The organism is Massilia sp. 01N417 (assembly GCF_056399645.1).
Genome location: NZ_JBFTRS010000013.1, coordinates 1 through 56,610, shown reverse-complemented (window position 1 = coordinate 56,610; position 56,610 = coordinate 1). Strand labels below are relative to the sequence as shown.

The window sequence follows — 56,610 nt, the reverse complement described above, 5'->3', positions numbered from 1 at the left end:
CCGAGGTAAGCCGCGTAGCCAAGGCCCGCGTAGCCGGTGCGTGCGGACGGGCCAGCGTAGTCGAGCGCCGACGGCAGGTGCGTATAGTGGCTGAGGTAGAGACGCGCACGGGCACCGTCGAGCGTAAAGGCCACAACCTGATGCGGCACGCCGTGCAGCACAGTGTCGGGCTCCCGGTGCGTGTCCTGCGCGTCAAGGGCGGTGAGCAGCGCGCGTTCCGGGCTAAGGGCGAGCGCCTCGGCGGCAAGCTGCGTGTCCTGGCTGCTGCCCGGCATCTGGCGTTCGCCCCAGGCTTGCATCGCCATCCCGTTCGCCACCAGCGTCGTCAGTGTATAGCTGCCTGCAGGCGGGACCCGCACCTGCAGTTGGCGGCGCAGCGCGTGGCGCGCATGGTCGTGCAGTTCGGAGACGTCGTGAAATTCGACCAGATAGGGGCCTTCCGGACGCTCCGACTGCTCCAGCATGTTGCGGTAGCCCGCCGATTCGAAGGCAACCGTCCTCACTTCCCGCAGCAGCGTTTCGCCGCCCTGAGCCGCGAGGGCCTGCTTCAGTAGGGTGGTGGAAGCCTGGTCGGCGGCGAGAGCGGGAACGCTTGCGGCGACGCTGCAGGCAGCGAGCGCGATGGAAAATCGGTGCATCCTGGGCTTCCTTGTCATGTTGAGATGGTGCGCAGCATAGCCGATCATCAGTTTGTCCACAACTGAACAAATTCCCATATGTATTTGATTTTTAAGGCATTTATAACTATGGACTCGCAAATCCAGCCTCACATCAGCTATTTGCAGAATCACGTTCGGCAAAGACCTCTTTGGCCGCAAACAAACCGTTCAAGGCTGCCGGAAAGCCCGCGTAAACGGCCATCTGCATCATCATCTCTACTATCTCTTCCCGCGTGCAGCCGACGTTAAGCGCTCCGTGAATGTGCACTTTCAGCTGCGGTGCCGCGTTGCCCAGTGCGGTAAGCGCTGCAATAACACCAAATTCCCTGGTCTTCAAATCGAGTTGCGGGCGCGAATAGATATCACCGAACGGGAACTCGATCAGATACCTTGCAAAGTCTGGTGCAATGTCGGACAGCGATTCAATGACGCGCGTGCCCGCTTGCCCATCAATTTCTTGTAACTTCCCCCATCCGCGGGCGTAGCGATTTGAATTCTGGGAATCTTGCTGTTGGGTCATTTGGCAACCTCGATGGTCGAAGCCGATGCCTCGACGATCGTGTTCTCATAAATTCGAATCTTGTCGTCGAGCGCATTGGCACATGTCGAAAGCTCGTTCAGTTTGGCGGCCAGGCGCTCACGATGGAGCTTGAGCATCGCGAGCCGCTGTTCCAGCGTCTTTTCACCCTGCGCGCGGAAAGTCGCGTATTGCCTGATTTCGGCAAGCGGCATGCCCGTCATTTTGAGCCTCAGTACGAATTCAAGCCAAAGAACGTCTTCACTACGGAATCGGCGATGGCCGTTGCCCGCTCGTCCTATTGGCTTAAGAATTCCTTCCGCTTCGTAAAAACGCAGTGTGTAAGTTGACAGCCCGCTCAGTTGAGCAAGTTGGCCGATAGAAATGGCATTGCTGGTCACGATTCCCATGCTAAGACTTAGAGTTCACTTGAAGTCAAGGCGAATTTGCAAGACGAGTTAAGCACCATCGGACTAATGCGTTTCGCCTAGCGTTTATGAAGTTGGTGCACAGCCTAAAGGTGTTGATGACATGAGGCGTCTGCAGGAATTTGCTGAGCGCGAATGCGGAAGAGGCCGGGCCGCTTCAGACGCGTTCTTGTGGTGGCCGCATGAGGGCCAACGCACAGGCCAGCAGCACCAGATGGGCGGCGCAGGAATAGAACGGTGCCACTGTCGGCCGCGCAATGTCAGTTTGGGTGACCTAGCGCCAGGAGCCGCAGCCAGCCCGGCCGCGCGCCCAGATACCACGCGCGCATGCAGCTAAAGCCCAGTGTGTGTGAACCCCACCATGCAACGAATGGGAACAGTATCAGCAGGGTGTGGTTCCCTACGGCTTCGGGCAAGTGGTAGAAGAAAAACAGTAGTGTGGCCACTAGCAGCAGGCCGGGGTACGCCGGACGCGGGACGACCTTATCGGTCATAGTCTGCATGAGTTCTCCAGAGATCGAGTTTTTTCAGGTCATCAGGATTGGTTAACCACGTCTTCTGCCCGTGACAACATGGATTCCTGCGAATGCTAAATTCGCCGCTGAGCGGAAAATTCTTTCATTATAGCCACCATATGTTTCTCAAGCGCATCGACATATGATCGATTTTATTGCATATTTGAAACTCTTTTCTGATGTCATCTACGCTGAGGGCGCTTATGTCGGCAGAACCGGTCTCCCCATAACACAAAAACATATTCCAGGAGCTAGGATGAGCCCATCAGATTCCAAACGACGTCGCGTCATCGACGCAACAACACGCGCACTCTGCGCAGCACTGCTCGTATTGTCTCCGGTAGGCGCTTGGGCGGCGCCGTTCGTCTCCCCGGGATGTATGCCTCAGGACGAATCTGGTCGTCGACCGTTGCCGGAGTGACGGGATACCGCTATCACATTGTGCAGCTGTCGGGGTTTGGCAGCCAGCCTGCAGGAGCCAACAAGGAAGGTGAGGTCGTCGCACCAGTGGCCGAGGAAATCTCGCGCTATATCAGCGAAACCGGGCTGCAGAAACCCGCCGTGGTCGGCCATTCGCTGGGCGGCACCCTTGGGATGATGATCGCAGCGCGCCATCCCGACGCCGTTTCGCGTCTCATGGTGGTGGACATGGTGCCGTACCTGGGCCCCCTCTTCGCGGGTCCTGGTGCCTCGCCGGACGCAGTGAAGGCCGGTCTAGTCATAGCGGGGTCCCGGCCCCGGAAATAGAGTGAAGGCCAGGCTGCAGAATGCTGAAAACAAAAACGCCAACCTGCATGGGTTGGCGTTTTTGCTTGGATGTCTTGGTGGCTGAGGGTGGAATCGAACCACCGACACATGGATTTTCAAGGACAGTGTTGTAGCTAGACATTGCGGTAAATCCCTGGCGCACTCGGCGCGTACATGGCCGTGAGCTGGGCAAGCCGCGAAGCGAACTGTGCATCGTCGCGACGCACCAACCATTGTGCGCACAGCATGAACCACAGATAAGCATAGCCGTCGGCAAGGAACTCGACGTCGGCCTGCGGCGGCAGGTCGCCGCTCTCCCGCGCGCGCGTAAATAGCGAACAGAGTGACTTGCGCAGTGAAGGACCATCGTCGCGCGCCTCGCTGGAATCGGCGGTCTGCTGGATGTGGCTGAAGAATAGCTCCGCCTGCGCAGCATGGGCCTGTAGCCAGGTTTGGGTCTGCTGTGCGAAATGGCTGAGGGCAGCGTGCAGTTGGCCTGGTTCCGCCTGCACGGGCGCAACATTGATCAGCCCCGTCAGATAACTACGCGCACTGGCGGCGACCAGCGCGCCCTTGCTGCCGAAATGACTGTACACCGTGGCACGCACCACCCCGGAATCGCGCACGATGTCGTCCATGCTGACCCCCTCTACCCCGTGCTCCTCAAACAAGCGCGACGCCGCATCGAGGATCTGTTGACGAATCTTGGTGTTTTTGCCGGGAGGCCGGGCCATTGGCATTCCTTGTTGCGACATTGGGAAAGGACTTGCATTGTACAATTTAATTAAGTAGACTTGAGTCTAGTTAATTTCGTTTGAGGTAAAACATCGTGGACATGGCGCTGGCAATTTCTTTCTGGAGCATGAACTTCCTGTTAAGTATTACGCCTGGTCCGGCGGTTGCGAATGTGATGGGCGCAGCGTTGACATCAGGGTGGAGGCCAGCACAGGCCAGCATCGGCGGGATTCTTCTGGGTAACTGCATTTATATCTCGATGGCCTTGCTGGGCCTGGGTGCCGTTTTTGCGGCAGTTCCAGGCAGCCTGACGGTTCTGCGCTGGATGGGGGCCGCCTACATTGGCTGGCTTGGCGTTCAGTCGCTTCGTTCGTGGCGCCAAGCTAGACGTGAAGGAAATCTCGAGCCGGCGCCCCCGGCCTCTGCTACACGGCTGTTCACTGACGCGCTGATGCTGCAGTTGGCTAACCCGAAGTCGCTGCTGTTTTTTGGCGCAATGCTGCCTCAGTTTGTGCATGACGGCGGCTGGCCACCGATGGTACAGATGACGCTACTGGGAGCGATTGCGGTACTGCTCGAATACCCGGTGCTTTCTGCCTACGCTTGGCTTGCACGCCGCAAGCTGGGATCCGGGAGGCGCGGCGTCCTGCAGGTGGCAGCGGGATGTCTGTTATTGCTGTGTGCTCTGCGCATTGTGCTGGCCTGATCGTTTCTTGCGGCGCCGCCGTCGCTGGCGCCGTTCCATCACCAGGAGGATCTAAATGGAAGATATCCGGATTGGCGTCATTGGCGCGGGCATCATGGGTTTGCGCGTGCTGCAGGCATTGAGGGCGCACCCGGCATTTTCAGTGGTCGGTGTATACGATCCAGATGCCGGCGCTCAGGCGCGAGTGCGCGCGTTGGACCCGGCGTTGCCGGTTTTTGCCAGCGCTGCCGAGTTAAGCGTCCAGCCTGGATTGGGTGCTTTGTATGTGGCCTCACCGCCGGCTTGGCATTTGGAACACCTGCGACTGGCGCAGGATGCCGGGGTGGCTGTGCTATGTGAAAAGCCGCTCGCTGCGAATCTGGGCGATGTGGCGGCAATCGATCGGCTCGTCCTGCCCCGTTGCGCTGTAAATTTCCCATTCGCATGTGTGCCAGCCGTGCGCCAATTGCAGGCAATGGTGAGCAGCGGCGCCATGGGTGAGTTTTCGGGGGCGGACGTCATCTTGCGGTTCGCGCGCTGGCCACGCGCGTGGCAAAGTGGCGCCGCCGGCTGGCTGGGCATGCCGGACCAAGGAGGCTTCACGCGGGAGGTGTTATCGCATTTCCTGTTCTTGGCATTACGCTTGTTCGGTCCTCTTGAATTGTCCACTTACCGTCTCGACCGTGAGCCTGGAAAAACCGAAACGGCATTGAAGGCGCAACTGCGGCATGCCTGTGGGGTTTTGGTCATCGACGCCGCGGTCGACGGCACTCTGGAGGACAGCAATTGTTTCGAGTGGCGTGGAACCCGTGGCAAAGCGAGATTGCATGACTGGTATCGACTGGAAGCGACCGGAGTGCCGCCAATAGCGCCCGTCGACCCCACCCCTTACACATTGGACGCATTTGCCCGCGCGTTCAGGACGCAAGTCGACACAGGGCTGGCCACGGTGTCGGAAGCCCGGCAAGTTGCCGACCTCGTTGAGGGCTTGCTTGCCTGAGCTGGCCCTGCCTGTGGGTTGGCGCTAGCTTTGGCACTGGTACCAACAGGCGCCACCCAATTTCAGGGATCACTACAACTGTGGTCAGGGAGCGCCGATTTCCTTGACCAGACCATCCGCGTGATAGACGTGCTGCAAAGCATCGAGAATCATTCCCGCATCGATTCCCACAGTGCGGTTGACGCGTGAATCGTACCAGTACGCGCCGCCCAACGCGTGGATGTTGGTGTCAAACACCAATCCAATGATCTCACCGCTCCGGTTGAGCATCGGGCTGCCCGAATTACCTCCGGTAATGTCATTCGTCGTGACGAAATTCATCGGCCGTGTTTTTTCCAGGAGCGGCTTTGCTCTGTGCCATGACGCCGGCAACGCGAACGGTTCGGCACCGGTATCGCGTTCAAAAGCGCCGCCAACCGTGGTGAACGCAGCGACATGATGATCAGGTTCATCCCAGCCTTTTACTTGGCCGTAAGAAAGACGCAGCGTGAGGGTGGCATCCGGATACGTGCTCGTCCCTTGTTTGTCAAAGCGCGCGAGCGCGATCAGTTCCGCGTTTTTCTGTACGACCGATTCCACCTGCTCCTCGTACCGCGTGCGCAAGGCGCGCGCATCGTCGTCAATCGCGAGCGCCAGCCGGATGAAGGCATCATCCGTGTGCGCAATCGCGTCGCGCCCACCTGCCCACAAGGACTTGCGCACCGCCGGGTCGCCGAGACGGGTGTGTCCAATCAAGGCTGAGCTCAACTGGTCCGGAGACATTTTTCCAAGCACGCGCTTAACCAGCGGATGGTCGACACCGAGCGTCTCGCGCAGCTTCGTCAACGAGAGCGACAGCTTCACCTGCTCGAACGCAGGGTATACCGGCGAGTCGGAGAACAAGGCCGCCTCCATCGACGGAAGCCGCGCGTCATTGAATTCGGCCAGGCGCGCAGCGCTGGGCTTGTCGCGTTCCTGCGCGGCGCGCACAAGCATGCGGGCGAACCTGAAGTACATGCTGTCGAAGCCGTCACCACGTTCGACCAGCCGATAAGGCTTGGCGATCGTACGGTAAGTCGTTTGCGCGCTGGCGATTGCGCTCCACGGATCTCCGACCTTTGCCAGTAGTTCCGGCTTGGCCGCAACGTACTGGCGCAAAGCAGCCTCATCTTCCTGCTTGTTGCGCATCAGCTCAGGGTCACGCAAGGCGGCGATCTGCCCTGACAGGACCTTGTAACTATTCTCCACGAAAAACAGGTGCTCTTCCGTCGTGCGCTTCGCTTCGGCGCTTTCCTTGCTGTACTGTTCCAGGACACCGCGCGACTCAGCCACGCTCAGCAATTTGTCGGGCAAGATCACATCGCGCAGCGTTTCTAGCTGAGCAACGGTGAGCTGCCGCTGGGTCGAGCCCGGATGTCCGGCCACGAATACCGCGTCGCCTTCCTTGATGCCGGCTGGCGCGAACTTAAAATAGTCCTGGATCGCGGCCGGCGTGCCGTTCTCGTACACCCTCACGAGTGTCATGTCCAGGTCGTAGCGCGGAAAATTGAAGTTATCGGGATCACCGCCGAAAAATGCGATTGCCTTCTCCGGCGCCCATACGAGTCGCGTGTCGGTGAAACGATGATAACGGTAGAGGTGGTAGCGGCCGCCGTGATACAGGTCGACGACATCGCAGCGTGTCTTCGCCGTGTCGGTTCCAATGCAGGCGGAGACCAGCTGTGCCTTGATCGCGTTTTGCGCCTTCTGGAAGGCCTGCCCCTCCAGGCCGGTTGTCGCCCGCTTCACTTTGTCGCTGACGTCCGTGATCTGTTCAAGGCGGTCCAATTCGAGTCCCGGGCAACGCAGTTCCCGTTCGCGGTGCTGGGCGAGAAAGCCGTCCTGCAAATAATTCTGCTTCGCCGTCGAGAGCTGGTCGATGCACTGTGATACGCAGTGGTGATTGGTCATCATCAGACCGTCTTTGGAAACGAACGCTGCGGTGCAGTCATCTCCATACAGTGCCGTACTGCGCATGACATGCTGGACCCAGCCAGAGTCCGGTGCGAAACCGATCTCGCTGGCCATGCGGCTGGCTGGAAGATTATCAAGCGTCCACATCCCTTCGGCGGCCATCGCCATTCCAGGGATCGCAAGTAGAATAAAAAGCGGCCGGAACTGCATTATTGTCTCCTTTGGATGTGTTGCGTCCTTGCGTATCCGGCCAAGCGCGCCGGGTCGATGCTGCTTCGGTTACCGCAGTTCAGTTTGCGACGGCCGCTTTGTCGTCCGCAGACGTTGCTGGCGTCAGGAAGACGCCCGTCGCGCCCGTCATGTCGGCGCCCGTGCCGATCACCCCGCGACCTTGGTGAATTGCAGCTTGCGTACCCGCTCCTCGTTGACGGTGAAGCCCGAGCAGCCCGTAGCGGGCGTGCACTGGAAGCGGACCACCCCGAATGGCCACGGGCCGGCGAAGCTGTCAGGACCGATCGGGTCAAGCGTGACGGGGCCGCGCGAATAGTCCAGCGTCACCCGGCCATCCTGTGCCTTGACGGTATACAGCACGTGCAACTCGTCGCTGTAGAACTCGCCCTCATACGCCTTCAGCTCGCTGTCCGTCGGCTTTGTGCGCGCAATGCGCGTGGCGCGCGTGGCATGCACGTTGCGATGCCAGGTGCCACCGGCGACGATGCCGTCGGCGCCGGGAGGATCGAAACTGAAGCTCGCGTTGGCCGTCTTCATGAAGAACGCGTTCCCGCTCGCCGGATAGAACAAAGCCTTGTCATCACCGTTCAGCCAGCCGACCAGGCGGCCATTTTCCTTGGCGAAGGTGACCGTCGAGTCCGGACCCAGCGCGTAGGTGCCTGCCAGCGCATCCAGTTCGGACGGATCTTTCGGCACCTCGGCGCTGTCTTCATAGTCTGGCACTGGCGCCGGCAGCGGATCGAGCTGGCGGCCCAGCCAGATGTCGGCGATGCGCTGGCCCAGTCGCGTGGCGAGGACGTCCGCGCTGTTGCCGAGGATGACGATTGCCAGGTGCTGGTCGGGAAAGCGTGCGAGGTAGGTGCGAAAGCCCGCGTCCACGCCGTTGTGGTCGATTTTCCTGAGACCGCGGTACTTGCCCACCCAGACGCCATCACCGTAGCCGGTCTCCTTGCCATTGTTGAGCACGGCCGACTGCTGCATCTCGGCCAGAAGCTTCTTGCCGCCCACGCGCGCCGTGTCGAAGTTGTTGGCCCACAGGACCAGGTCGTCCGCAGTTGTGAAGAGGCTGGTGGGGCCGACTGTCGAATACGACAAGGCGAAGCCTTCGTAGCCGCCATCCGCGGCCGGCTGGTAGGACTGCGCGCGCCCCGGCACGAGCGTGCCGTACTGCTCGTGGAAGAAACTGTGCCTCATGCCGAGCGGCTCGAAGATGCGTTCCTTGGCAAACGCCGCCAGCGACTTGCCTGAGGCCCGCTGAACAACTTGGCTGAGCAGCGTGAAGCTGGTGTTGCAGTAGGAGAACTCGCTTCCGGGCGCAAAGTTCAGGGCGCGCTGGCGCTGCACCAATCGCATGATATCGCCGTCGGTGATCACATCGTCCATGCGCCATCCCGCCATCGCCAGCAGGCTCCATTCGTCGCGCAAGCCGCTCGTGTGGTTCATCAGGTGGCGGATCTTGATGACCTGACCAAAGTCGGGCAGTTCGGGCAGGTATTTGCGCACGTCGTCGTCGAGCGACAGCTTGCCGTCCTGATCCAGCAGCAGGACCGCGAATGCGGTGAACTGCTTGGACAGCGAGGCGACGTGGAAATCCGTCGTGGGAGTGATCGGCCGGCCCTGTTCGATGTCGGCCATGCCGAATGCGTGCCGGTAGACGACCTTGCCGTCCTTGACGACCTCCACGGCGGCACCCGGTACGCCGGGCTTGTTCCATTTTGCGAACAGCGCATCGACCTGCTGTTGCTTGCCTGGGGTCTGCAGCTTCGCATGCGCCGCTTCGCTGGACCAGCCGGGGACGTAGGCCAACAGCAGCGCCGAGAGCAGCGCGAGATGGCGTGATTTCATCGTGTGGTCTCCTGCGGATTTTCGGACGGCTTACAACGAGTCGTCGCCCAGCGCACTCTTCAAGGTGTCGAATGATGGCTTGAAGGCGTCACGCTGCGTGACCGCGAGCGCAAACGCGCGATGCCGGCTCGGCACGTAGACCGCAGCTGTCCCCCAGAAGCCGCTGTGGCCATAGGCCTTCAGGCCGTTGACGTCGTATTCGAAGATGCCGAGGCGGTAGGGACTGTCGGGCGGCAAGCCTTGCTTCGACAGCATCACGTCCAGCGTGCCGGGGCGCTTGAACACCTTGCCGTCGAACAGCGCGTACAGGAAACGTGCCATGTCCTCCGGCGTGGCGACCAGGCCGCCGCCGCCATACGTGTCCGCCGTCGGGTTCCAGTCGTAGGTGTCATGACCGTCCAGGATCAGGTGGACGCGCGGCCCGGCCTGCGGCGCCGGCGGCTCATCGGCTTCCCACCAGGTGGCGGAGAGGCCCAGCTTGTCGAAGTCCAGCGTCCGACGTACCGCCGTGGCCAGCGGCAGCCCGGTGAGGTGCTCGATGATGTTGCCGAGCAGGCAGTACCCACTGTCCGAATAAAAGAATTTCACGCCGGGCGCGGCCACCGGGTCGGTCCATTTTACCAACCACTCGAGCTGGCTCCGGCGCGTCCATGCGGCCGATGGCTGGGTCTCGATCTGCTGCAGGAATTCCCTGGTTTGTGCATGGTCGGCCATGCCCGAGGTATGCGACAGCAGATGGCGCACGGTGATGTGCGCGGTGTCGTAGCCGTCCTTCTCGAGCAGAGCGATATAGGCCGGGTCGACGTAGGTGCGGATGCTCTCGTCGAGCTTGATCTTGCCGTCTTCCCACAGGCGCAGGATGGTCGCGGCGGTGTAAGTCTTGGTATTGCTGGCGAGGCGGAACGATGTGTTCGGCTTGAGCGCGGGATCGCCACCAACGGCGGTCAGGGCCACCGGAGCGCCGGCCGGACCGGGCATGATTTCGGAAAGCGCGATGCCGGCTCCCGGCGCAGCGGCGACGAGTCTGGCATCCAGTGTGTCGAGCGGCGTGGCCAAGGCGGCGCCGGCGGCGCAAGCGGCGATCAGGAACGTGGTCAGTCTGGTGCGTGTCATTCTGTCTCCCATAATGATTGGCGGGCATCCCTCTGTGGTCGTTGGAAGCGCTACTCTAGGACAGGGACGCGGCACGGCACACGATCGTGCGACAGAACACGGATTCGGAAGCATGAGTTGCTCATGCCGGCACATGAATCGCTCCGGCATTGCTTGCCTGGGCTTGGGTCTTTCCATTCGCCGCTTGGTCCGACCAGCCGGGGGACGTGAGCCACCGTATCTCGCGCACGACCGGCAGACAATATATTTATTTATATCTTGTTAGGGCATATAATATCCTTTGGTTGAATGTTGTTTGAAGGAGGCGGCCCATGGCGCGCGATCAAAACAAGCTCGATTTACAGGAAATGCAGGCCGCCGCCGCGCGAGCATGCGCGCTGCTGAAAGCTCTCGGCAACCCCGACCGCCTGCTGCTGTTGTGCCAACTGACCCAAGGTGAATTCTGCGTCAGCGAACTCGAATCCATGCTTGGCATCCAGCAGCCGACGCTCTCGCAGCAACTCGGCGTGCTGCGAGAAGAAAAGCTGGTCGATACCCGGCGCGAAGGCAAGCAGATCTACTACAGCCTCGCCAGCAAGGAGGCGACCGCCGTGTTGCAGGTCCTTTATCAACAATTTTGTATCAATCCGTGAGCTGACGATCATGAGCATCGACTGGATTCACTTCACTCCCTGGAGGGCGCTGGCCGGCGGACTGGTAATCGGCCTGGCCGCTTCAGCCTTTGTGCTTCTCAACGGCAGGATCGCCGGTATCAGCGGCATCCTCGGCGGACTGCTGCGCCCAGCGCAAGGGGACGTCGCCTGGCGCCTTGCCTTCCTGGCTGGCCTGATCGGGGCACCGCTTGTCTACGCTCTGTTTGCGCCCCTGCCCCAGGCTCGCATCGAGGCCGGCGACGGAACGCTGATCGCGGCGGGCCTGCTGGTCGGAATCGGCACCCGCTACGGCGCCGGCTGCACCAGCGGTCACGGCGTGTGCGGCCTGTCGCGCCTGTCTGTGCGCTCGCTGATTGCGACGGCTTCATTCATGGTCGCCGGTTTCGTGACGGTGTTCGTGTTGCGGCATCTGATTGCTTGAGGAGGAATAGACCATGAACATCTTAAGTGCACTGGTCGCCGGTCTGGTCTTCGGGATCGGCCTGATTGTCTCGGGAATGACGAATCCCGCCAAGGTCCAGGGCTTTCTCGACCTGGCCGGCAACTGGGATCCTTCGCTGGCTTTCGTCATGGGCGGCGCCATTCTGGTCGGACTGGTCGCATTCCGCCTGGCCGGCAAGCGCGAGCGCTCGCTGCTTGGCGAGGCGATGCGCCTGCCAACCGCCACGGCGATCGACCGCCGCCTGGTCCTGGGTAGCCTCGCATTCGGTGCCGGCTGGGGCCTGGCCGGCTTCTGCCCGGGCCCGGCGCTGGCATCTCTCGCCACCGGTGGCACCAAGGCCATGCTGTTCAGCGGCGCCATGCTTGGCGGGATGCTGGTGTTCGAGATCCTGGAGCGTCGCCTCGCCACCGGCAGTGCGCACGCCGCCTGATCGGAGGCTGCCATGCTGACCTCGCTGATACTTGGGTTCGCGGTGGGTGTGATCCTGGCGCTCACCGGCGCCGGCGGCGGAATTCTCGCCGTGCCGATGCTGGTATTCGGCACCCAGATTGAAGTGGCGCAAGCCGGTCCGATCGGCCTGATGGCGGTCGGCATGGCGGCGGCGTTGGGCGCCATCCTCGGGTTGCGCGCCGGGGCGGTGCGTTATCGCGCGGCGCTCCTGATCGCCGTGACCGGCATGCTGTTGTCCCCAGCCGGTCTATGGCTGGCGCGCCGGATCGATAACCGCTGGCTCGGCGTGCTGTTCGCGCTGGTGCTGCTGTACGTCGCATATAACACCTTCCGAAAGTCATACTCCGCCAGGCACGCCATGGCGGATGCTCCGACGCGGCAACCGGTCTGCGTACGCGGCCCCGCTGACGGGCGCTTCGTCTGGACTCGCCCGTGTGCCCGTGCGCTCGCCCTCTCAGGATCGATCGCCGGACTGTTGTCCGGCCTGCTGGGCGTCGGCGGCGGCTTCGTGATGGTGCCTGCGCTGCAGCGCTACACCGACCTGCCAATGCAGCCTGCGGTGGCAACGTCGCTGGCCGTGATCGCCCTGATATCGACGGCCGGCGTGGCCACAAGCGCGGCCAGCGGCTCGCTGGCCTGGGGTATCGCCCTGCCCTTTTCAGCCGGAGCGCTGGCTGGCATGCTGGGTGGCCGCACGCTGTCGGCGCGGCTGGCCGGCCCCCACCTGCAACGCGCCTTTGCCGCCGTATCCGCCGCCGTCGCGATCGGCATGATCGCCAAGGCATTTCTGTAATCCTCAACGCTGTCCCGGGAGCTCACCATGCACCTCAATCCGATCCAGCTGTTCGACACCGAATCCTCGACCTTCACCTATATCCTTGCCGTCCCTGAAAGCACGGACGCGGTCATCATCGACCCCGTCGACCGCCACTGGGAGCGCGACCTGCGCCACCTCGAGCGGCTCGGCCTGAAGCTGGCCTGGGTGCTCGAAACCCACGCCCATGCCGACCACGTCACCTCAGCCGGCCGGCTGCGCCAACTGACCGGGGCGAAAGCCGCGGTGCCGGGCGGTTGCGGCATCGCGCCGGCCGAAACGCAGCTCAACGACGGCGATACCGTGCAGTTCGGCAGCGCCGAAACGATCGAGGTCCTGCATACCCCGGGTCACACGGCCGGCAGCATGAGCTACGTCTGGCGCGGCAACGTGTTTACCGGAGACACGCTGCTGATCGACGGCTGCGGCCGCACCGACTTCCAGAGCGGCAGCGCCGACGCCCTGTACGACAGCGTGACGCGCAAGCTGTTCGCCTTGCCCGACGATACCCGCATGTGGCCCGGACACGACTACAAAGGACAATCGGTATCGACGATCGGCTGGGAAAAACGCCACAATTCCCGCCTCGCAAACCGCAGCCGGGAAGAGTTCGCCAAGCTGATGGGCGAGCTGAAGCTCCCGAAACCGAGGCTGATCGACGTCGCCGTCCCGGCCAACCAGAACCTCGGGCTGCCCCACGGCGGCTAAGGCCCCACGCGGCGCGGCCCGGCGCCGCGATCGTACGCTGCCCGGCGGCGGAAAGTGATACTGTCGAATTACTTACCTGGAGGAGCAGACATGGCTACAACGCATGGATTGACCCTGGCCGTTGGCGCATATGTACTGAGCTGTTCCGCGCTGGCGAACGACCACGCCAGGGAAATCGAGGCGATTCACAGCCAACACGGCAAGTAGGATGGGCGCGCCGCCTGGCCAGGCATCGGGGCTTGCCGAGGACGAGGCCGCAAGCCGCTTGCGCGCGGAAGGTCCGAACGAACTCCCGGCATCGAAGCCGCGCAGCCTGCTGCGGCTGTTGCGCGACGTCGTCCTCGAGCCGATGTTCCTGTTGCTTGTCGCCTGCGGCGTCATCTACATGACGCTGGGCGACCTGCAGGAAGCATTGATGCTGCTCGGTTTCGTCGTTGTCGTGATAGGCATTACCTTCTTCCAGGAGCGCCGCACCGAGCGTTCGCTGGATGCCTTGCGCGACCTCTCCAGTCCGCGTGCGCTGGTCTTGCGAAGCGGCCAGGCGCGCCGGATTCCAGGCCGTGAAGTAGTGCGTGGCGACACTGTCTTGCTGGCCGAAGGCGACCGCGTGCCGGCGGACATGCGCCTGCTCGAATCGTCGAACCTGATGGTCGACGAGTCGATGTTGACCGGGGAATCGGCGCCGGTGACCAAGCATGCGGCGCCGGCACCAGGAGCCGCCGCCGCGCTGCCAGGCGAAGAGGCATCCGGCAGCGTATTCTCGGGAACGCTGGTGACGCAAGGCACGGCGCGCGGCGAGGTTGTCGCCACTGGCGAACATAGCGCCCTGGGAAAGATCGGCAAGTCGCTCGCCTTGCTGGGCGGAGAGAGCACGCCGATCCAGGCCGAAACCGGGCATATCGTCAAGTACGTGGCCCTGGCGGGCATGGGCATGGCGGCCCTCCTTGCGCTCGGTTACGGCATGCTGCGCGGCGACTGGCTGCACGCCCTGCTGGCGGGCCTGACACTGGCGATGGCCATCATTCCCGAGGAATTGCCGGTCGTCCTGACCTTGTTTCTCGGACTCGGTGCCTGGCGCCTGTCCCGGGAACAGGTGTTGGCGCGCAACGTCCCGGCGGTCGAGCTGCTCGGCGCCACGACCGTGCTCTGCGTCGACAAGACGGGGACGCTGACCACCAATCACATGATTGTCCGCAAACTGTGGTGTCAGGGCGCGGAATACACGGCCGGTGGGGCGTCAGTCGGCCCCTTCCCCGAAACCTTCCACAGGCTGCTGGAATACGCCGTCCTGGCAAGCCACCGGCGTGCCTTCGATCCGATGGAAACGGCCATCCTCGAAGCCGGCCAGGCACTGCTGGCCGATACCGAGCATCTGCATCGGGACTGGAAACTGGTCGACGACTACCCCTTGTCGCGCCGGATGCTGGCGATGTCCCGCGTGTGGCAATCGCCCGATTCGACCATGCGCATGATCGCGGCCAAGGGTGCCCCCGAAGCGATCGTCGACTTGTGCCACCTGGATGCGGGGCAAAGCGGGCTGATCGGCGGACAGGTGGCTCGCATGGCGGCCGGCGGCCTGCGCGTCATCGGCGTGGCAAGCGCGGTCTTTTCGGCGCAGGACCTGCCGGAGGACCAGCACGATTTCGATTTCCGCTTCCTCGGCCTGGTCGGACTGGAGGACCCGGTACGGCCGGACGTGCCGGGCGCCATCGCCGAGTGCCACGCGGCCGGCATCCGCGTCGTGATGATCACCGGAGACCACCCGGCCACCGCCCTGTCGATCGCCCACCAGTCCGGGCTGCCGGCGAACGGCAAGCTCATGACCGGCGCCGAACTGTCCTCGATGGACGACGAGACGCTCGGTGCGCGGCTGGCGCATACCGACATCTTCTGCCGCGTGCAGCCGGAACACAAGCTGAGGCTGGTGCGGGCCTTCAGGGCCAGCGGCGAAGTGGTCGCCATGACAGGCGACGGCGTCAACGACGCGCCGGCCCTGAAAGCCGCCCACATCGGCGTGGCGATGGGCGCGCGCGGAACCGACGTCGCGCGCGAAGCGGCCGGCCTGGTGCTGCTGAAAGACGATTTTTCTTCGCTGGTCATGGCGGTACGTTATGGCCGTCGCATTTTCGCCAATCTGCGCAAGGCCATCGTGTTCGTGGTCGCCGTCCATGTACCGATCGTCGGCCTGTCCATCCTGCCGGTCCTGCTCGGGTGGCCACTGGTGCTGATGCCCGCCCATATCCTCTTCCTGCAGCTGATCATCGACCCGAGCTGCTCGCTGGTGTTCGAGGCCGAGGAAGCCGAGCGGGACACCATGCGCGGCAAACCCCGCCGCCCGGATGCCCGGCTGTTCGATGCCACAATCCTGACGAGGGGCCTGCTGCAGGGTGGCGGTCTGCTGGTCTTGCTGTGCCTGGTCTTTGTGTGGAGCAGTCATGCAACGCAATCCGACGAGATGGCCCGTGCGATGACGTTCACGGCGCTGGTGCTGTCGAATATCGGCCTCATCTATGTAAATCGCAGCTGGGACGGGCCTGCATGGCAGTCGGACCGTGCGGCCAATCCCTACTTCAACTGGATGGCCTTGTTTGCCGTGCTGCTCCTGGCCCTGGTGCTGGCCATACCTGGCCTGGCGCGGCTCTTTTCATTCTCCTTGCCGCCGCTCTGGATGCTGTCGATCGCCGCCGGCAGCGCACTGCTCGGCACACTCTGGTTCGAAGCGATGAAGTCGCTGCTTCGCCATTGGCAAGGCCGTACGCTGCCGGTATCCTGAACATGCACACTCATCATCAGGAAGGCGGGCTGCAATGAGGCACAAAGAATCGCACCGGATGGAACACCTCGGCTGGCTGCGTGCAGCTGTGCTTGGAGCGAACGACGGCATGATCTCGACCGCCAGCCTGCTTGTCGGCATTGCCGCGGCCCAGGCTTCGCACGGCAGCATGCTGCTGACGGGCTTTGCCAGTCTGGTGGCCGGCAGCATGTCGATGGCCACCGGCGAATATGTCTCGGTCGCCTCCCAGGCCGACACGGAAAAGGCTGCCATCAGGCAGGAAACGGCCGAGCTGGCGCATGACGGCGAAGCCGAACACCGCGAGCTGGCTGCGATCTATATGCAGCGAGGCCTGGACCAGGATCTGGCTCGTCGGGTTGCGACCCAGCTCATGGCGCACGACGCGCTCGGTGCGCATACCCGCGACGAACTGGGAATCCATGCATCCACGCAAGCGCGTCCGCTGCAGGCGGCACTCGCGTCGGCGCTGAGCTTCGCCGTCGGGGCAGCGATGCCGCTGGCGATCACGGCCTTCACCCCGGCCAGGTTGCTGGTTGCCGTGCTGGTGGCGGCCACCCTGGCCGGGCTTGCCTGCCTCGGGGCGCTCGCCGCGAAGACCGGTGGCGCACCAGCCCTGCCGGCCGCGATCCGCGTCACCTGCTGGAGCGCGCTTGCGATGGGCTCGACGATTGCCATCGGCAGCATATTCAAGGTCGGCATTTGAGACGGAAGCCACAATCTCCCTGCTTGGTTACCTTATCTTGGAGCGTCTTCCAACATCAGCGCAACATCGGGCCCGTCTTTACAAAAAGCGCCATGTCGATCGTTTCCATTCTGATTTTTGCCAATGTGACTGCCTTTATCCTGCAGTCGAACCTGGAACCTGAACTGGCGGCTAGTCTCGCCCTATGGCCGCTGGGCAGCGGGTTCACGCCATGGCAACTCGTCAGTTATGCCTTCCTCCACGCGAACGCCGGTCACCTCGCTGTCAACATGTTAGGCTTGTGGATGTTCGGGCGCGACGTGGAGGCACTGCTGGGTGGGGCGACCATGTTGAAACTCTATGTCGTGAGCCTGCTGAGTGCAGGCGTGACGCAGCTAGTGGTGGCCTATGCCAGCGATACCCACTATCCGACGGTAGGCGCCTCGGGTGGCGTCTTCGGCATTCTCCTGGCGTATGCCATGTATTTCCCGCGGCGTATCGTGGTCTTGTTGTTCCCTCCCATTCCCATGCCCGCGTGGCTGTTTATCAGCCTGTATGCAGTGCTCGAACTCGCGCTCGGCGTCATGGGAACGGATGCCGGGGTCGCGCATTTCGCCCACCTCGGCGGCATGGCCGGTGCATTCTTTGTGCTGCGCCGCATGGACCGACCGTCACGTCCTTGATGGCGCGCCGGGGGTCAGTCGCTGGCCTGCCGGTCCATTTGTCGCGTTGCGCCTCTTCGCGCACCAGCTTTCGCCGCGGGCAGCATCCGCAGCAAAGTACCGTCGTGCCGAACCAGATGGTGATATAGCGCCGCGGCGGCATGCAATCCGACCAGCCAAAGGAGTACCCACATCGCGGTCGAGTGGATATCGCCGGCCTCGTTCGCCCAGGCAGCGCCCGGTGCCGCGAGTGCCGGCAATGGAACGAGACCAAACAGGCTGACCGGAAGGCGGTGCGCGGACGCGGATGCCCACCCCAGGAACGGCCCCACCAGCAGGATCAAATAGAACACCTGGTGGGTGGCCTTGGCCGCCAGCCGCTCCCATGGCGGGGCGTCGTGAACTTCCAGCGGAACAGGATGGATCAGCCGGTGGACGAACCTTGCCGCCATGACGATCAAAATGAGAACACCGACGGAAAAATGCAGGTCGATCACATCGCTTGGCTGGGTATTGCGGCCGATGTGCGGCAGCACGAAAGCGCTCGTGAACTGAACCGTCAAAAGCAGGACGATCGTCCAATGCAGGCCTTTCGCTGCCGGTGAATATGCTTGTCCGTTGACGCTATCTTTCATGATTTTCACTCGCAGGATTTTTTCGTCCACCTTAACACGGAACCGGTGCACTGTTCAGTTTCTGACTCGTGTCGTTCATTATGCGGAAATATCGCTAAACTCCGGCTTGGTGGTCTCCCTGGGGTCGCGCAATACCAGCACCGGAATCGCCGAACACGCCAATACCTGCTGCGCAACACTGCCGGCGTAAGACCGGTCCAGCGCGGAGGGACCGTGGTAACCCATGAAGATCAGGTCGCACCGATAGTCCTCCGCCGTCCTTACGATCTCCGGCCCCGGCGATGAGGCAAGCTTGATCAGGGTCTCGCATGCGACGCCACCGGCCTTCGCAATGCGCGCCACCGTATCGACATGCGCGCGTGCCGCTTTCAGGGCAAGTTCGATAGCGGCCTCCACCTCGCGCGTGGATGCCGCTGCCGGGGCCAGCGAAAATTGCGGCTGCGCCACCGAGACCGCCACGATCCGCCCGCCGCCGTCATGCGCCAGCAGCACCGCCATCTGGGCGGCCCGGACCGCCACGTCCGAACCGTCCGTTGCGACACATATGTTCTCGATAATCATGATCGCCCCTTTGCACTCAGACCTCGATGATGACTTTCATCGCATGGGTTTCGGCCGCCCGCCCGAAGGTGTCATAGGCCTTGTCCATCTCCTCGAGACGGAAGCGGTGGGTCACCAGCGAAGCCGGCTCCAGCTTGTGCGCCGTGACCGCTTTCAGCAGCTGGGGCGTGGTCACCGTGTCCACGAGGCGTGTCGTGATCGTGATGTTATGCGACCACAGGCGCTCGAGATGTAGATCGACCTTGGTTCCGTGCACGCCCACGTTCGCGATGGTGCCGCCGGGCGCCACCAGCTCCTCGCAGAGCTCGAAACTGGCCGGGATGCCGACCGCCTCGATGACGACATCGGCGCCCCGTCCTTCGGTCAGGGACTTGACCTGCGCCACGGTGCCTTCCTCCGGCGACAGGACGTGGCTTGCGCCGAAGCGCCGGGCGATCTCGAGGCGATGTTTGTCCGGGTCGATCATGACGATGATGGCGGGAGCAAAGAACTGGGCCGTCATCAGTGCCGCCAGGCCGATCGGACCGGAACCGACGATGGCGACGCTGCAGCCTGGCTGCACCTTGCCGTTGAGGACACCGCATTCGAACCCGGTCGGCAGGATGTCGCTGAGCATGGTCAGCGCTTCTTCATCGGCTCCCGCAGGAATGTGGTGAAGGCTGAAGTCGGCGTGCGGGATACGCACGTATTCGGCCTGGGTGCCGTCGATCCGGTTGCCGAGTATCCAGCCGCCATCGACGCAATGCGAATACATCCCCTTCCGGCAGTACTCGCAGCGGCCGCACGAGGTGATGCACGAGATCAGGACATGGTTACCCGGCCGGAAGCCGCTGACAGCACCGCCGACCGCTTCGATGATCCCGACGCCTTCGTGGCCGAGGATCGTACCGGGCTGGCAGCTCGGCACATCGCCCTTCAGGATGTGCAGGTCGGTGCCGCAGATGGTGGTTCGCGTCAGGCGTACGATGGCATCGCCCGCCTGCTGGATGGCGGGCTTCGGCCGTTCTTCCAGCATCCTGGCGCCCGGTCCCTTGTAGACTAGCGCTCGCATGGCGGCTGTCCTCAATGGACTTTGAGCCGATGCGTACCCGCCTGTGCCTTCTTCGGCAAGGTGAGCTTGAGGACGCCGTTTTCGTAGCGTGCCTCGGCCTTGCCATCGTCGACCGGGCATTGCAGCGTGAAGGCGCGGTACTGCTGTCCCCAGTGGCGCTCGCTGCGCACCGTGTTGCCCTTCTTCTCTTCGCTCTCGTGCTTGCGCTCGGCGGAGATGGTGACCTGGTTGCCGTCGATCTGAACCTTGATGTCTTCCTTCTTGACGCCCGGGATATCGGCCGTAATGGCGTAGGCCTGGTCGGTCTCCTCGACGTCCAGCCGGATCGATGGGACCTCCTGCTGCAACAGTCCCGGCCGGCCGAATTCGCGGAGCAGTTCGTCGAACCCGCGGGCCGAACCGAATGGCATCAGGTCGGCAAACGGTTCGAATGGGGTGAGATGATTTGCCATGATGGATTCTCCCTTGAGAGGTGCCGATGCGATGGGGTAAGCGGCAGGCGTGGCACCGGCGGAGCACGCCTGCGCGATGTCTCAGGCGATGCTGTCCTCGTGGGTGCCGGCAGCCAGCGCCTCGAGTCGCCGCATGTCGAGGATCTCGAGTTCCCGGCGCTCCAGTCGGATCAGCCCCTGTTCGCGGAAGCGCGCAAGCAGCCGGCTCACGGTTTCCAGCTTGAGTCCCAGGTAGCGCGCCATGTCGTCGCGGGACATGCGCAGCTGGAATCGGCGCGGCGAGAAGCCGCGCATGGCATAGCGTGCCGACAGGTTCAGCATCAGGCTGGCCATGCGCTCGTCCGCGCGCAGGATGCCGAGAAAGCGGATCGCCGACTGGTCGCGCAGGATTTCCTGGCTCATCGTCCGGTGGAAGTGGTCCATCACCTGCGGGATCTCCGCCATAATCTGCCGCAGCCGGGCATAGGAAATCTCGCACACCTCGCTGTCCTCGAGCGCGATCGCGGTACTCGCATGCTCGCCGTTACCGATCGCGTCCATGCCGAGCAGGTCGCCGGCCATCTGGAATCCGGTGATGTAGCGCTCGCCGCGGTGGTCGCAGCGGCAGGTCATGAAGTGGCCGAAGCGGACCGCGAACAGATTCGCAAAGGGTTGGCCGACACGGAACAGCACATCGCCGCGCCCGAGCCGCCGGCGGCAGCCGATCACGCCTTCCAGCCGGGCCAGGTCATGGTCGCTCAAGCCGAATGGAAGGCATAAGCTGCGGTATGCACAGCGTCCGCATTTGCCGCCGGCATCGATGTCGTTCCCGTCCAGCCTGGCGGCGGGAGCGATCCGGTATGTCTGTTCAGTCATCGCCTGTTCCTTGCATGTTCTGACAACCATGCAGGCAGTATCGGACTGGATCGGGGCCGCCGGCAGCGCGCAATCCGTCAGGATGCGGTCAGGGCCGCCCGACATCGGACGTAGGGTTTCACCTACTGGATCAAACCGTGCTCGAGCGCGTAGCGGGTCAGTTCGGCGTTGCTCGTCATGCCCATCTTGTCGAGGATGCGGGCGCGGTAGGTAGTGACCGTATTGGGGCTCAGGTGCAAACGCTCGCCGATCTGGACCAGTGCTTCGCCTTGCGCGATCAGCTTGAAGACTTCGAGTTCGCGGTTCGACAAGCTGTCATGGCCGGCCGCATGATCGTCGCCGCTGACCAGCGCGGCCAGCTTATCCACCAGGGATGGGCTGACATATTTATGGCCGGTTGCGGCGCGCCGGACGGCTTCGATCAGCACGGCCGTTGGCGCATCCTTGGTCAGATAGCCGGCAGCCCCCTGCTTCAGGGCGCGCACCGCGTAGATCTCTTCCGCATAGGTGCTCAGCATCAGCACCGCCATGCCCGGACGCAGGCTACGCAGCTGCCGCAGCAGGTCCAGGCCGTTCATGCCGGGCATGGTAATGTCGAGCAGGGCCACGTCGAAAGCCTGGTGCCGCACCAGTTCGAGCGCTTTCTGGCCGTCGGCGGCCTCGCCGGTCACCTCGATGTCGCCGGCCGTTCCGAGCATCAGGCGTACGCCGTTACGGGCAATGGCATGGTCGTCGACCAGCAGCACGGTAATGGGATCAAGCGACATGATGGGCTTCCATCGGTACCTGTAGCGTCACGACCGTGCCGCCTCCCGGGCGCGGCGCGACGGTCAGCTCCCCGCCAAGGCTGCGCGAGCGCTCCTGCATGCCGAGGATCCCCCACGAGGTGCCGGCCGGCGATCCATCCGCCGCGGCGATGCCACGCCCGTCGTCCTCGATCGTGACGGTCATCCTGCCGTTCGCACAGCTGACCGCGAGCCGCATTCTTCTTGCGGCGGCATGCCGCTGGATGTTCGTCATCGCTTCCTGCACGATCCGGAACAGCATGATGCTGGCGTCGGGATCCATGGCGATCGCCGCCGCGGCGGGTTCGATCTCGCAACGGCACTCGAGGCCGGTGCGCTGTGCGATCCTTGCACTGTACCACTCCAGCGCCGCCCAGATACCCAGCTGGTCCAGTACGCTGGGACGCAGTTCGGTGATCACGCGCCGGACCGTATCGATGGCATCCTGCGCCAGCGCGGACGCCTCTCCCAACAGGGGATCCACTCCCTGTCCCGCTTGCGCCCGGCGTTCGCCGATGACCGAAATGTAGGCTTTGATGCCGGTGAGCAGACCACCGAGCTCGTCATGGACCTCGCGCGCGATCCGCTGGCGTTCGCCTTCCCTGATCCTTTCCTGGTACGCCGCCAGCCGCCTGAGTTCGTCGCGGGCTTCGGTCAGCCTCTGCTCCACCAGCTTGTTGGCGGTAATGTCGATCAAAGTACCCTGCATGAACAGGGCTTGTCCCGCTTCGTCGTACACGATGCCGGCCTGGTCGCGGAACCACAACGGCTCCCCGCTACGCGTACGCAGGCGATACTCCAGCCGCAACGGCAGGCCGGTACGCCGGCAACGCAGGATTTCGGCAAGCAAGCCTTCCCGCTCATCAGGCAACATGCTGGCCGCATACAGTCCGGGGTCGGCCAGCCATTCTTCCGGCGTATAGCCCAGGAGCCGGATTTGCGGACTAATGTAGTGCAGGCGGTCGGGACGGTCCTTCGCGACGATGTAGCTGATCGCCTGGATCTGCTCGACGAGGGTACGGAACCTGGCCTCCGCCTGGCGCTTCTCCTTCACCAGGCGCCGTTCGCGCTGCAGGCGCTCGATCGTCGCCGGTACCAGTTCGAGATAAGCCCCCTCGGCGTCCTTGACCAGGTAGTCGCGGGCACCGCGGCGCATCGCTTCGATGGCGATGGCGGCGCTGTCCGCCCCGGTGAGCATCAGTACCGGAATGGTGCGCACGGCCTCCTCGGGGTCGGCCCTGAGCCGGTCCAGGAACTCGAATCCGGACAGGTCGGGCAGGCGGTAGTCGAGCAGGATGCAATCCGGCCGCATGCTCGCCGCCAATGCCAGCCCCTGCTCGCCGCCTTCCGCCTCCACCAGGCGGAAGCGTCCCGCGGGATTTCCGGCCAGCCGCCGCCGGCATGCCATGCGGTCGACCACGTCGTCCTCGACGAGCAAGACAAGAATCGTGTTCATCTCAGGGAGACTCGCTCATGGTCCAGTACCGGTCGATCGAACGCATGACCTCGACGAAGCGGCGATAGTCCACGGACTTGGTCATGTAGCCAGCGATGCCGAGGTCGAAGCTGCGCGCCTTGTCTTCCTGTTCTTCCGAAGTCGTCAGCACCACGGTCGGGATACCGCGCAGGCGCGTGTCGCGCTTGACGTTTTCCAGGAATTCGATGCCGTTCATGACCGGCATGTTCAGGTCGAGCAGTACGAGACAGGGTTGTTCGGCGCTGTTGCGCAGCCACGCCAGTCCTTCTTCGCCGTTCTCGCGCACCACGAGCGGATTGGTGACATGGATTTCCTTGAGCGCGCGCCGGGTGGTGAGAACGTCGACCTGGTCGTCCTCGATCAGCAGTATCGGCCTGAGGGATGATTTCATCGATTTTCCAGTGACTCCAGTGACGCATTGCGATGCATTTTCGGGATCGTGAAGTAGAAGGTACTGCCTTCGCCCAGGATCGACTCGACCCAGACCCGCCCTCCAAGCATCTCGACGATCTTCTTCACCAGGGCCAGTCCCACGCCGGTGCTTTCGACCCGGTCGCGCGGGGCCAGGGTCTGGAACAACTGGAAGATGCGCTCGAAATGGCGGCGGTCGATGCCGGGGCCATTGTCCGCCACCTCGAAGCGCCAGCAATCGTCTTCCTCGACGCAGGTCACGGCGATCATCCCTGCGGGCTTGTCCATGTACTTGATGGCGTTCGAGATCAGGTTGTGGAAGACCTGGCGGATACGGGTTGGTTCGGTCCAGAGCGTGGGCATGCCGGCAGCCACCGTGACCACGATCGACGGCGGCGGCGCCAGCAGGTCCACGACCTCGGCCACCGCCATGTTCAGGTCGACCATGCGCAGGGTGCCACCTTCCCGCCCCAGGCGCGAATACTGGAGGATGCCGTCGATCAGTCCCCCCATCCTGTGAACCCGGCTGATCAGGAGCCGCATGTGCTCGCGGCCTTCGTCATCGAAGCGGTCGGCATAGTCGGTGGCCAGCCAGTCGGCGAGCGCACCGATCGCGCGCAGGGGGGCCTTCAGGTCGTGCGATACGACATAGGCGAAATTGCCCAGTTCCTCGTTGGCGGCACGCAGTTCCTGCAGGAGTGCGGCCGCCTGCCTTTCGCTGTCCTTGCGTGCGGTGATGTCGCGCACCAGTCCGGTGAACATGCGTGCGTCGCCGATCCGCATTTCGGTCACCGCGAGCTCCATCGGAAACACGGCACCATCCTTGCGCAAGCCATGGACCTCGCGGCCGCTGCCGATGATCCGCCGTTCGCCGGTACGGATGTAATGGCGCAGGTAGCCGTCGTGGCGCTCGCRGTCCGGCGAAGGCATCAGGACCGAGACATTACGTCCGGCGAGCTCGGCTTCCTCATAGCCGAACATGCGCTCGGCGGCCGGATTGACGCGCTCGATCAGGCCGCGCTGGTCGATCGTGATGATGCCGTCCGCCGCGGTCTCGAACACCGCGCGCATGCGTGCCTCACTGTCGCGCAGGCCCTGCTCGGCGCTCGACCTGGCGCGCACGTCGTGGATGGTCGCCAGTGTCAGCGCCATGCCGTCGTCGTGAAGTGGCGAGAGGCTGACCTCGACCGGGAACTCATTGCCGGCCTGGTCGACTGCCGTGAAACGTCCGTTGCCCATGGCCCGCCCCGGACTCCCATGGCTGCGCAGGACCGCATGCCGCCTCCGCAGCTCCGCAGGAACCAGGATTTCGACCGGCTCCCCGATCAGCTCTTCGAGCGGCCATCCGAACAGCGCCGCAAGCGGCGGGTTCGCCCTCACGATGACGCCGGCGGCATCGCACACCAGCATGGGATCGCGGGCCGCCGTCAGAAGCCAGTCAAGACGCGTGTCGATGTGATCGGAATTCATGGCTGCCATGTCAATACACGAACTCGGCCATCATAAAGAATATTTTGCTCAGTATCAAAGACTTTGAGCTGATTTTGGAAGCCACTGACAAAAGTTAGCCCGTTTTTGATCTCCGTCAAGTCAAAGCCTGACGCCGGCAACATCCGGTAATACAGTGGCGTTGACGGTATCCGTCCCACCATTGAACACGTCACTGAAAGGAAGCCGAAATGTACAAGACCATCATAGTGCATGTCGACGGCAGCCCCCACCAGCAAGGCCGCCTGCACGCTGCGGCCCAATTGGCGCTTGCCCACGATGCCCACCTGATTGGCAGCGCCATGACGGGGATGTCATGGGTCGATTTTGCTCTCCTGACCGGATCGATGGGGGCGCCGATGATGCAGAACAGCGACTTCCAGGGATTGCGGGACGCCGCCAGCCAGCGTCTCGAAGCGTTCGCGGAACAGGCCCGCCACCTGGGCCTTACCTCGCTCGAAACACGCCTGGTCGAGGACGATCCGCGCTTCGCACTCCTGATGCAGTCGCGCTACGCCGACCTGACGGTGCTCAGCCAGGATACCGACCAGGATCCCGTTCTCCCCGTGCGTATCCGCGGCCTGCCCGAGCACGTGACCCTGCACGGAGCGCGCCCGGTGCTGGTGGTCCCCGAAACCTGGCGCGACCAACCCATCCCGGGAACCGCCGTGGTCGGCTGGGACGGCAGCATGCAGGCGATCCGGGCCATCGATGGCGCCATACCGCTGCTGCAGCGAGCCGCCAGCGTGAAACTGGTGCTGATCAACCCCGACGAGCTGTCCGAACTGCATGGCGAGGAACCGGGAGCCGACATGGCGCTCTACCTGGCCCGCCAGGCCGTGCAGGTCGACGTTCTCGTGGAACGCACCCGTTCCACCACCGGCGACGCCCTGATATCGATCGCCCGTACGAGCGGTGCCGGCCTGCTGGTGGCCGGTGCCTACGGACACAGCCGCTACCGCGAATGGATTCTGGGCGGCGTTACCCGCGAGCTGCTGCAGCGCTCTCCCGTTCCTTTGCTGCTCGCGCACTGACGATGGCGCCCCAGTCCCTTGCGGCACCGGCGGCGAATGCCAGGCGCGAAGCCAGCGCATGGCAGGGTGGCGGCAGGCCGCGCTACCCGGAGGCGAGCGTCGAGCATGCTTCCGCCGACCTGGTGCTGAATGCCTGGCTGGGCCGAATGACCGCCTGGATCTCCCCCGCGGCCCTGGCCGGCGCCTGGCAGGACTGGGCAAGCCACCTGCTGCTGTCGCCCGACAAGCAAGCAGAATTGCTCCTGCAGGGGTTTTCCGGCCTGCAGTGCTGGCTGCAGTACAGCACCGGTGCCATGGTCGGAGATTCGACCAGTCCTGTACAGCCCCTGGCCCAGGACAAGCGATTCTCGGATCCTGCCTGGCGGGCCTGGCCATATAACCAGATCAGCCAGTCCTTTCTGTTAACCCAGCAATGGTGGCACCGCGCCACGAGTTCGGTGCGCGGCGTGTCGCCGCATCATACGGATGTCGTGACCTTCGTTGCGCGCCAGCTGCTGGACTGTGTCGCGCCGTCCAACTTCGTCGCCACGAATCCGGTCGTGCAGCAGGCCACAGCCGCCAGTGGCGGCTGGAACCTGATCCACGGCGCCGTTCGTGCCGCCGCAGACGCCCGACGCGCCCTTGTCGGCGGCACGCCGCCGGCCGGCCCGCGTCCCGGCCGCGAGCTTGCGCTAACCCCAGGCAAGGTCGTCATGCGCAACCGCCTGATCGAGCTGCTGCGCTACGACCCGGCCACGCCGTCGGTACACGCGCTGCCGCTGCTGGTCGTGCCGGCCTGGATCATGAAGTATTACATCCTCGACCTGTCGCCGCATAACTCCCTGGTTCGCTACCTGGTCGAGCTGGGCCATACGGTCTATATGATTTCCTGGAAAAATCCCGGTCCCGAAGATCGCGATCTATCCATGGAAGACTACAGGCGCCTCGGCGTGATGGAAGCGCTCGACACCATCATCCAGCAGACCGGCGCACCGAAAGTGAATGCCTGCGGCTACTGCCTCGGCGGGACCCTGCTGGCGATCGCGGCCGCAGCAATGGCGCGCGACGGTGACGAACGGCTGGCAAGCATGACCCTGCTGGCTGCCCAGGTCGACTTCACGGAGCCTGGCGAGCTGTCGCTGTTCATCGACGACAGCGAAGTGGCCTTTCTGGAAGCCGCGATGTGGCAGCAGGGCTACCTCGACACGCGCCAGATGGCCGGCGCTTTCCAGCTTCTGCGGTCGAACGACCTGATCTGGTCGCGGCGCCTGCGCCACTATTTCCTCGATCTTCCGGACCAGAACAGCGACCTGGCCGCATGGAATGCGGATGCCACCCGCATGCCCTACCGCATGCATTCCCAGTATCTGCGCCAGCTGTTCCTGAAGAACCGCCTGGCCAGCGCCCGCTACATCGTCGATGGACGCCCGGTATCCCTCACCGACATCCACATCCCCATCTTCGCGGTCGGCACGCTCACCGACCACGTGGCGCCCTGGCACTCGGTCTACAAGATCGTTCCACTGAGCGACACCGAGGTCACCTTCCTGCTGACCACGGGCGGGCACAATGCAGGTGTCGTGTCGCCGCCCGGCACTCCGGGGCGCAGCTACCAGATGGCAGCCCATGCACAGGATGCGCCCTATGTCGACCCCGACAGATGGCAGGCGCTGAACGAATACCAGGACGGCAGCTGGTGGCCGGCATGGGAGTCCTGGCTGGCGCGCCGGGCAGGTCCGATGACGTCGGCGCCGCCTCCCGTCCTCAGCCTCGGGGCCGCGCCCGGAAGCTATGTGCTGGCGCCTTGAACCTGTCTTGGATGCCGACTCGCCCAAGCGCCTCAGTCTGGAACACCAGAGCGCCACCTGTTCCGGTGTGAGGGCGCCGGCGCCGCCCACCAGCGTGGTATGCACGGGGGAGATTCCCGCGAAGCGCAAGATGTTGCGCCTCATGAGACGTACGCCATGGGCACCGTAGAACCACCGGTACAGGCTGGCCGGCATTCCCATGCTGACCACCACGCGCGCGCTGCGGCCCCGCAGCAGGCCGGCACGCAGGGGATTGCGCGCGGCCGGATCGATCGCGAAGCCGGGCCGTGCCACCTGTTCCAGGAAACCTTTAAGCATCGCCGGCATGTCGCCGAGCCACAAGGGGTAGAACAGCGCGAGGTGCTGCGCGTGCCGGATCGCTTCCTGGGCCGCGGCCACCTCGGGCATGGGTGCCTGGTGCTGCCAATCCTCTACGCTGTCGAGCAGTGGCAGGCGCAGGCGTGCCGGTTCGATCCGGTCGACGGCATGGCCGGCGGCAATCGCGCCGTCGGCATAGGCATCGGCAAGCGCATGGCACAGGTGCTGGCGGCGGCAATCCGGATGTCCCTGGATGATGAGAATCGCCTTGTTCACCTCAGCCTCCCGTTCCGGATGCCAGCTGCAGATTCATCACGACCGTGCCGTCGTCTGCGGCACGTACGTCGAAGCCGCAGCGCCGTGCCAGCCCGTGCATGCGGACGTTATCGGCCAGCGCGGCGCCGCGCAACCGGACAAGGCCGTGCTCGCGGCAATAATCGATCAGGCAGTCCATCAGCAGGCCGCCCAGGCCCTGGCCCTTCAGCGCCGAGCGTATGGCGATGGCGAACTCGCCTTCCACATCGTCGGGATCGATCACGACCCGCACCACGCCCAGCGTTTCGTCGCGGCCGTCTTGCGGCCGGGTGGCGATGAAGGCCATTTCACGCGCATAGTCGATCTGGGTGAAACGCGCCAGCTGGGCTGCCGGCAGCTCCCGCATCGCACCGAACATCCTGAAATGCACGTCTTCCGGACTCAGCGCGTGGAAGAATTCCTGGTGCGCCGGCGCATCTTCGGGTCGTATCGGACGCAGGGTCAGCGTTCCCAGGGGCGTTTCGACCTGCCGCTCCAGGCGGTCCGGATAAGGCAGGATCGCCAGCCTGGCCAGCGGATCCTGCCCTGGCGGCACGGGCGCGAGCCGCATGCGCGCATCCAGCGCGATCACGCCGTCGGCGCCCGCCAGCAGGGGATTGATGTCGAGCTCGGCCAGCTCCGGCAAGTCCGCGATCATCTGGCCGATCCTTACCAGCACATCGTAGAGTGCCTCCATGTCGGCCGCAGGGTAATCGCGAAAGCCCGCCAGCAGGCGCGCGATCCGGGTACGCCCGACGAGGTCCGCGGCCAGTATGCGGTTCAAGGGCGGCAGCGCGATCGCCTGGTCGCCCGTCACCTCGACCGCAACGCCGCCCTGGCCGAACAGGACGACCGGCCCGAACAGGGGATCCGTGCTGACGCCGGCGATGAGTTCATGGGCCCGCGGCCGCCTCGCCATCGCCTGTACCGTGAAGCCGTCCAGGCGCGCTTCCGGCAGGAGATGGCGTACCCGCGCGAGCATGGCCGCGGCGGCACCTTCGAGGGCTGGTCCATCGGCGAGGTCGAGCGCCACACCGCCGACATCGCTCTTGTGCGCGATGTCCGGCGAAAGAATCTTCAGCGCCACCGGATAGCCGATCCGGCCGGCCGCCCGCACTGCCTCCACCGGATCGGACACCACCTCGGTCCGCACCACCGGGATGCCATAGGCGGCGAGAATCGCCTTGGCGTCGGCTTCGCCGACCCTGGCGCTTCCCTGGGCCAGGAGCGCCTCGACGCGGCCCCGGGCAGCCCGGCGGTCCGGCGGCACCATGGTCCCGGCCGCGGGAACCTGCATCAGCAGTTGTTGGTTGCGCTGATAGGCAAGCAGCTGCAGGAAGCCGCGCACGGCTTCTTCCGGCGTATCGAACACCGGCAGGCCGGCGTCCGCACACAAGCCGCGCGCCTGCTCGACGCTGGCGCCGCCCATCCAGCAGCACAGCACCGGACGCCTGGCTGCGCGCAGCAGCGGCAACAGCGCGCGCGCGATGGCGTCGCTCGGCACGATGGCGGTCGGAGCATGAATCAGGAGCACGGCGTCGGCGCCGGGCTCTTCGAGCAGGGCTGCCAGTGCCAGCCGGTAGCGCTCCACCGGCGCGTCACCGATGACGTCGACCGGGTTGCCCCGTGACCAGGTCGGGGGCAGATCCATCGAAAGACGCTCCAGGGTCGCGGTCCCCAGCCGGGCAAGCTGCCCTCCCCCCTCGATCAGGGCATCGGTCGCCATCACGCCGGGGCCACCCCCGTTCGTCAGGATCGCCAGGCGCGGCCCTGACGGCCGGCGCGGCTGGGACAGCATCGCGGCCGCATCGAAGAGTTCCTCGGTGGTATGGACCCTCAACATGCCGGCACGGCGGATCGCGGCGTCGTAGACGAGGTCGGAACCGGCAAGCGCGCCGGTGTGGCTGAACGCCGCATGCGCCGCCTCGGCGACCCTGCCTGCTTTCACGATCACAACCGGCTTGGCGCGCGCGGCGCGGCGTGCCGCCGACATGAACTTGCGGGCCTGACGTACGCTCTCCGCATACAGCAGGATGGCATCGGTACCGTTGTCGTCCGCCAGGTAATCCAGCAGGTCGCCGAAGTCGACGTCGCTGCCGTCGCCGAGCGACACGAAACAGGAGAACCCGATCCGGCGGGCTCGCGCCCAATCCAGCACCGCGGTTACCAGCGCACCCGACTGCGCCACGAAGGCAATCCGTCCCGGCAGCGCCGCCACCGGGGCGAAGCTGGCATTCAGCGCGCTGCCGGGGACCAGCAGGCCGACGCAGTTCGGTCCGAGCAGGCGCAGCAGATGCGGCCGGGCAGCGTCCAGCATGGCCTGGCGCAGGCTGCGGCCATCGCCACCCGTGGCATCGAGCCCGGCGCTGAGTACGACCGCGGCACGGCAACCGAGCCGGCCGAGGCTGGCGACGATTGCCGGCACCGTCGCGGCAGGGGTGCAGATGACCGCCAGTTCCGGCGCTCCCGGCAGGTCGGCGGCGTCACGAACCACCGGCAGACCCTCGAGCCGCCGGTGCCTGGGATTGACGGGCCAGATCGGGCCGGGAAAGCCTGCACTGACGAGGTTGGCCAGAACCGTAGCGCCGACGCTGCCAGGCCGGTTCGAAGCGCCTATCACCGCGATGGATTGCGGACGAAAGAAATACTCGAGGTTGCGTATGCTCATCTTGGCGTCTCGTTCCGATTCGTTCATGTTCCGCAAAGCCTAGCGGGATCGACCGCCAAATTTTTGACTCAAGTCAAAATATGACTAGTTAATTGTGCTAAAGCCGCCTTCGTCGTAGACATGCACAATGCCTCGGATTAGGCTCGACCTTGTGCACTTCCCCACCGGAGCAGCCCATGAGCTACAAGTCGATCCTCGTGCATGTCGACCTTGGCGACGGCGCGCCCTCGCGCATCCATTGCGCGGCGCTTCTTGCGCGTCGGTTCGGCGCCCACCTGATCGGCGCGGCAACGACGGGTATCTCGCGTTTCCTGCCGCCGGAAGTACTGGCTGCCGGCCGCGGCCCGCTTGCCGCGCGCTGCCAGACCTTGCGCGCCGAAGCCCTGCAGGCGCTCGACCGCTTCTCTCTGCTGGCGCGACAGGAAGACGTCTCGTCTTTCGAAGCAAGGCTGATCGACGACGATGCCGACGGCGGCCTGCCGCTCGCCGCACGTTATTGCAATCTTGCCGTGCTCGGACAACCCGACCGCATGGTGATCGATCCCCTGAGCCCGACCGACCTGCCGGAACGGGTGTTGCTGGAAGGAGGACATCCGGCGCTGGTCATGCCCGGCTCGAGATATTCTCCTCGCCTCGATGGCGAGGTCGTGGTTGCCTGGGACGGCAGCGCCGGCGCGATGCGCGCGGTGGCCGCCGCCCTGCCACTCCTCAGGCAGGCGCGTCATGCCACCGTGCTGGGGATCGGCACCCAGCTCCCCGCGACCTGTCTCGAGCACGAAGCATGCACGGCGCTTGCGGCCTGGCTGGAACGGCACGGTGTCACTGCCGACACCTGCCGCAAAACTCGGTCCGACGACCCCGGCATGTCGATCCTGGCGGCAGCGGTCGATGCCGATGCGGACCTGATCGTCATGGGTGCGTACGGGCACTCACGCGTGCGCGAAGCCTTGACCGAAGGGATCACGACAACGGTATTACGCTGGGCTCATCTTCCGGTGTTTCTTTCCCACTAGCGAGCATTTCAGGCAAGCCATCATGATCCTGTCCACCAGCACCCACAGGGTACGTCCCGTTCGCGCCGCCCTGCGGCACCTGCACACGGAACTCGTCTTCCAGATCCGAGAGATCATGAAGCAGCCGGACGCCGCTTTCGTCCGCGGGTTTCCTTCGATGGTCGCCGCTGTCGAAGCCGGGCTGCGCCACGAGGAGCTGCTGCTCGAACTGCTGGGAGACCGTCACTTGCACGAACGGCGGGCCGAAAACGCGATGATCCTGTGCTCCCTGCACCGGGTCGCGTCGCGAGTCGAACGCGGAGATGCAGAGACGGGCCGGCAGATCGCCGCAGCTCTCGCGGTCGTGCTCTCGCTGCATCGCCTGTCGGCGGTACTGGCACGTGCCGGCATGCCTCGCCCGTTACGCCTGCGCTGCCGTTTCGCCGCCGAACGCAAGGACGCCATTCCGGCGCGGCTACGACAGCCGCGGCGCCGGCGATGAACAAGGCAGACGAAGCGCTGGCGCTGGCGCCGGCGCCGCCATCACACGCCACGCTGCCGTCGCCGCTCGACCTGTCGCGCCTGTTCGAGCGCCGCTCCGACCGCTACCTGAGACGTCTGCTACCGGGCTTCTGCGCGGTGTTCGGCATTGCCGTGCTGGGCGCCGGCTTGTGGAGCTATCTCCTCGGAACGGGACAATCGCCTGGCAGCCTGGTCATACGGCTGGCGCTGGTCGCCACCGCGTCCTTCACTTACCGGATGCCCCGTTCCGGTCCCTCCCCGACCGGCCGCGCGTCTTTCGTTTATTTCCTCCATGCCGTGGCGCTTGCCGTCAGCGTCCATCCCTTGGGAGATGGAGTACTGGAAGCGATGCCGACCCTCTTCTTCTGGATGGTGGCCGCCGGCCTGCTGGAGCCGCGCCCGAGGCAATGCCTGCGGATACTCGCATCTCCCGCACTGTTGTATGGCGCTCTCGGCGCCTTGATGCTGCCCTCCGCGGCCGCGTTCGCCATCTGGATCGCGTGCATTGCGGCGCCCGCGCTGGCCATCATGCTCGGCATGGCGTCCCTTCGCGTCCGCCGCGAAGCGTGGCTGCGCGAACGAAAACTTCTGAGCGCATGCCGCTACGACAACCTGAGCGGCGCGCTGTCACGCGCTTACCTGACCGAACTGGCCCGGCACGACCTGTCGCTGGCGCAGCGCCATGGCCATGCCCTCGCCGTCGCGATGCTCGATATCGATCATTTCAAGCGCGTCAACGATACCTACGGCCATGCCGCGGGAGACGCCGTGATCCGCGCCCTCGTCGCCACCTGCATGAATACCTTGCGTGCCAGCGATTACGTCGGCCGAGTCGGCGGAGAAGAATTCGTCTGCGTCCTGCCCGAGGCTGGGGCGGAAGAAGCGGCCGTGTGCGCGGAGCGCATCCGCGAGACCTTCGCCGGCCAGCAGATTCCCGGCGCACCATCCGAATTGCGCTGCACCGTCAGCATCGGGATCAGCGTCTGCCGCGACCGATGTGACTGGGAAACGCTGCTGCGCGAGGCCGACGGCGCCCTGTACGGCGCCAAGGGGGCCGGACGCAACCGCGTCGTCGTGGCCGGACACCAGCATCACCAGGCGGCCTGAGGTTTCGCCTTACGGCACCAGCACCGCGGCACCGTCTATCCTCCCGCCGCGCAGATCGTCCAGGGCCTGGTTTGCCGCGGCCAGCGGGTAGACCACGACACTCGTCTTCAGTTGCCCGTCGCTGACGCGGGAAAGGAAGGCTGCGCCATCCGCGCGGGTCAAGTTCGCCACCGAGCGCACGCAACGCTCGCCCCATAGCAGGGAGTAAGGAAATCCCGGGATATCGCTCATATGGATACCGGCGCACACGACGGTGCCCCCCCTGGCGGTTGACGCCAGCGCCTGCGGCACGAGCTCCCCCGCCGGCGCGAACAGGATGGCGGCGTCGAGTTCTTCGGGAGGCGCGTCATTCGCCCCTCCCGCCCATCGGGCGCCGAGCGAACGCGCGAACGCCTGGGAGCGCGCATCGCCCGGACGGGTAAAGGCCATGACTTCGCGGCCGTCCTGGATGGCAAGCTGAGCGACCAGATGCGCCGCGGCGCCAAAGCCATACAAACCCAGCCTCCGCCCCAGACCGGCCATGGCGTAGGCGCGGTAGCCGATCAGACCGGCGCACAGCAGCGGCGCGACATGCCGGTCGTCGTAGGCATCCGGCAAGCCGAAGCAGAAGCGCTCGTCCGCCAGCGTGAAGCCGGCAAATCCGCCATCGCGGTCGTAGCCGGTGAAACGGGCCTTGGCGCACAGGTTCTCCCGCCCGCCGAGGCAATACGCACATTCGCCGCAGGCTCCGGCCAGCCAAGGTACGCCTACCCGTTGTCCGGGGCGCCAGCGCGAGGCCAGTGGGCCGCAGGCGGCCACCACCCCGGCGATCTCGTGACCGGGAACCAGCGGAAGGCGGTGCGGCGGCAGCTCGCCGTCGACCACATGCAGGTCGGTCCGGCAAACCGCGCAGGCAGCGACGCGGATCAGGATATCGTAGCCATGCGGCATCGACACCGGACGGCGTTCCTGCCGGAGCGCCTTGCCGGGAGCGTCGAGCACCATCGCCGTCATCGAGGCATCCATGCCGGTAACTCCGCTCAGGCCATGTACTGGCCACCATTGACGTCGAAGGTCGCGCCGGTGACGAAACCGGCCGCCTCGTCCGCCAGGAAGGCCACCAGGCGCGCCACGTCCCCGGGTTCGCCCAGCCGCCCGACAGGGATGCCGGCCACGATGGATTGCAGCATGTCCGGTCGCACCGCGGCCACCATCGCGGTATCGCAATACCCGGGCGCCACCGCGTTGACGGTGATGTTGCGGGAAGCATTCTCCAGCGCCAGCGAACGGGTGAAGCCCAGGATGCCGGCTTTCGCCGCCGCGTAATTCGACTGCCCGGCCTGCCCCTTGCGCCCGTTGATCGAGCTGATGTTGACGATGCGGCCGTAGCGCCGTTCGCGCATGTCCTCGATCACCTGGCGCGTCACGTTGTACATCGACCCCAGGTTGGTGCGCAGGACATCCCACCACTGGGCCTCGCTCATCTTGTGGAACGCCGCATCCGCCGTGATGCCGGCGTTGTTGACCAGGATCTCGACCGGTCCCAGGCGTTCGCGGATCCGCGCGACACCGGCCCGGCAGGCCTCGAAGTCGGCGACATCCCAGTACTCGACCGGAATCCCGCACTCCTCTTCCATCCGCTGCGCCTCCAGCCCTTCGCCGCGGCAGGTGGCGACCACCCGGCAGCCGCGATCGCGCAACGCCAGCGCGATCGCCTTGCCGAGTCCGCGCGTGCCTCCGGTGACCAATGCAAGCCTTTCCATATGCCTTCTCCTCTGCTTATTGACGGATTGCCGCTCCAAATCTCGCCAGCGCTATCCCGAACAGAGCGGCGCCGATCGCCGCCAGCGCCAGGAAGCGTGGCCATACGACGTCGAGGCCGACGCCCCTGAACAGGACCGCCTGGCTGAATTCGACGAAATGGGTGGTCGGGGCGAGCAGCATCAGCTGGCGCAACCCATAGGGAATGCTCTCGCGCGGCGTGGTCGCGCCCGACAGCATCTGCAGCGGCAGCAGGACCAGGACCACCAGGATGCCGAACTGCGGCATGCTGCGCGCCAGGGTCGCCAACAGGATGCCCAGCGAAGTCACCGCGAACAGGTGGAGCGCCGCCCCGGCAAGGAACAGCGTCACCGAGCCGCCGATCTGCACGTGCAGCAGGCCTTTGACGATACCCAGCAGGGCGACCAGCGCGGCCAGCAGCACCACCGCCGCCATCGACCACAGCTTGGCAAGCATGATTTCGAGCGGCCGTACCGGCATCACCAGCAGGTGCTCGACGGTCCCGTGTTCGCGCTCGCGGATCAGCGCGGCCCCGGTCAGGATGACCGACAGCATCGTGATGTTGTTGACCATTTCCGCCAGGCCACCGAACCATGAAGGCGCCAGCGCCGGATTGAAGCGGGCACGCACCGACAGCTCGACGGGAGGCGGGGATTCCAGCCGTACCCGCTGCTGGAAGACCGCGATTTCGCCGAGGGCGATCTGCTGAACGTAGCTGCTGCCGGTAAAAGCCTGGCTCATCCGTGTGGCGTCGACGTTCAGCTGCAGTTCCGCCGGCCGGCCGGCAAGCACGTCGCGCTGGAAGCCGGCCGGTATCACCAGCACGAAGGTCGCGCGTCCGCGGTCGAGCCGCGCATCGGCCTCCTCCAGCGTGATCTGCTCGGGCGGCATGAATTGCGGGGGCACGAAGGCGGCGCGCAGGCGCGCGGACAATTGGGACTGGTCTTCGTCGACGATCGCGAGGGCGGCGCGGCTCAAGGTGTCCGGCTGGGCGGTGGCGGCGATGTACACGCCGGCCGTAAAGGTGTACAGGATCAGCAGCAGCATCACCGGGTCACGCGCCAGGCTCCACCATTCCTTGATGCCAAGCCACCATATCTTGCGGAACGAGACGGCGGCCATGCTAGCGCTCCTGCTTCGGCAAGGCCAGCACCGCAAGGCCAAGGATGACCGGCACCGCGATGGCCAGGGCCAGGTAATCCGGCGCCAGGCCGGCAATCCCAAGCGCCTTGCCAAATATTCCCCGGCTGATGGTCAGCATGTGCGATGCCGGATACGCCTCCCCAAGCGCACGTCCGATGCCTTCCAGCGCGACCACTGGATTGATCAGTCCAGAATACTGGATCGCGGGGATCATGGTGCCGATCATCGTGAAAAAGAGTGCTGCGATCTGGCTGCGCGTAAAGCTGGACGCGAGGAGACCGATGCCGGTCGAGCAGATGCAGTACAGGAACGCTGCCGCAGCCAGGGCCGGGAAGCTGCCTTTCAAGGGCACCCGGAAGATCGTCACCGCCATCAGGACCATCAGCAGGAAATTCACCATCGCCAGCACCACATAGGGTGCCTGCTTCCCGAGCAGGAATTCGCTGCGCCGCACCGGCGTGACATACAGGTTGACGATCGAGCCCATTTCCTTCTCGCGCACCACGGCCAGCGCGGCCTGCATCGCCGGCAGCATGAGAAGGAGCAAGGCCATGATGCCGGGCACCATCGCAGGCAGGCTGCGCACGTCGGGGTTGTAGCGGAAACGCGTTTCGATGCCGACAGCGGACGGCATACTCTCCGCGCCCGATGCCGCTGCCCGGCTGCGCAGCCATTCCTGGTGCATGCCGAGCAGATAGCCCTGCACGGTCTCGGCGCGCACCGGCATGGCGCCATCGATCCAGGCCCCGATCTGCGCCGGCCGACCGCGCTCGACCGCGCGTGCAAAGCCCGGCGGAATCTCGATCGCCAGCGCCAGTTCGCCGGCGCGCATCCTGGCATCCATGTCCTCGTAGCCGGCCAGCGCGGGCCGTTCGATGAAATAGCGGGACCCGGCCAGGTTCAGCGCATAGTCGCGGCTCAGGCTGGTCCCGTCGCGGTCCAGCACCGCGAAGCGCAGGTCTTCCACGTCCAGGTTGATGCCGTAGCCGATCACGACCATGAGCAACAGCGAACCGAACATCGCCAGGCTGGCGCGCACCGGATCGCGCCGCAGTTCGAGTGCTTCGCGCCAGGCGTAACTGCTCGCGCGCCGCAGCCAGCCGCCGCGCGCGGCCAGGCCGGCTTCCGGCAGCTTCGGCGGCCCCTGCACTTCGCCTGGCGCGGCATCGCGCAGCCAGCCGGTAAACGCCTCCTCCAGGCTGGCGGCGCCGCGTTCCCGCCGCAATGCGTCGGGCGTGCCGGTGGCCAGTACCCGACCGGCATGCATCAGGGCCACGCGATCGCAGCGCTCGGCCTCGTTCATGAAATGGGTGGAAATAAAAATCGTCACGCCATCCCTGCGCGACAAGGCAAACAACGCCTCCCAGAACCGGTCGCGCGCGATCGGGTCGACGCCGGAGGTGGGTTCGTCCAGGATCAACAGCTCGGGTTCATGCACCATGGCCACCGCCAGCGACAGGCGCTGGCGCACCCCCAGCGGCAACTTGGCCGGCAGGATGTCGAGCAAGGCTTCGAGGCCGAAACGGGTGGCGAGCGCAGCGCAGCGCGCCTCCGCCAGCGCTTCGCCGAGGTCGAACAGCCGCGCATGCAGCATCAGGTTCTGGCGCACGGTCAGCTCCTGGTACAGTGAAAAGCCCTGCGACATGTAGCCGACCCGCCGGCGCGCCTCGACGCCGTCCGCACCCGTCTCCTCGCCGAACAGCCTGGCTGTGCCGGCGGTCGCCGGCAACAGTCCTGTCAGCATCTTCATCGTCGTGGTCTTGCCGCAGCCGTTCGAGCCGATGAAACCGAAGATCTCGCCGCGCGTGATGCGAAAGCTGACATCCTTCACGGCGTCGAAGTCGCCGAAACGCCGCGACAGCCGATCGGCTTCGATGACAAGCGCGCCGCCGGTCACCGGCTGGCGCGGCTGCGGACCCTGGGCACGATAGCCGGCGCGGCGCTCCGCCGGCAGCAAGGCTACGAAAGCCGCTTCGAGACTGACGCCGCCGCCTTTTTCGAGAAGCGCCGCCGGCGTGCCGCTGGCCAGTACGCGCCCGCCGTCCAGCGCTACCAGCCAGTCGCAGCGGCTCGCCTCTTCCATGTAGGCGGTTGCCACCAGCACGCTGAGGCCTGGGCGCGCCTGCCGGATGGCGCCGATCAGCTCCCAGAACTGGCTGCGCGACAACGGATCGACACCTGTGGTGGGTTCGTCCAGGATCAGCAGGTCCGGATCGTGCACGAGCGCACAGCACAAACCCAGTTTCTGCTTCATTCCGCCCGACAGCTGGCCGGCCGGGCGCCCTAGGAAGGGCAACAGCCCGGTGCTTGCTGCCAGCAGGTCGATCCGCGCGCGCCGCTCCCTGCCGCCGATGCCGAACAGTCGCGCGAAGAATTGCAGGTTTTCCTCCACCGTCAGGCTCGGATACAGGTTGCGGCCGAGGCCCTGGGGCATGTAGGCAATCCTTGGACAGACGATGGCGCGGTAGCGGGCGTCGGCCATGTCGCCGCCAAGCACCTCCACCCTGCCCTCGGCAATGCGGCGCGCCCCGGCAACCGTTGCAAGCAGACTCGACTTGCCGACGCCATCGGGACCGATCAGGGCTGTCATCCCGCCCGCGGGCAGTTCGAGATCGACCCGGTCCAGGGCCGTCACGCGGCCATAGCGCAGGCTGAGGCCGGCAAGCCGGGCAGCCGGCGCCGCGTCTCTCATGGCGAGCCCCTCAGCGCCAGCGCGGCCGGCCAGGGACGCTTGGGATCGAGACGGATCCAGGCGACGCCGGGCACGCCGGCCTTGACCTGGTCGGCATGGCGCTCCAGAAGCCGCCGGTCGACCTGGGCTTTTACCCGGAACATCAACTTCTGCCTTTCGCTGGCGGTCTCGACGGACTTGGGCGTGAATTGCGCGCTGCTCGCGACGTAGCTGACGGTGGCCGGGACCACGAAGTCCGGCGCCGCGTCCAGCACCAGGCGGACCTCGGTACCGAGCGCGACACGGCCGGCGGCCTCCTCTGGAATGAAGAAGGTCATGTAGACATCCGTCAAGTCGATCAGGTTCAGCACCTTGCCTCCCGCGCCCAGCACTTCGCCGGCCTGGGCCACGCGATACTGGACGCGGCCGGCGCGCGGCGCCAGCAGATCCTCGTCGCGCAGGTCGGCATCGATCCGCGCGGTCGTGGCGACGGCGGCTTCGATCGCGGAGCGGCCCTGCACCACCTGGGCCCGGGCAGCCGCCACGGCCGCGCCTGCCGCATCGACCTGTGCGCGCGCCGCCATCAGCGTGGCGCGCACCGCGTCGGCGCGGGCGCGGTCGTCGTCCAGCTCCTGCTGCGATGTGGCGCCGGCCTGGGCCAGAACGGTCGACCGTGCGAGTCTCCGTCGCGCGGCATCCAGTTCGCTCTCGCGCTGCGCCACCAGCGCAGCCGCTGCCGCCAGGTCGCTCCGGCGCATCGCCAGCTGCGCCTGCGCACCGGCCACGGCGTCGCGGGCCTGTTGCTCCCGCGCCAGCGACTCGCTCTTCTGCGCATGCAGGGAGCCGGCATCCATGCGCGCCAGCAGCTGGCCTGCTTTTACCGGATCGCCTTCGTCGACCAGGACGTCGACGACCCGGCCCGGCAATCTGGTGGCGATGTCGACTTCCACCGCCTCGATCCTGCCGTTGCCGCTGACAAATCCGGGCCCCGGGCCCTGCTGGCGCGACAGCTTCCACGCCTGGGCGCCGCCAATGGCCAGCACAAGCACGGCCGCAGCCGCGACGAGGCGCTTGACGAGCCTCTTGTTCGTCGTTGCGGGAGCGTTGCCCGGCATGTCTCGCAGCGGGCTCTCGGGAGTTCGAAGTTCCATTGGCGAGGCCGACGTTTCCTGAATACTTCGCACTATAGAAGTGAGGCGAGGCGGCCATGTATGACCTACGTCAAATTGTTCGTGATGAATGGATTTTTGATCTTCGTCATACCAGACAGTCATTTCGAAGGACTAGCATTGACCAGTCACAATCATTTGACGGAAGGAGTGCATCATGGATTTCATCAGTGAAAGCGCGCTGCAGTTTGCTGTCGCCGTGCTGCTGGCCGGCCCCGGCCTGGTGCACGCACAGGACGAGCGCCCCGCGAACGCCGACACGACCGCGTCGGCCGACCGGCCGCTGGCCGCCGCCGAGCGTAACGTGACGCGGGCGGTGAACGTCGTCCGTCAGCTGGAGCTGGATACCCGCATGCATCCGCTGCTGGGGGCCGCCAAGGGTATCTTCATCGTGCCCGCCTATAAGCGTGCGGCGGTCGGCATCGGCGCCGAAGGCGGTACCGGTCTGCTGCTGGTGAAACGCGATGACGGGAGCTGGTCGCAGCCTGTCTTCTACAACACCGGCAGCCTGAGCCTCGGCCTCCAGGCCGGCGTGCAAGGCGGCGCACTTGCCTTCGTGCTGAACAACCAGAACGCCGTCGATGCCTTCCTGAAGAAGACCAGCGTCTCCCTGAGCGCCACTGCCGGCTTGACGATCATGAACTGGAACAGGATGGTCGAAGGTTCCGCGCGCGCGGGCGACGTCGTCGCTTGGGCCGACAGCAAGGGCCTGTTCGGCGATGCCGCCACCGTCGAGCTGAACGGCGTCCGCTACAGCCAGAATCTCAACAATGCCTATTACCGGCGCACCTTGTCCGCGAGCGAGATAATCGGCGGCAAGACCAGCAATCCGCAGTCCAGCCTGCTTGTCGATGCCCTGGCGTCCAGCGCGCGCTGACGGCTGCATCATCTCCCGGGAGTCCAAGATGGATATCAAGACCATACTCGTCCATGTCGACGAATCACAGGAGGCGGCCGAACGTATTGCCTTCGCTGCCCAGCTCGCGAATCTGCATGGCGCGCACCTGATCGGGATGGCGCAGACCGGCATCCTGCGCTTCATGCGGGAGGCCGCACTTCCGGGGGTGGAACTGGGCGATCTCACGCCCCTGTTCGGCGAGATGCGCGAATCCGCCGAGCGATGTGCCAGCCAGTTCGATACGGTCGCACGCCGGATGTCGGTCGCCTCGTTCGAGCACCGCATCGACGACGAGGATCCCGCCATGGCCCTTGCACTCCAGGCCCTGTACGCCGACCTGGTCGTCGTCGGACACGCTGCCGCCTCCTCTTCCGGCCACGGGGCAGGTGCCGGCATTCCCGAATACGTCGCCATGAACTCCCCTGCCCCCGTACTCGTTCTGCCGAACGGCCGCCCGTATACGCCCGGCTTCACACGTGTGGTGCTTGCCTGGAATGGCAGTCCCGAGGCCGCACGCGCGGTACGCCAGGCGCTGCCGCTGCTCGCCGGCGCCGCGGAAGTGGAGGTGGTGCTCTTCGACGAGGAGAGTTCGAGCGCGCGTTCGCCGGCAGGCGATGTCGACCTGGCCCGCTTCCTGTCCCGTCATGGCGTCCACGCCGACGTGCGCCGCCACCATGCGAAGGGCGAAGTCGGCAATGCCTTGCTGGTACTGGTCGAGGACCGCAGGGCCGAGCTGCTGGTCATGGGCTGCTACGGCCACTCGCGCTACCGCGAGATCCTGCTCGGGGGCGTCAGCCGTACCGTGCTGCGCCGCCTGCCGCTGCCGGTGATCCTCGCGCATTGAAAAGGTTCGGGCAGCGGTTCATGCCTCCGCGGCCGCACGATGCGCCTGCTCGAACTCCTCGATCGGCACCGGCCGGCCGAGCAGATAGCCCTGCAGGGCGTAACAGCCGCGTGCGGCCAGGAATTTGCGCTGCGCCTCGTGCTCGACGCCTTCGGCGACGATGTCGAGCTTGAGCGTTCGCGCCAGTGCGATGATGGCCTTGATGATGGGAACCGCATTCGGATCGATATGCACGTCGTGCACGAAAGAGCGGTCGATCTTCAGGCCGGCCAAGGGAAACCGCTTCAGGTAAGCCAAAGAGGAATAGCCGGTACCGAAGTCGTCGAGCGAGAAATGAATACCCTGCATGCGCAGGCGCTGCATGCTTTCGGTCATCGTCATCATGTCTTCGGCAAACACGCTTTCGGTCAGCTCCAGGCAGAGCCTTCCGGCTGGCGCGCCGGTGTCGGCGAGAATGGCGGCGACGCTGTCGGGAAAGCCGGGATCCCGTAACTGGTGCACGCTGACATTCACACCGAGCTTGAGCTCGCGCAGCGACCTGTCGCGGCGCCAGCGCCCGAGTACGCGGCAGCTTTGCTCGAGCACATGGTGTCCCAAGGGCAGGATCAGGCCCGACGACTCGGCCAGGCCGATGAATTCGTCGGGTCCGAGCAGCTCGCCGTCCGGCCGGCGCCAGCGTACCAGCACCTCGCCCCCTATCAGCCGGCCGCGGCGACTGAATTGCGGCTGGCAGTACAGCACGAACTGGCGCAACCCGCCGTCGCCGTGTATCGCTTTCTCGAGCGCGGCCTGCAGGTCGGCGGCCGCCTGCATGCGGGTATCGAAGAAACGCAGACCATGGCGGCCATGGACTTTTGCCTCGTTCATCGCAAGCGCAGCCTGCTTCAGAACCGTGTCGATATCGGTCGCCGCGGCGTCGAACACCGTCACGCCGATGCTCGCCGTGCTCCGGACGTCGCTGCCGGCCCAGACATAGGGCTTTTCCAATACTTCGAGGAACTTCCTGGCCGCCTGGCTCGCTTCGCCCACGGCCTGCCTGGCGGTTCGCCCCAACTCCTCCATCACGATCACGAATTCGTCCGCGCCCGCACGCGCGACTTGCGCGCCCGGAGGCAGGATGTCGCGCAGCCGGTCTGCCACCTGCCTCAACAGGCTGTCGCCGGCTTCGATTCCCAGACTGTCGTTGATCAGCCGGAAGTTATCCAGATCGAGGGAAAATATGGCGCCCACCTGGCCCGAGCGGCTCGAACGTGCAAGGATCTTCCGCATTTCCCCGATCAGGTAGCTACGGTTGGGCAGGCTGGTCAGCTGGTCGAAGTTACTCAGCTCATGGATACGGCGCTCGGCTTCCTTGCGTTCGGTCAGGTCGGTATTGGTGCCTGCGATACGGAGCGGCCTGCCCACCAGATCGCGCAGGACGAAGCCCCGCGACAGCACCGGCACATAATGGCCGTCCCGGTGGCGCAGGCGGAACTCGACGCCATAGACTTCGCGCCGGTCGGCAAACAGGGTGCCAATGAATTCTCGTAACCTGGCTTCGTCCTCGGGGTGCACGAGCCGCAGCCAGAGTTCTGGATCGGCCGGCAATGCCCCGGGCGCGTAGCCCAGCATCTCCCACCAGCGATCGGAGTAATAGATGTCGCCCGCCGCCAGGTCCCAGTCCCAGGATGCGTCGGTCGAGCCCCGTAGTACCAGCCGGAGCCGCTCTTCGGACTTTTCCAGCTGCTGCTTGGCGCGCTTCAGCGGCGTGCAATCGGTGAAGCACACGACCACTTGCTGCAGCTGCTGCTCCTCATCGAATTCCGGATAGGCATTACAGATCAGCCAGCGTACGGGTTCGGGCAGGTTGGCGGGCACTCCGACGATCAGGTTCCGGACCTTCGCGCGGGTCCGCAAGACCACGTTCACCGGATACGCCGATTGTGGCATGGCCTGCTTGTCCACGCCCACGAAGCTCCAGGTCGCGGCGTCCGCCTGGCTGCCGACGAGTTCCGTTTCCCCGCGGTCGAGGAGTTCGCGCGCCAGGCGATTGACCGAGAGAATGCGACCGTCGGAAGCGTGCACGACCACGCCGGCGGGCAGATGATCGAGCAGGCGATCGAGCCTGCGCTGGATGTCCGCGGCGGCGCTGGAATTCTTGGGAAACATGATATATGCGTCGGCTGTTTGGCGCTTCCCGCCATATTAGCAAGGGACTATCTCAAGCACATTAGAGGATTTGACTTGGGTCAAACTTTGACCATGACAGATGCGGATACTGCAAACCAACGGCGGCCTCCGTCCATCCCGCCCCCGTTGCAACCGCCATGGAGCGTACCGCCATGCTCAAGACCATCCTCGTTCATGTCGACGAATCGGTGCATGCGCCGGCACGCATACGCTATGCCGCCGCCCTCGCCCACGCTATCGGCGCCCACCTGGTCGGTGCGGCAATGTTCGGCGTGTCGCGCAGCGTTTTCCCGCACGGATATGACTCCAGGCCAGGCACGCTCAGCGCCAGCTATTTCAAGCCACTGGCCGATAATGCCGCACGTGCGCTGGCGGCGTTCGAACAGATCGCCGGCGAGATGGGGGTCCGCCACGAAAAGCGTTTTGTGTGCGACCAGGCGGACGACGGCCTTGCACGCATGGCGCGCTTTGCCGATCTGGTCGTCGTCAGCCAGGACGATCCGTCGGAATCGATGCCGGACATGGCGGAACGGCTGCCGGAATACCTCATCCTGAGCTGCGCGCGGCCCGTGATCGTCGTGCCGCGCAGCGACCCGCCGCCCTGGCATAGCCAGAAGGTGCTGGTGGCCTGGGACGGCGGCAAGGAGGCGTCGTTCGCGCTGAGCGCGTCCCTGCCATTGCTGCGCCACTCGACCGGTGTGGTGCTGGTGTCGATTGCCGGCCGCGATCCGTCCGAAGAGGCGTTCCGGATGGAGCAATCGGACCTGAAGCATTTCCTGGCGCGGCACCATGTGACGCCGCACATGCTGGTACGCGACGCCTGGCACGATACCGGCCACGACCTGCTGACGCTGGCCAGGGAAGCCGGCTGCGGCCTGCTTGTCATGGGCTGCTATGGCCACGGCAGGTTCCGGGAGCTGTGCATGGGCGGCGCCAGCCGGACCGTCCTGGCCGATGCCGATATCCCGGTACTGTACGCACATTGAGAATGCCGCCGCCGAGGGCGCCGCTCGCCCGTGAAGAACTGGCTGCCGTCGCCAGGCTGGACGCCGGCGCCGCCCTGCGCTTTCTGCGCAGCGGCGCTGAGGGACTATCCGCCACCGAAGCCCGCGCCCGGCTGGCCCGCCATGGACCGAACAGCGTCATGGAGAAGCGGCGGCGCCATCCGGCGCGCGCCCTCCTTGGCCAGCTCGTCCGGCCGCTGCCCCTGCTGCTGCTGGGTCTTGCCGGGCTTGACCTCGCTACCGGCCAGGGTATCAGCGCCGCGGTCATCGCCGTCATCGTCCTGCTGTCCTCGCTGCTCGGTTTCGTCCAGGAGTACCGTTCCGACCGTGCCGTGGAACGCCTGCGCGCCCTGGTACGGACCACCGTCCTCGTCCTCAGGCCGGGCGCCCCGGCGGCCGAACATCCGCTCGAAGAGCTGGTGCCGGGCGACATCGTGCAACTGGCGGCCGGCGATCCGGTACCGGCCGAAGTGCGCTTCATCGAGACGGTCGACCTGTTCGTCGACCAGTCCTCGCTGACCGGCGAATCGCTGCCGGTGGAGAAATGCGACGGTCCCGTCCCGGTCGACGGAACCGGCGCCAGGTTCGCCAACATCGGCTTCATGGGAACCCATGTCACCAGCGGGAGTGCGCGCGCACTCGTCATCGCCACCGGTACCGCCACCAGTTTCGGCCAGGTCGCGGCGGCGCTGGCGAGCGCACGAGAACGCACCAGCTTCGACCGCGGGATCGACCGGGTGGTCGCGCTGCTGCTGCGGATCATGCTGGTCATGGCGCCTCTCGTTCTTGTCCTGAACTGGGCGAGCAAGGGGAACTGGCAGGAAGCCCTGCTGTTCGCGACCGCGGTCGCCGTCGGACTGGCGCCCGAAATGCTGCCGATGATCGTCACCGTCAACCTGGCGCGCGGGGCGCTGCAGCTGGCGAAGCGGGAAGTGATCGTCAAGCGCCTCGGCGCCGTCCAGTCCCTCGGCGCGATCGATGTCCTTTGCACCGACAAGACCGGCACGCTCACCCAGGACCGCGTGGTGCTCGAAAGGCATGTCGACATCGACGGCAAGGAATCGGACGTCGTGGTCGACTACGCCTATCTGAACAGCTTTTACCAGACCGGGCTGAAAAACCTGCTGGACAAGGCCGTCCTGCAATATGCCGATGTCCATGCCCGCCTGAACGCCGATCGGGACTGGCGCAAGATCGGCGAAGTTCCCTTCGATTTCAGGCGGCGACGCATGTCCGTGGTGCTGGTCCGGCCGGATGGCCAGCGCATCCTGATCTGCAAGGGGGCTGTCGAAGAAATCATGGACGTCTGCACCAGTGCCGGGCGCGGTGGCGAAAGGATGCCCTTCGGCGCCGGCCATGCGGACCAGCTGGGCGCCGTGGTACAGGGGCTGAATGCGGACGGACTGCGGGTCATCGCGATCGCCTACCGGGTGCTGGGCGCGGGCGACGAACGCCTGACCGACCCGGCACTGGAGCGCGACCTGGTCCTGCTTGGCTATATTGCATTCTTCGATCCGCCGAAGGATTCCGCGGCCGAGGCGATCCAGGCGCTGGCGCGCAGCGGCGTCGCAATCAAGGTATTGAGTGGAGACAATCTCGCGGTCTGCAGCCATGTGTGCGGAATGGTCGGCATCGGCCACGATATTGTCATGGACGGTGATCAGATCGACCGCCTGGACGACACCGAACTGGGACCGCGGGCGATGCAGGCCAGTGTGTTCGCCAAACTCAGTCCGGAGCAGAAAACCCGCGTGATCCACAGCCTGCAGTGGGCAGGCCGGGTCGTCGGCTTTCTTGGCGATGGCGTCAACGACGGCCCCGCCCTGAAAGCGGCGGACGTCGGTATCTCGGTGGATACCGGCGCCGACATCGCCAAGGAATCCGCCGATCTGATCCTGATGCAGAAAAGCCTGGTCGCGGTGGCCGAAGGCGTCACCGTCGGGCGCGCGGTGTTCGGCAACATCGTCAAATATGTCCGCATGAGCGCCAGTTCGAACTTCGGGAACATGTTCAGCGTCCTTGGCGCCAGCGTACTGCTGCCCTTCCTGCCGATGGCCCCGGTCCAGGTCCTGCTGAACAACCTGCTGTACGACTGTTCGCAGACCGCATTGACGACCGACCGCGTCGACCCCGACTACCTTGCCCGGCCCCGGCGCTGGGAGGTCGACAGCCTGCGCCGCTATATGCTGTGCTTCGGGCCGATCAGCTCGCTGTTCGACTACGCCACCTTCGCCCTGCTCTGGTTCGGCCTGGGCGCGGCGCAGGATCCGGCACGCTTCCAGACCGGCTGGTTCCTGGAATCGCTGCTGTCGCAGACCCTGATCGTCTACGTGATCCGCACCAGCGGACTGCCGACGTTCGCCAACCGTCCATCGGCGCCATTGATGGTTTCCAGCCTGCTGGTATGCGGCGCCGGACTGTGGCTGCCATGGTCGCCCCTGGCGCACACCCTCGGATTCGCACCGCCGCCCCCGGCCTACTGGTGGGGCCTCGCAGGGATCCTGGCCGCCTATGCCGTCGCCACGCAAACGGTCAAGGCATGGCTGATCCGGCGTTTCGGCATCGGCTGAGGCTTACCCGGACTGAAAATCCACCACGGTGGTCAGCTGGGCCAGGCCGCGAGAAATCCGTACCGGCGGCGGCGCGGCTTGCGCGAGCGCCGTCAAGCCGGCGGGCAGGCTGGCCAGCTGGCTGCGCAGTTCCTGCCGCATGTGGGCCAGTGTGCAATCCGGACAACAACGCCGCCCCTCCAGCATCACCGGCTGCAGCAAGGGGCGCCCGCGCACGTATTCGGTCTCGAGTCCTACCGTGTCTTCCACGACGATACCGGCATCGTCCAGGCGGCGGAATACCTGCTTGCGTCCCGGGTAGGTCTCCTTGCCGGGCGAGCGCTTGCGGCGCCCTTGTCCATCGTATTCCGCCAGCTTGTAGGCGCAGTCCAGGAAAGGCGCATCGGCCGAGGTGGCCATGCGGGTTCCGACGCCGAAACTGTCGATCGGCGCCCCCTGTTCCACGAGCGCGGCGATGCGGTATTCGTCGAGGTCCCCGCTGACGGCAATCCTGACGTCGCCGCAGCCGGCCTCGTCGAGCATCCGGCGCGCGAGCCGGGCCTGTTCGGCGAGGTCGCCGCTGTCGATACGAACGGCCGCGACGTGGCCGGTGCCGCCATCGTGCAGGCGCCGAACCAGCGCAATCGCGTGCTCGAGTGCGCGCGGCACGTCGTAGGTGTCGACCAGCAAGGTGCTGCCGTCCCTGCAACCGTGAACGAAAGCGGCGAACGCCTGCTCTTCGGAGCCGTGCGCCTGCACGTAGGCATGCGCCATCGTGCCGGCGACGGGAATGCCGTAACGCTGCCCGGCCAGAACCGTCGCCGTCGCATCGAAGCCTGCCAGGAAGCTGCAGCGGGCGGCAAGCATGGCCGCCTCGGCACCGTGGGCCCGCCGCATGCCGAAGTCCACCAGTTCCCGTCCCTGGGCCGCCAGCACACAGCGTACGGCCTTGGAGGCGACCAGGATCGAGAACTGGAGCAGGTTGATGACCCTGCTCTCGATCAGTTGGGCCTGGGCGATCGGCGCGGTCACGCGCAGCACCGGCTCTCCGGCAAAAAACACCGTTCCCTCGGGCATGGCGTCGACCTTGCCCGTAAACCGGAGAGCCCCCAGGTAACGAAGAAAGCTCTCGGAAAACCTGCCCGTGCTGCGCAGCCAGCCAAGCTCTTCCTGGCCAAAGGCGAGTGCTTCGAGATAGGCGAGCACCTCTTCGAGCCCGGCGGCGACGAGGAAGTTGCGGCCGGCCGGCAGCTTGCGGACGATGAAATCGAACACGGCGATGCCATCCATTCCCTCCGCCCGATAAGCCTGCATCATGTGCAGTTCGTACAGGTCGGTCAGTAGTGCGGAAACGCTCATGTCGCTCTCCTGCCCCGGGCTCTTGGTCATGACGAACAGTGGTGCCCCGGCGTATGGTCAAACCAGACACCGCCGGACAAGACTTCGTTCCAGTCGCGGACGATCCGCCCATATTCGACGCCGGCGCGGCGGATGCGGCGCTGCATGTCGAACAAGCCGTTTTCGGTGACGTGGCCGCGCTGCTCGCGCAGGTCGATGTCCCAATCCATTTGGTCGGTCAGGCTGTACCAGGTGAAGCCGATGATTGGATAGCCTTCCTGGCGCAGCCGCAGCACGTTGGCCCACTGGCGCTCGAGCCAGAAGACGGCATTGAGGCACTGGACCTGGTTGGTCTCGGTAAGCATGATCGGCAACCTGTAACGATCGTGGTATTGCCTCGTCAGGCCGTAATAGCCCAGCACATTCGATCCGCTGGTCCGCCCGTCGGGGAATACGATCGACTCGCTGCTTTCATAATAATCCGTTCCCATGATGCAGGAGGGCCAGATCGCGCGCCGCAAAAAATACTCGAGCTTCGAGGGTGTCATGCCATGCTCGAACAGGTAGTCGACCATGCAGGCCGAAGGCATCCGCGCATAGTTGAGATCGAGCGACAGGAAGCGGTGCGCGTTGAGGCAATCGGCGCGCTCCGCCGCATCGGGATCGTAGGGATGGTAATAGCGCGTCGCTTCGCTCTGGATGAACCACGGCGAGCAATGCCGGCTGATCGCCTCGCTCGCGCGGATGTTCGCTTCCACCACGTTCGACAACGCGGTCACGAAGGCCGTGCCGCTGGCGAGCCCTTCGTTCCAGATGCCGTGCAATGCGGAATATTCGGCCGTGACGAGCATCTCGTTCACAGGGGTGTACATCCACACCCAGGGATAACGGCGGGCGAAGGCTTCCGCATACTCGGCGAAGTAGTAAGGGAAGTCGGGGTTCTGGAAATTACCAAGCCAGTCGGGAACGCCGAAGTGGCACAGGTCGGCGATCGGCGCGATATCGAGCCTGGAAAGTTCGGCGAAAGTGTCATCGGCAAATGACCAGTCGTACCGGCCCGGACCGATATGGGTTCGATAGTAGGGCGGGCCGTAGCGCAGGCAGCGCAGCCCGAGTTCGTGCACGAGGCGAAAGTCTTCGCGCCACCGCCTGTCGTGGCCGGACGCCGTCATCTGGTCGATACGGCACGGCCCGCCATCCGGGCCCCGGATGACGGGTGAACTGTTCTCGATACCTGTGCAGAACGAGAACGAGCGCAACAGGGTACTCGGCGATGGCGGGCGGCATGCCCGGCCGGTCAGCGATCGATTCATGTCGAACCCATGTCCAGAACCCTGCGGTCCAGCATTTCCGTTTCCGGGCCAATATCCAGCCTAGGCGGGGTGAACTAGCTTTTGTTTGACCTCAGTCAAATTGCACTCCGATGTCGCGTCTTGACATCGTCATGCGCACGTGAGAGTACGATAAAAGTTCGACGGCCACCCACCTCTGCTACGATTTCCCCGATCGCCCCCCGCACGAGAGGAAAAGCCATGGAAGCCCCTAGCGATTTCATCCGATGGTTTTCGACACTGGGTATGGAGGATGTCGGGCTGGTCGGCGGCAAGAACGCCTCGCTCGGCGAGATGTACTGCGAACTCGGAAGCCAGGGTTTGCGCGTGCCCAACGGCTTTGCCGTCACCGCCGCCGCGTACAAGGCCACGCTCGACCGCGCCGGCGCTTGGGAAGGACTGCATGCGGCGCTCGACGGCCTCGACCCGGCCGACATGCAGGACCTCGCGCGCCGGGCGGCGCAGGCCCGCGCCATCGTCTACCGCGCGCCCCTGCCGCCCGAGCTCGAGAGCGGCATCCTGCAGGCATGGGAGCGCTTGCGCGGCGAATATGGCGACGCGCTGACGGTGGCCGTGCGCAGCTCCGCCACCGCGGAAGACCTGCCCAACGCCAGTTTTGCCGGCCAGCACGAAAGCTATCTGAACATCGATGGTGCCGGGCTGCTCGACAGCGTGCGGCGCTGCTTCGCCAGCCTGTTCATGGACCGGGCGATCGTCTACCGCATCGAAAACGGCTTCGATCACTTCAAGGTCTGGCTGTCGGTCGGCGTCATGAAGATGGTCCGTTCGGACCTGGCCTGCTCCGGCGTCATGTTCACGCTCGACACCGAAACCGGTTTCCGCGACGTCGTCTTCGTGACCGGCGCCTACGGGCTGGGCGAAAACGTGGTGCAGGGCAGCGTCGATCCGGACGAGTTCTACGTGTTCAAGCCCCTGCGGCGCGAGGGCCGGCGCACGGTCCTGCGGCGCAGCCTCGGCGGCAAGGAGATCAGGATGGTATATGCCCCGGCCGGCGCCGCGGAGCCGACCCGTAACGTGCCGACCGGGCCGGACGAACGAACCCGCTTCTGCCTGGACGACGAGGCCGTTCTCGAACTGGCGGACGCCGCCATGCGGATCGAGGATCACTACTCCGCCCGCGCCGGCCACCCGGTACCGATGGATATCGAGTGGGCGCGCGACGGCATCGACGGCAAGCTCTACATGGTGCAGGCGCGTCCGGAGACCGTCGCCTCGCGCGCATCCGGAACCCAGCTCGACGAGTACCGGCTCGAAGGCAAGGGACAAGTGCTGGCAAGCGGACGCGCGGTGGGCGGAAAGGTCGCATCCGGCAAGGCAAGGGTGGTCGCCGACGCCCACCACCTCGACCAGTTCCAGCCTGGCGAGATCCTGGTGGCGGAGACCACCATGCCAGACTGGGGCACCGTCATGAAGACGGCGGCCGGCGTGGTGACCAACCGTGGCGGCCGCACCTGCCACGCCGCGATCGTGGCTCGCGAGATCGGCGTGCCGGCGCTGGTGGGCTGCGGCGACGCGACGGCGGCAATCCGCACCGGCGACGAAGTGACCATCTCCTGCGCGGAAGGCGATACCGGCCACGTCTATGCCGGCCGCCTACCGTTCCGCCGCATCAGCACCGATCTTGCCGCCCTCCCGATGCCGCGCACGCGGATCATGGTCAATATCGGCAATCCGGACACCGCCTTCCGCACGCGTTTCCTGCCGAACGACGGCGTCGGCCTGGCACGGATGGAGTTCATCGTCGCCGACCACATCCGCATCCACCCGATGGCGCTCGTGCATCCGGAAAAGGTGGCCGATCCGGACGTTCGTGCCGCGATCGCCAGGCTGACCCATGAGTACGCGTCGCCGGCGGAATTCTTCGTGCGCGAGCTGTCCGAAGGCGTCGGCACGATCGCCGCCGCGTTCTGGCCGAAACCGGTCATCGTGCGCATGTCGGACTTCAAGACCAATGAATATGCCAGCCTGATGGGCGGCGCCTACTTCGAGCCGTCGGAAGTCAATCCGATGCTGGGCTTTCGCGGCGCCGCACGCTACTCGCATCCGGCTTACGCGGAGGGCTTCGCCCTCGAATGCCGGGCCATGAAGCGCGTGCGCGAGGCCATGGGCCTGTCCAACCTGCGCCTGATGATTCCGTTCTGCCGGCGCGTGAAGGAAGCCGAAGACGTGTTGCGTACGATGGCCCAGCACGGCCTCGTACGCGGCGAGGATGGACTCGAAATCTTCGTCATGTGCGAGATCCCGAACAACGTCATCCAGATTGACGCCTTCGCGCGGCTGTTCGACGGCTTCTCGATCGGATCGAACGACCTGACCCAGCTGGTGCTGGGCGTGGACCGCGATTCCGACATCGTCGCCTTCGATTTCGACGAACACGATCCGGGCGTGCTGGAAATGCTGCGCCAGGCCATCGCGGGTGCCAAGCGCAACGGGCGCCATGTCGGCATTTGCGGCCAGGCGCCGTCGGATTATCCGGAAGTGGCGCGTTACCTGGTCGAGCAGGGCATCGATTCGATCAGCCTGAACCCCGACTCGGTGGTGGCCACGGTGCGCAACCTGGTCGAGGTCGAGCGCAGTCTCGGGCTCCCGCCGCGCGGTCAATAGGAGGCCGGCATGGAGACGACGCCCATCAAACGCATCGCCATCATGACTGGCGGCGGCGATGCGCCGGGGCTGAATGCGGTGATCCGCGCCGTCGTCCTCGCCGCCGGCCGCTTGGGATGGGAGTGCCATGGCATCCGGGACGGCTTCAACGGCCTGCTCGCGCCCGCGCAATGCCTTGGCGAGCCGGTGGTTGCCTTGTCGGCGCAGGTTGTGCACGGGATCGGCCATCTCGGCGGCACCATGCTCGGCAGCACCAATCGCGGCAATCCGCTGCGCTACCCGGTTCGCCGCGACGACGGCAGCCTGGCGGAGGAAGACCGCAGCGAGGAGCTGGTCGGGCTGTGCCGGCAGCATGGCTTCGACGCCCTCGTGGTGGTCGGCGGCGACGGCTCGATGACGATCGCCGAATGCCTGCACCGCAAGGGCCTGCGGGTGATCGGCGTGCCCAAGACCATCGACAACGACCTCGACCGGACGCTGCAGACCTTCGGCTTCGACTCTGCGGTCGGCTTCGCGACCGAATGCATCGACCGTCTGCACACGACGGCCGACAGCCAGCACCGTGTGCTGGTGGTGGAAGTGATGGGCCGTTACGCCGGCTGGATCGCACTGCATGCAGGCATCGCCGGCGGGGCGCACGCGATCCTGCTGCCCGAGATCCCGTTCGAGACGAGCGCCGTCGCCGCCGCCATCCACGGCCGCGACGCGCTCGGCTGGCGCCATTCGATCGTGGTCGTGGCCGAAGGCGCGCTACCGCTCGGCGGACAGCGCGAAGTACTGGAAGCCGCCGGCGCCGGCCGGGCCGAGCGGCTGGGCGGCATCGGCGCCTGGGTCGAAGCCAGGCTGGCGGAGCAGACCGGCAAGGAATGCCGCAGCGTGGTGCTGGGCCACCTGCTCCGTGGCGGCAGTCCGTCGGCGTTCGACCGTGTCGCGGCTGCGCGCTTCGGCGCCGCGGCGGTGCGCACGCTGGCCAACGGCCAGTCGGGCGTCATGGTCACGCTGGAGGGACAGGACATCGGATTGGCCGCGCTGGCCGAGGTGGCCGGCCGTAGCAGGCGCGTGCCCGTCGGCGGCGACACCGTACGCACCGCGCGCGAGCTCGGCATCTGCCTTGGCGAGCGCATGGTGCCCGGAGCTTGATCGTCCAGCAGAAGACGCGGCCGTGCCGGCTGGCCCGCTGCTCAACGTGTAGAGCGGTCCGTCAGGGCCAATACCTCAGCCTCAGGAAGTTCACTTCCGTGCATTGATACCGGGCGATCAGCATAAAAAATGCTGTCACATAATCTGGGCGTCTTGAAAAGCGAAGGAGAAAGCGCGATGACGCCCCTATTCGGATTACGATGCGCCGCAATCGCCTGTGCGGCGCTAACAGTCACGGCAGCGGGGCGAGCGAGCGTCGGACCGGGCCAATGCGTCTGTGTGGGCGCAGAAGGGCTCTGGACGCACGGCGGCCAAGGCTTCCAGGCAATCAGGCCATTTTACGGGCCTGAAGGATTCGGCAAGGACGAACCGGGGACCGTGCCGGAAGTAGTCTCCGGGACGGGAGGGCGTTCGGCAACAACCGCGGCAGCATGCATGTCCAGATCGTCAAATGGGCGGACCTCAGGTGGGCTCCCGGGCATATAAGCCCTCACGTGCAAGTCTGCAGGCCCCGATAGTCAAGGCGCCGGAACTTGTCTTCGGAACGATTATCCGGCCGGCGGCCCAACATCTAGCCTCCTTCTGTATTGAAGGAGAATCCCACCATTGTCATTACTTGGATTGCTAGGGGAATTTGGAGGCGAGGACGGGAGTCGAACCCGTCTAGACTGCTTTGCAGGGCGTTTTGGCTTTTACGAATCAATGAGATAGGCGAGAACCACAGTTTGCACCACATGAGTTCGCTTAAGCTAGCGTCCAAGCAGGGACTAACCGACTCTGCGGTCTGAATCGCCTCTGCGGTAGCAACAAGCCCCAGTAATCCGCCATCCTTGCCGAAACGACAACAAAGTGTAGCGACTCATGGCTGGCAACACTCGACATCATCGGACGGCCCAGCTAGCTTTCTTATCGACAATGCCAACCTAGTAACTTTGCGCAGAAGCCACAAAGACAAAGTCTTACAGAGCAAAGCTAAGATTTTACTTTAAGAGTATTTATGGCTCTGCTAGCATCGTTCGCTCGTCTGGAGGAAGACATGGCTGAGCAGATCCGTACTGATGCACGAACTGACTTTGCCACTGCAGATTATGTGGACCGGGTGCTGAGGCTTAGTGCCCCGGCACGGCGTTTCTCCGGCCATGCTTTTCATGGAAGGTGCAGGAGTACCGCGGGCCGTCGTTCTGAGGGTGTTATGTTCGCCTGAATATTTCAGAAAAGAAAACGAGGCACCGAAGTCGCAACAGGCTGAGCGCCTCATTGCCGAAAGACATGTTATCCAGACCAGTAACCACGACGAAGCATGATAACGCTTTGCGCCTATCCGTAGAACATTCCCGACGCTTACCGCAGCACTCACATGAGATATTAAACGGTGTCGTTAGCGCGTCGAGTCTGTCGAAGCCTGTCGTCGGATCGGGGCGCAGGTGCCTTGCGAGCGCAGCCCTGGTGTGCCGCTCTTAGCTGCCTTATTACATACATCGTCTGGTCAAGAAAGCCCTGTGTTTCCGCGCACACAAAACCAGCAAAATCAGCAAATTCCGACCACGATTCATCTGAATTCTCGATAAATTCCGCAAAACTGCTTCACTTTCGAAACTGCCGCATAGTCGTGCGCGTCCTGCGCAGCTTGCTGTGATAAGTTCATTATCAATACGGTGACGAACCGGAGTCTGAATCGCCCCGGTTTTCGTGGAGGCCGGTTTATGTGAGTCAGGCCGGGATGGCTTGACAGCTCAACTGCGCGTAATAGTTTGCCTCAGCTTCCGCCGGCGGTATATAGCCAAGTGGTTCCAGCAGGCGGTGATGATTGAACCAGGCCACCCATTCCAAGGTCGCCAGCTCGACGGCCTCGCGTGTCTTGCAGGGAGCGCGGCGATGGATCAGCTCAGCCTTGTACAAACCGTTGATGGTCTCGGCCA

At 64.9% G+C, this 56,610-nt stretch carries 48 protein-coding genes and 2 pseudogenes (1 of these 50 only partly in view); 22 read left to right on the top strand and 28 right to left on the bottom strand.

Annotation, left to right across the window (positions count from 1 at the left end; translation table 11 throughout):
• The 3 genes from AC1DOQ_RS15105 to AC1DOQ_RS15095 all read right to left on the bottom strand — a co-directional run.
• Positions 1 to 686: the 5' portion of an MBL fold metallo-hydrolase gene (locus AC1DOQ_RS15105; RefSeq protein ID WP_477365552.1), read on the bottom strand. It extends 874 nt beyond the left edge of the window; the window shows 686 of its 1,560 coding nt (coding positions 1–686); the start codon lies at positions 684 to 686; its stop codon lies off the left edge, out of view.
• A gap of 85 nt (positions 687 to 771) precedes the next feature.
• Positions 772 to 1,179, bottom strand: coding sequence for a carboxymuconolactone decarboxylase family protein (locus tag AC1DOQ_RS15100; protein ID WP_477365549.1), 408 nt, complete (start codon positions 1,177 to 1,179; stop codon positions 772 to 774).
• Positions 1,176 to 1,586 carry a MerR family transcriptional regulator gene (locus tag AC1DOQ_RS15095; protein ID WP_477365546.1) on the bottom strand — a complete coding sequence of 137 codons (411 nt, stop codon included), beginning with the start codon at positions 1,584 to 1,586 and terminating at the stop codon, positions 1,176 to 1,178. The genes AC1DOQ_RS15100 and AC1DOQ_RS15095 overlap by 4 nt, the downstream gene beginning before the upstream one ends.
• 881 nt (positions 1,587 to 2,467) lie before the next feature.
• Here AC1DOQ_RS15095 and AC1DOQ_RS15090 point away from each other — a divergent pair.
• Positions 2,468 to 2,866 (top strand): alpha/beta fold hydrolase, encoded by a 399-nt coding sequence (locus tag AC1DOQ_RS15090; RefSeq protein ID WP_477365543.1) that lies wholly within the window; start codon positions 2,468 to 2,470, stop codon positions 2,864 to 2,866.
• Positions 2,867 to 3,000: 134 nt separating this feature from the next.
• On the opposite strand, the gene AC1DOQ_RS15085 is transcribed toward AC1DOQ_RS15090, so the two are convergent.
• A complete protein-coding gene (locus AC1DOQ_RS15085) occupies positions 3,001 to 3,600 on the bottom strand; it encodes a TetR/AcrR family transcriptional regulator (protein WP_477365540.1) in 600 nt (199 codons plus the stop codon).
• A 101-nt stretch (positions 3,601 to 3,701) separates the two neighbouring features.
• Between AC1DOQ_RS15085 and AC1DOQ_RS15080 the strand changes: the two genes are divergently transcribed.
• Both AC1DOQ_RS15080 and AC1DOQ_RS15075 read left to right on the top strand, forming a co-directional pair.
• On the top strand, positions 3,702 to 4,307 hold the full coding sequence (locus AC1DOQ_RS15080; RefSeq protein WP_477365832.1) for a LysE family translocator: 606 nt from the start codon (positions 3,702 to 3,704) through the stop codon (positions 4,305 to 4,307).
• A gap of 55 nt (positions 4,308 to 4,362) precedes the next feature.
• Positions 4,363 to 4,677: pseudogene (locus tag AC1DOQ_RS15075) on the top strand (Gfo/Idh/MocA family protein); the annotation flags it as partial.
• A gap of 693 nt (positions 4,678 to 5,370) precedes the next feature.
• On the opposite strand, the gene AC1DOQ_RS15070 reads toward AC1DOQ_RS15075, so the two are convergent.
• From AC1DOQ_RS15070 to AC1DOQ_RS15060, 3 genes are all read right to left on the bottom strand, one after another.
• Positions 5,371 to 7,428, bottom strand: a complete 2,058-nt coding sequence (locus AC1DOQ_RS15070) for a S46 family peptidase (protein ID WP_477365537.1) — start codon at positions 7,426 to 7,428, stop codon at positions 5,371 to 5,373.
• Between the two features lie 168 nt (positions 7,429 to 7,596).
• Positions 7,597 to 9,294 (bottom strand): serine hydrolase, encoded by a 1,698-nt coding sequence (locus tag AC1DOQ_RS15065; RefSeq protein WP_477365534.1) that lies wholly within the window; start codon positions 9,292 to 9,294, stop codon positions 7,597 to 7,599.
• 30 nt (positions 9,295 to 9,324) lie between these two features.
• Positions 9,325 to 10,407 carry a serine hydrolase domain-containing protein gene (locus AC1DOQ_RS15060; RefSeq protein ID WP_477365531.1) on the bottom strand — a complete coding sequence of 361 codons (1,083 nt, stop codon included), beginning with the start codon at positions 10,405 to 10,407 and terminating at the stop codon, positions 9,325 to 9,327.
• A gap of 311 nt (positions 10,408 to 10,718) precedes the next feature.
• Between AC1DOQ_RS15060 and AC1DOQ_RS15055 the strand changes: the two genes are divergently transcribed.
• From AC1DOQ_RS15055 to AC1DOQ_RS15020, 8 genes are all read left to right on the top strand, one after another.
• Entirely contained in the window at positions 10,719 to 11,039 is a 321-nt protein-coding gene (locus tag AC1DOQ_RS15055) for an ArsR/SmtB family transcription factor (RefSeq protein WP_442121593.1), read from the top strand.
• Positions 11,040 to 11,049: 10 nt separating this feature from the next.
• On the top strand, positions 11,050 to 11,481 hold the full coding sequence (locus AC1DOQ_RS15050; RefSeq protein ID WP_477365527.1) for a YeeE/YedE family protein: 432 nt from the start codon (positions 11,050 to 11,052) through the stop codon (positions 11,479 to 11,481).
• A gap of 13 nt (positions 11,482 to 11,494) precedes the next feature.
• Positions 11,495 to 11,932 carry a YeeE/YedE family protein gene (locus AC1DOQ_RS15045; protein WP_477365524.1) on the top strand — a complete coding sequence of 146 codons (438 nt, stop codon included), beginning with the start codon at positions 11,495 to 11,497 and terminating at the stop codon, positions 11,930 to 11,932.
• A gap of 12 nt (positions 11,933 to 11,944) precedes the next feature.
• Positions 11,945 to 12,745, top strand: coding sequence for a sulfite exporter TauE/SafE family protein (locus AC1DOQ_RS15040; protein ID WP_477365522.1), 801 nt, complete (start codon positions 11,945 to 11,947; stop codon positions 12,743 to 12,745).
• Between the two features lie 27 nt (positions 12,746 to 12,772).
• Complete coding sequence (locus tag AC1DOQ_RS15035) at positions 12,773 to 13,474, top strand: MBL fold metallo-hydrolase (RefSeq protein ID WP_477365519.1); 702 nt, start codon at positions 12,773 to 12,775, stop codon at positions 13,472 to 13,474.
• Between the two features lie 208 nt (positions 13,475 to 13,682).
• Positions 13,683 to 16,247, top strand: coding sequence for a cation-translocating P-type ATPase (locus tag AC1DOQ_RS15030; RefSeq protein WP_477365516.1), 2,565 nt, complete (start codon positions 13,683 to 13,685; stop codon positions 16,245 to 16,247).
• A gap of 34 nt (positions 16,248 to 16,281) precedes the next feature.
• Positions 16,282 to 16,971, top strand: a complete 690-nt coding sequence (locus tag AC1DOQ_RS15025; protein WP_477365513.1) for a VIT1/CCC1 transporter family protein — start codon at positions 16,282 to 16,284, stop codon at positions 16,969 to 16,971.
• 98 nt (positions 16,972 to 17,069) lie between these two features.
• Positions 17,070 to 17,633: a rhomboid family intramembrane serine protease gene (locus AC1DOQ_RS15020; protein WP_477365829.1), complete on the top strand. Its 564-nt coding sequence runs from the start codon at positions 17,070 to 17,072 to the stop codon at positions 17,631 to 17,633.
• 14 nt (positions 17,634 to 17,647) lie between these two features.
• Here the strand turns inward: AC1DOQ_RS15020 and AC1DOQ_RS15015 are convergent, their stop codons facing one another.
• The 10 genes from AC1DOQ_RS15015 to AC1DOQ_RS14970 all read right to left on the bottom strand — a co-directional run bounded on the left by AC1DOQ_RS15015 (position 17,648) and on the right by AC1DOQ_RS14970 (position 25,605).
• Entirely contained in the window at positions 17,648 to 18,277 is a 630-nt protein-coding gene (locus AC1DOQ_RS15015; protein WP_477365510.1) for a cytochrome b, read from the bottom strand.
• A 48-nt stretch (positions 18,278 to 18,325) separates the two neighbouring features.
• On the bottom strand, positions 18,326 to 18,808 hold the full coding sequence (locus tag AC1DOQ_RS15010) for a universal stress protein (RefSeq protein ID WP_442121580.1): 483 nt from the start codon (positions 18,806 to 18,808) through the stop codon (positions 18,326 to 18,328).
• Positions 18,809 to 18,824: 16 nt separating this feature from the next.
• The gene (locus AC1DOQ_RS15005; protein ID WP_477365506.1) at positions 18,825 to 19,859 is read right to left on the bottom strand and encodes a zinc-dependent alcohol dehydrogenase family protein; all 1,035 of its coding nucleotides are present in this window, start codon (positions 19,857 to 19,859) and stop codon (positions 18,825 to 18,827) included.
• Positions 19,860 to 19,870: 11 nt separating this feature from the next.
• Positions 19,871 to 20,311 (bottom strand): Hsp20/alpha crystallin family protein, encoded by a 441-nt coding sequence (locus AC1DOQ_RS15000; protein WP_442121578.1) that lies wholly within the window; start codon positions 20,309 to 20,311, stop codon positions 19,871 to 19,873.
• An 81-nt stretch (positions 20,312 to 20,392) separates the two neighbouring features.
• On the bottom strand, positions 20,393 to 21,166 hold the full coding sequence (locus AC1DOQ_RS14995; RefSeq protein ID WP_477365502.1) for a helix-turn-helix domain-containing protein: 774 nt from the start codon (positions 21,164 to 21,166) through the stop codon (positions 20,393 to 20,395).
• A gap of 122 nt (positions 21,167 to 21,288) precedes the next feature.
• The gene (locus AC1DOQ_RS14990) at positions 21,289 to 21,933 is read right to left on the bottom strand and encodes a response regulator (protein WP_477365499.1); all 645 of its coding nucleotides are present in this window, start codon (positions 21,931 to 21,933) and stop codon (positions 21,289 to 21,291) included.
• Entirely contained in the window at positions 21,923 to 23,407 is a 1,485-nt protein-coding gene (locus tag AC1DOQ_RS14985; RefSeq protein ID WP_477365496.1) for a sensor histidine kinase, read from the bottom strand. Before AC1DOQ_RS14985 ends, AC1DOQ_RS14990 begins: the two co-directional genes overlap by 11 nt.
• Position 23,408: 1 nt before the next feature.
• Entirely contained in the window at positions 23,409 to 23,819 is a 411-nt protein-coding gene (locus AC1DOQ_RS14980; RefSeq protein WP_442121574.1) for a response regulator, read from the bottom strand.
• Complete coding sequence (locus AC1DOQ_RS14975; protein ID WP_477365493.1) at positions 23,816 to 25,309, bottom strand: sensor histidine kinase; 1,494 nt, start codon at positions 25,307 to 25,309, stop codon at positions 23,816 to 23,818. The genes AC1DOQ_RS14980 and AC1DOQ_RS14975 overlap by 4 nt, the downstream gene beginning before the upstream one ends.
• A complete protein-coding gene (locus AC1DOQ_RS14970; protein ID WP_477365490.1) occupies positions 25,306 to 25,605 on the bottom strand; it encodes a hypothetical protein in 300 nt (99 codons plus the stop codon). Before AC1DOQ_RS14970 ends, AC1DOQ_RS14975 begins: the two co-directional genes overlap by 4 nt.
• 24 nt (positions 25,606 to 25,629) lie before the next feature.
• Here AC1DOQ_RS14970 and AC1DOQ_RS14965 point away from each other — a divergent pair, with 24 nt between their 5' ends.
• Positions 25,630 to 26,361 (top strand): universal stress protein, encoded by a 732-nt coding sequence (locus AC1DOQ_RS14965; protein WP_477365487.1) that lies wholly within the window; start codon positions 25,630 to 25,632, stop codon positions 26,359 to 26,361.
• A 2-nt stretch (positions 26,362 to 26,363) separates the two neighbouring features.
• Positions 26,364 to 28,148, top strand: coding sequence for a PHA/PHB synthase family protein (locus AC1DOQ_RS14960; RefSeq protein WP_477365484.1), 1,785 nt, complete (start codon positions 26,364 to 26,366; stop codon positions 28,146 to 28,148).
• Positions 28,149 to 28,232: 84 nt separating this feature from the next.
• On the opposite strand, the pseudogene AC1DOQ_RS14955 reads toward AC1DOQ_RS14960, so the two are convergent.
• Positions 28,233 to 28,742 (bottom strand): annotated as a pseudogene (locus AC1DOQ_RS14955) (NAD(P)H-dependent oxidoreductase); the annotation flags it as partial.
• A 1-nt stretch (position 28,743) separates the two neighbouring features.
• Entirely contained in the window at positions 28,744 to 31,455 is a 2,712-nt protein-coding gene (locus tag AC1DOQ_RS14950; protein ID WP_477365481.1) for a bifunctional acetate--CoA ligase family protein/GNAT family N-acetyltransferase, read from the bottom strand.
• Positions 31,456 to 31,604: 149 nt separating this feature from the next.
• On the opposite strand from AC1DOQ_RS14950, the gene AC1DOQ_RS14945 reads away from it, so the two are divergent.
• From AC1DOQ_RS14945 to AC1DOQ_RS14935, 3 genes are read left to right on the top strand one after another with little or no spacing between them, the layout of a single operon-like run.
• Positions 31,605 to 32,441 (top strand): universal stress protein, encoded by an 837-nt coding sequence (locus tag AC1DOQ_RS14945; RefSeq protein ID WP_477365478.1) that lies wholly within the window; start codon positions 31,605 to 31,607, stop codon positions 32,439 to 32,441.
• 22 nt (positions 32,442 to 32,463) lie between these two features.
• Positions 32,464 to 32,922, top strand: coding sequence for a hypothetical protein (locus tag AC1DOQ_RS14940; protein ID WP_477365475.1), 459 nt, complete (start codon positions 32,464 to 32,466; stop codon positions 32,920 to 32,922).
• Complete coding sequence (locus AC1DOQ_RS14935) at positions 32,919 to 34,049, top strand: GGDEF domain-containing protein (protein WP_477365472.1); 1,131 nt, start codon at positions 32,919 to 32,921, stop codon at positions 34,047 to 34,049. The genes AC1DOQ_RS14940 and AC1DOQ_RS14935 overlap by 4 nt, the downstream gene beginning before the upstream one ends.
• Positions 34,050 to 34,058: 9 nt before the next feature.
• Here the strand turns inward: AC1DOQ_RS14935 and AC1DOQ_RS14930 are convergent, their stop codons facing one another.
• From AC1DOQ_RS14930 to AC1DOQ_RS14910, 5 genes are read right to left on the bottom strand one after another with little or no spacing between them, the layout of a single operon-like run.
• Positions 34,059 to 35,042, bottom strand: coding sequence for a zinc-dependent alcohol dehydrogenase family protein (locus AC1DOQ_RS14930; protein ID WP_477365826.1), 984 nt, complete (start codon positions 35,040 to 35,042; stop codon positions 34,059 to 34,061).
• Positions 35,043 to 35,068: 26 nt separating this feature from the next.
• Entirely contained in the window at positions 35,069 to 35,791 is a 723-nt protein-coding gene (gene phbB / locus AC1DOQ_RS14925) for an acetoacetyl-CoA reductase (protein ID WP_477365469.1), read from the bottom strand.
• A 16-nt stretch (positions 35,792 to 35,807) separates the two neighbouring features.
• The gene (locus tag AC1DOQ_RS14920) at positions 35,808 to 36,932 is read right to left on the bottom strand and encodes an ABC transporter permease (RefSeq protein ID WP_477365466.1); all 1,125 of its coding nucleotides are present in this window, start codon (positions 36,930 to 36,932) and stop codon (positions 35,808 to 35,810) included.
• A gap of 1 nt (position 36,933) precedes the next feature.
• Positions 36,934 to 39,645 (bottom strand): ribosome-associated ATPase/putative transporter RbbA, encoded by a 2,712-nt coding sequence (gene rbbA / locus AC1DOQ_RS14915; protein WP_477365463.1) that lies wholly within the window; start codon positions 39,643 to 39,645, stop codon positions 36,934 to 36,936.
• Complete coding sequence (locus AC1DOQ_RS14910) at positions 39,642 to 40,739, bottom strand: HlyD family secretion protein (RefSeq protein WP_477365823.1); 1,098 nt, start codon at positions 40,737 to 40,739, stop codon at positions 39,642 to 39,644. Before AC1DOQ_RS14910 ends, rbbA begins: the two co-directional genes overlap by 4 nt.
• 211 nt (positions 40,740 to 40,950) lie before the next feature.
• Here AC1DOQ_RS14910 and AC1DOQ_RS14905 point away from each other — a divergent pair, with 211 nt between their 5' ends.
• Both AC1DOQ_RS14905 and AC1DOQ_RS14900 read left to right on the top strand, forming a co-directional pair.
• Entirely contained in the window at positions 40,951 to 41,670 is a 720-nt protein-coding gene (locus AC1DOQ_RS14905) for a lipid-binding SYLF domain-containing protein (protein WP_477365460.1), read from the top strand.
• 28 nt (positions 41,671 to 41,698) lie between these two features.
• The gene (locus AC1DOQ_RS14900) at positions 41,699 to 42,535 is read left to right on the top strand and encodes a universal stress protein (RefSeq protein WP_442121561.1); all 837 of its coding nucleotides are present in this window, start codon (positions 41,699 to 41,701) and stop codon (positions 42,533 to 42,535) included.
• A gap of 18 nt (positions 42,536 to 42,553) precedes the next feature.
• Here the strand turns inward: AC1DOQ_RS14900 and AC1DOQ_RS14895 are convergent, their stop codons facing one another.
• Positions 42,554 to 44,683, bottom strand: a complete 2,130-nt coding sequence (locus tag AC1DOQ_RS14895) for an EAL domain-containing protein (protein WP_477365457.1) — start codon at positions 44,681 to 44,683, stop codon at positions 42,554 to 42,556.
• Between the two features lie 173 nt (positions 44,684 to 44,856).
• On the opposite strand from AC1DOQ_RS14895, the gene AC1DOQ_RS14890 reads away from it, so the two are divergent.
• Positions 44,857 to 45,690, top strand: a complete 834-nt coding sequence (locus AC1DOQ_RS14890) for a universal stress protein (protein WP_477365455.1) — start codon at positions 44,857 to 44,859, stop codon at positions 45,688 to 45,690.
• A 2-nt stretch (positions 45,691 to 45,692) separates the two neighbouring features.
• A complete protein-coding gene (mgtA, locus tag AC1DOQ_RS14885) occupies positions 45,693 to 48,278 on the top strand; it encodes a magnesium-translocating P-type ATPase (RefSeq protein WP_477365452.1) in 2,586 nt (861 codons plus the stop codon).
• A 3-nt stretch (positions 48,279 to 48,281) separates the two neighbouring features.
• On the opposite strand, the gene AC1DOQ_RS14880 is transcribed toward mgtA, so the two are convergent.
• Positions 48,282 to 49,616, bottom strand: coding sequence for a nicotinate phosphoribosyltransferase (locus AC1DOQ_RS14880; protein WP_477365449.1), 1,335 nt, complete (start codon positions 49,614 to 49,616; stop codon positions 48,282 to 48,284).
• Between the two features lie 26 nt (positions 49,617 to 49,642).
• Complete coding sequence (locus AC1DOQ_RS14875) at positions 49,643 to 50,908, bottom strand: family 1 glycosylhydrolase (protein WP_477365446.1); 1,266 nt, start codon at positions 50,906 to 50,908, stop codon at positions 49,643 to 49,645.
• Between the two features lie 219 nt (positions 50,909 to 51,127).
• On the opposite strand from AC1DOQ_RS14875, the gene ppsA reads away from it, so the two are divergent.
• Both ppsA and AC1DOQ_RS14865 read left to right on the top strand, forming a co-directional pair.
• On the top strand, positions 51,128 to 53,551 hold the full coding sequence (ppsA, locus tag AC1DOQ_RS14870; protein ID WP_477365443.1) for a phosphoenolpyruvate synthase: 2,424 nt from the start codon (positions 51,128 to 51,130) through the stop codon (positions 53,549 to 53,551).
• 9 nt (positions 53,552 to 53,560) lie between these two features.
• Positions 53,561 to 54,691: a 6-phosphofructokinase gene (locus AC1DOQ_RS14865; RefSeq protein ID WP_477365440.1), complete on the top strand. Its 1,131-nt coding sequence runs from the start codon at positions 53,561 to 53,563 to the stop codon at positions 54,689 to 54,691.
• A 1,710-nt stretch (positions 54,692 to 56,401) separates the two neighbouring features.
• On the opposite strand, the gene AC1DOQ_RS14860 is transcribed toward AC1DOQ_RS14865, so the two are convergent.
• The coding region (locus tag AC1DOQ_RS14860) for an IS3 family transposase (RefSeq protein WP_477362054.1) at positions 56,402 to 56,610 on the bottom strand (209 nt) is incomplete at its 5' end.

What these genes read in the sequence shown, in the direction of transcription:
- AC1DOQ_RS15065 (WP_477365534.1), bottom strand. Translation starts at nt 9,294, where the DNA reads ATGAAATCACGCCATCTCGCGCTGCTCTCGGCGCTGCTGTTGGCCTAC.
- AC1DOQ_RS14905 (WP_477365460.1), top strand. Translation starts at nt 40,951, where the DNA reads ATGGATTTCATCAGTGAAAGCGCGCTGCAGTTTGCTGTCGCCGTGCTG.
- AC1DOQ_RS14985 (WP_477365496.1), bottom strand. Translation starts at nt 23,407, where the DNA reads ATGAACACGATTCTTGTCTTGCTCGTCGAGGACGACGTGGTCGACCGC.
- AC1DOQ_RS14935 (WP_477365472.1), top strand. Translation starts at nt 32,919, where the DNA reads ATGAACAAGGCAGACGAAGCGCTGGCGCTGGCGCCGGCGCCGCCATCA.
- AC1DOQ_RS15050 (WP_477365527.1), top strand. Translation starts at nt 11,050, where the DNA reads ATGAGCATCGACTGGATTCACTTCACTCCCTGGAGGGCGCTGGCCGGC.
- AC1DOQ_RS14910 (WP_477365823.1), bottom strand. Translation starts at nt 40,739, where the DNA reads ATGCCGGGCAACGCTCCCGCAACGACGAACAAGAGGCTCGTCAAGCGC.
- AC1DOQ_RS15045 (WP_477365524.1), top strand. Translation starts at nt 11,495, where the DNA reads ATGAACATCTTAAGTGCACTGGTCGCCGGTCTGGTCTTCGGGATCGGC.
- AC1DOQ_RS14945 (WP_477365478.1), top strand. Translation starts at nt 31,605, where the DNA reads ATGAGCTACAAGTCGATCCTCGTGCATGTCGACCTTGGCGACGGCGCG.
- AC1DOQ_RS15040 (WP_477365522.1), top strand. Translation starts at nt 11,945, where the DNA reads ATGCTGACCTCGCTGATACTTGGGTTCGCGGTGGGTGTGATCCTGGCG.
- AC1DOQ_RS15010 (WP_442121580.1), bottom strand. Translation starts at nt 18,808, where the DNA reads ATGATTATCGAGAACATATGTGTCGCAACGGACGGTTCGGACGTGGCG.
- AC1DOQ_RS14920 (WP_477365466.1), bottom strand. Translation starts at nt 36,932, where the DNA reads ATGGCCGCCGTCTCGTTCCGCAAGATATGGTGGCTTGGCATCAAGGAA.
- AC1DOQ_RS15080 (WP_477365832.1), top strand. Translation starts at nt 3,702, where the DNA reads ATGGCGCTGGCAATTTCTTTCTGGAGCATGAACTTCCTGTTAAGTATT.
- AC1DOQ_RS14895 (WP_477365457.1), bottom strand. Translation starts at nt 44,683, where the DNA reads ATGTTTCCCAAGAATTCCAGCGCCGCCGCGGACATCCAGCGCAGGCTC.
- AC1DOQ_RS15085 (WP_477365540.1), bottom strand. Translation starts at nt 3,600, where the DNA reads ATGGCCCGGCCTCCCGGCAAAAACACCAAGATTCGTCAACAGATCCTC.
- AC1DOQ_RS14880 (WP_477365449.1), bottom strand. Translation starts at nt 49,616, where the DNA reads ATGAGCGTTTCCGCACTACTGACCGACCTGTACGAACTGCACATGATG.
- AC1DOQ_RS14890 (WP_477365455.1), top strand. Translation starts at nt 44,857, where the DNA reads ATGCTCAAGACCATCCTCGTTCATGTCGACGAATCGGTGCATGCGCCG.
- AC1DOQ_RS15100 (WP_477365549.1), bottom strand. Translation starts at nt 1,179, where the DNA reads ATGACCCAACAGCAAGATTCCCAGAATTCAAATCGCTACGCCCGCGGA.
- ppsA (WP_477365443.1), top strand. Translation starts at nt 51,128, where the DNA reads ATGGAAGCCCCTAGCGATTTCATCCGATGGTTTTCGACACTGGGTATG.
- AC1DOQ_RS14980 (WP_442121574.1), bottom strand. Translation starts at nt 23,819, where the DNA reads ATGAAATCATCCCTCAGGCCGATACTGCTGATCGAGGACGACCAGGTC.
- AC1DOQ_RS15030 (WP_477365516.1), top strand. Translation starts at nt 13,683, where the DNA reads ATGGGCGCGCCGCCTGGCCAGGCATCGGGGCTTGCCGAGGACGAGGCC.
- AC1DOQ_RS15095 (WP_477365546.1), bottom strand. Translation starts at nt 1,586, where the DNA reads ATGGGAATCGTGACCAGCAATGCCATTTCTATCGGCCAACTTGCTCAA.
- AC1DOQ_RS15000 (WP_442121578.1), bottom strand. Translation starts at nt 20,311, where the DNA reads ATGGCAAATCATCTCACCCCATTCGAACCGTTTGCCGACCTGATGCCA.
- rbbA (WP_477365463.1), bottom strand. Translation starts at nt 39,645, where the DNA reads ATGAGAGACGCGGCGCCGGCTGCCCGGCTTGCCGGCCTCAGCCTGCGC.
- AC1DOQ_RS14960 (WP_477365484.1), top strand. Translation starts at nt 26,364, where the DNA reads ATGGCGCCCCAGTCCCTTGCGGCACCGGCGGCGAATGCCAGGCGCGAA.
- AC1DOQ_RS14950 (WP_477365481.1), bottom strand. Translation starts at nt 31,455, where the DNA reads ATGAACGAATCGGAACGAGACGCCAAGATGAGCATACGCAACCTCGAG.
- AC1DOQ_RS15060 (WP_477365531.1), bottom strand. Translation starts at nt 10,407, where the DNA reads ATGACACGCACCAGACTGACCACGTTCCTGATCGCCGCTTGCGCCGCC.
- AC1DOQ_RS15035 (WP_477365519.1), top strand. Translation starts at nt 12,773, where the DNA reads ATGCACCTCAATCCGATCCAGCTGTTCGACACCGAATCCTCGACCTTC.
- AC1DOQ_RS14865 (WP_477365440.1), top strand. Translation starts at nt 53,561, where the DNA reads ATGGAGACGACGCCCATCAAACGCATCGCCATCATGACTGGCGGCGGC.
- AC1DOQ_RS14965 (WP_477365487.1), top strand. Translation starts at nt 25,630, where the DNA reads ATGACGGGGATGTCATGGGTCGATTTTGCTCTCCTGACCGGATCGATG.
- AC1DOQ_RS15005 (WP_477365506.1), bottom strand. Translation starts at nt 19,859, where the DNA reads ATGCGAGCGCTAGTCTACAAGGGACCGGGCGCCAGGATGCTGGAAGAA.
- AC1DOQ_RS15070 (WP_477365537.1), bottom strand. Translation starts at nt 7,428, where the DNA reads ATGCAGTTCCGGCCGCTTTTTATTCTACTTGCGATCCCTGGAATGGCG.
- AC1DOQ_RS14875 (WP_477365446.1), bottom strand. Translation starts at nt 50,908, where the DNA reads ATGAATCGATCGCTGACCGGCCGGGCATGCCGCCCGCCATCGCCGAGT.
- AC1DOQ_RS15055 (WP_442121593.1), top strand. Translation starts at nt 10,719, where the DNA reads ATGGCGCGCGATCAAAACAAGCTCGATTTACAGGAAATGCAGGCCGCC.
- phbB (WP_477365469.1), bottom strand. Translation starts at nt 35,791, where the DNA reads ATGGAAAGGCTTGCATTGGTCACCGGAGGCACGCGCGGACTCGGCAAG.
- AC1DOQ_RS15025 (WP_477365513.1), top strand. Translation starts at nt 16,282, where the DNA reads ATGAGGCACAAAGAATCGCACCGGATGGAACACCTCGGCTGGCTGCGT.
- AC1DOQ_RS14990 (WP_477365499.1), bottom strand. Translation starts at nt 21,933, where the DNA reads ATGTCGCTTGATCCCATTACCGTGCTGCTGGTCGACGACCATGCCATT.
- AC1DOQ_RS14940 (WP_477365475.1), top strand. Translation starts at nt 32,464, where the DNA reads ATGATCCTGTCCACCAGCACCCACAGGGTACGTCCCGTTCGCGCCGCC.
- AC1DOQ_RS14995 (WP_477365502.1), bottom strand. Translation starts at nt 21,166, where the DNA reads ATGACTGAACAGACATACCGGATCGCTCCCGCCGCCAGGCTGGACGGG.
- AC1DOQ_RS14930 (WP_477365826.1), bottom strand. Translation starts at nt 35,042, where the DNA reads ATGACGGCGATGGTGCTCGACGCTCCCGGCAAGGCGCTCCGGCAGGAA.
- mgtA (WP_477365452.1), top strand. Translation starts at nt 45,693, where the DNA reads ATGCCGCCGCCGAGGGCGCCGCTCGCCCGTGAAGAACTGGCTGCCGTC.
- AC1DOQ_RS14900 (WP_442121561.1), top strand. Translation starts at nt 41,699, where the DNA reads ATGGATATCAAGACCATACTCGTCCATGTCGACGAATCACAGGAGGCG.